General features: G+C 41.6%; 43 protein-coding genes, 1 tRNA gene and 1 other RNA gene (1 of these 45 only partly in view). 27 read left to right on the forward strand and 18 right to left on the reverse strand.

Annotated features, from left to right (window positions below; translation table 11 throughout):
- Positions 1 to 700: the 3' portion of a serine hydrolase gene (locus tag IGJ05_RS13880; protein WP_438725307.1), read on the forward strand. 65 nt of this gene lie to the left of the window's left edge; 700 of the gene's 765 nt are visible here — the last part of the coding sequence; its start codon lies off the left edge, out of view; the stop codon is at positions 698 to 700.
- A gap of 53 nt (positions 701 to 753) precedes the next feature.
- Here IGJ05_RS13880 and IGJ05_RS13885 read toward each other — a convergent pair whose 3' ends face one another.
- Positions 754 to 1455, reverse strand: a complete 702-nt coding sequence (locus tag IGJ05_RS13885) for a GntR family transcriptional regulator (RefSeq protein ID WP_438725308.1) — start codon at positions 1453 to 1455, stop codon at positions 754 to 756.
- A gap of 171 nt (positions 1456 to 1626) precedes the next feature.
- On the opposite strand from IGJ05_RS13885, the gene IGJ05_RS13890 reads away from it, so the two are divergent.
- Positions 1627 to 2931, forward strand: a complete 1305-nt coding sequence (locus tag IGJ05_RS13890; protein WP_438725309.1) for a PTS sugar transporter subunit IIC — start codon at positions 1627 to 1629, stop codon at positions 2929 to 2931.
- Between the two features lie 15 nt (positions 2932 to 2946).
- Positions 2947 to 4362 carry a glycoside hydrolase family 1 protein gene (locus tag IGJ05_RS13895; protein WP_438725310.1) on the forward strand — a complete coding sequence of 472 codons (1416 nt, stop codon included), beginning with the start codon at positions 2947 to 2949 and terminating at the stop codon, positions 4360 to 4362.
- Between the two features lie 53 nt (positions 4363 to 4415).
- Here the strand turns inward: IGJ05_RS13895 and IGJ05_RS13900 are convergent, their stop codons facing one another.
- Together IGJ05_RS13900 and IGJ05_RS13905 are read right to left on the reverse strand one after the other, a co-directional pair.
- Positions 4416 to 5516 carry a mandelate racemase/muconate lactonizing enzyme family protein gene (locus IGJ05_RS13900; RefSeq protein WP_438725312.1) on the reverse strand — a complete coding sequence of 367 codons (1101 nt, stop codon included), beginning with the start codon at positions 5514 to 5516 and terminating at the stop codon, positions 4416 to 4418.
- Positions 5517 to 6025: 509 nt separating this feature from the next.
- Positions 6026 to 6394 (reverse strand): ACT domain-containing protein, encoded by a 369-nt coding sequence (locus tag IGJ05_RS13905; protein ID WP_010749708.1) that lies wholly within the window; start codon positions 6392 to 6394, stop codon positions 6026 to 6028.
- A gap of 491 nt (positions 6395 to 6885) precedes the next feature.
- Here IGJ05_RS13905 and IGJ05_RS13910 point away from each other — a divergent pair, with 491 nt between their 5' ends.
- A complete protein-coding gene (locus IGJ05_RS13910) occupies positions 6886 to 7131 on the forward strand; it encodes a hypothetical protein (protein WP_010749707.1) in 246 nt (81 codons plus the stop codon).
- 586 nt (positions 7132 to 7717) lie between these two features.
- Here IGJ05_RS13910 and ssrA read toward each other — a convergent pair.
- Positions 7718 to 8081: a transfer-messenger RNA gene (gene ssrA / locus IGJ05_RS13915) on the reverse strand.
- A 62-nt stretch (positions 8082 to 8143) separates the two neighbouring features.
- A complete protein-coding gene (locus tag IGJ05_RS13920; RefSeq protein WP_081116485.1) occupies positions 8144 to 8914 on the reverse strand; it encodes a Cof-type HAD-IIB family hydrolase in 771 nt (256 codons plus the stop codon).
- Positions 8915 to 9059: 145 nt separating this feature from the next.
- Here IGJ05_RS13920 and IGJ05_RS13925 point away from each other — a divergent pair, with 145 nt between their 5' ends.
- From IGJ05_RS13925 to IGJ05_RS13935, 3 genes are read left to right on the forward strand one after another with little or no spacing between them, the layout of a single operon-like run.
- A complete protein-coding gene (locus IGJ05_RS13925; protein ID WP_015510109.1) occupies positions 9060 to 9410 on the forward strand; it encodes an SdpI family protein in 351 nt (116 codons plus the stop codon).
- On the forward strand, positions 9391 to 10104 hold the full coding sequence (locus IGJ05_RS13930; protein ID WP_010749704.1) for a response regulator transcription factor: 714 nt from the start codon (positions 9391 to 9393) through the stop codon (positions 10102 to 10104). The genes IGJ05_RS13925 and IGJ05_RS13930 overlap by 20 nt, the downstream gene beginning before the upstream one ends.
- Positions 10104 to 11564 carry a sensor histidine kinase gene (locus tag IGJ05_RS13935; protein ID WP_005229120.1) on the forward strand — a complete coding sequence of 487 codons (1461 nt, stop codon included), beginning with the start codon at positions 10104 to 10106 and terminating at the stop codon, positions 11562 to 11564. The genes IGJ05_RS13930 and IGJ05_RS13935 overlap by 1 nt, the downstream gene beginning before the upstream one ends.
- 117 nt (positions 11565 to 11681) lie before the next feature.
- On the opposite strand, the gene IGJ05_RS13940 is transcribed toward IGJ05_RS13935, so the two are convergent.
- The 3 genes from IGJ05_RS13940 to IGJ05_RS13950 form a co-directional block, all read right to left on the reverse strand.
- Complete coding sequence (locus IGJ05_RS13940; RefSeq protein ID WP_317720896.1) at positions 11682 to 12155, reverse strand: hypothetical protein; 474 nt, start codon at positions 12153 to 12155, stop codon at positions 11682 to 11684.
- Positions 12134 to 12871 (reverse strand): hypothetical protein, encoded by a 738-nt coding sequence (locus IGJ05_RS13945; protein WP_005229124.1) that lies wholly within the window; start codon positions 12869 to 12871, stop codon positions 12134 to 12136. Before IGJ05_RS13945 ends, IGJ05_RS13940 begins: the two co-directional genes overlap by 22 nt.
- A gap of 181 nt (positions 12872 to 13052) precedes the next feature.
- Entirely contained in the window at positions 13053 to 15137 is a 2085-nt protein-coding gene (locus tag IGJ05_RS13950; RefSeq protein ID WP_050979041.1) for an LTA synthase family protein, read from the reverse strand.
- Positions 15138 to 15374: 237 nt separating this feature from the next.
- Here IGJ05_RS13950 and IGJ05_RS13955 point away from each other — a divergent pair, with 237 nt between their 5' ends.
- The 3 genes from IGJ05_RS13955 to ybaK are packed head-to-tail and all read left to right on the forward strand — an operon-like array spanning position 15375 to position 17844.
- Positions 15375 to 16544 (forward strand): class I SAM-dependent rRNA methyltransferase, encoded by a 1170-nt coding sequence (locus IGJ05_RS13955; protein WP_438725314.1) that lies wholly within the window; start codon positions 15375 to 15377, stop codon positions 16542 to 16544.
- 5 nt (positions 16545 to 16549) lie between these two features.
- Complete coding sequence (gene aroD, locus IGJ05_RS13960) at positions 16550 to 17302, forward strand: type I 3-dehydroquinate dehydratase (RefSeq protein ID WP_438725315.1); 753 nt, start codon at positions 16550 to 16552, stop codon at positions 17300 to 17302.
- Between the two features lie 50 nt (positions 17303 to 17352).
- Positions 17353 to 17844: a Cys-tRNA(Pro) deacylase gene (gene ybaK / locus IGJ05_RS13965; RefSeq protein ID WP_438725316.1), complete on the forward strand. Its 492-nt coding sequence runs from the start codon at positions 17353 to 17355 to the stop codon at positions 17842 to 17844.
- Positions 17845 to 17899: 55 nt separating this feature from the next.
- On the opposite strand, the gene IGJ05_RS13970 is transcribed toward ybaK, so the two are convergent.
- Both IGJ05_RS13970 and IGJ05_RS13975 read right to left on the reverse strand, forming a co-directional pair.
- Positions 17900 to 18937, reverse strand: coding sequence for a tagatose 1,6-diphosphate aldolase (locus IGJ05_RS13970; RefSeq protein ID WP_005237193.1), 1038 nt, complete (start codon positions 18935 to 18937; stop codon positions 17900 to 17902).
- A gap of 137 nt (positions 18938 to 19074) precedes the next feature.
- On the reverse strand, positions 19075 to 20337 hold the full coding sequence (locus IGJ05_RS13975) for an NAD(P)/FAD-dependent oxidoreductase (protein ID WP_375353027.1): 1263 nt from the start codon (positions 20335 to 20337) through the stop codon (positions 19075 to 19077).
- Positions 20338 to 20497: 160 nt separating this feature from the next.
- On the opposite strand from IGJ05_RS13975, the gene gdhA reads away from it, so the two are divergent.
- The 3 genes from gdhA to IGJ05_RS13990 all read left to right on the forward strand — a co-directional run bounded on the left by gdhA (position 20498) and on the right by IGJ05_RS13990 (position 23867).
- Positions 20498 to 21847 (forward strand): NADP-specific glutamate dehydrogenase, encoded by a 1350-nt coding sequence (gdhA, locus tag IGJ05_RS13980; protein ID WP_010749697.1) that lies wholly within the window; start codon positions 20498 to 20500, stop codon positions 21845 to 21847.
- Positions 21848 to 21949: 102 nt separating this feature from the next.
- Positions 21950 to 23296, forward strand: coding sequence for a glucose-6-phosphate isomerase (locus IGJ05_RS13985; RefSeq protein ID WP_005229134.1), 1347 nt, complete (start codon positions 21950 to 21952; stop codon positions 23294 to 23296).
- A 361-nt stretch (positions 23297 to 23657) separates the two neighbouring features.
- Positions 23658 to 23867: a hypothetical protein gene (locus IGJ05_RS13990; protein ID WP_005229136.1), complete on the forward strand. Its 210-nt coding sequence runs from the start codon at positions 23658 to 23660 to the stop codon at positions 23865 to 23867.
- A 61-nt stretch (positions 23868 to 23928) separates the two neighbouring features.
- On the opposite strand, the gene IGJ05_RS13995 is transcribed toward IGJ05_RS13990, so the two are convergent.
- From IGJ05_RS13995 to IGJ05_RS14010, 4 genes are all read right to left on the reverse strand, one after another.
- Positions 23929 to 25731 carry a glycerophosphoryl diester phosphodiesterase membrane domain-containing protein gene (locus tag IGJ05_RS13995; protein WP_438725317.1) on the reverse strand — a complete coding sequence of 601 codons (1803 nt, stop codon included), beginning with the start codon at positions 25729 to 25731 and terminating at the stop codon, positions 23929 to 23931.
- Between the two features lie 172 nt (positions 25732 to 25903).
- On the reverse strand, positions 25904 to 26503 hold the full coding sequence (locus tag IGJ05_RS14000) for a TVP38/TMEM64 family protein (protein ID WP_005229140.1): 600 nt from the start codon (positions 26501 to 26503) through the stop codon (positions 25904 to 25906).
- 188 nt (positions 26504 to 26691) lie between these two features.
- The gene (locus IGJ05_RS14005) at positions 26692 to 27162 is read right to left on the reverse strand and encodes a threonine/serine exporter family protein (RefSeq protein WP_016608602.1); all 471 of its coding nucleotides are present in this window, start codon (positions 27160 to 27162) and stop codon (positions 26692 to 26694) included.
- The gene (locus IGJ05_RS14010; RefSeq protein WP_010749694.1) at positions 27159 to 27917 is read right to left on the reverse strand and encodes a threonine/serine exporter family protein; all 759 of its coding nucleotides are present in this window, start codon (positions 27915 to 27917) and stop codon (positions 27159 to 27161) included. Before IGJ05_RS14010 ends, IGJ05_RS14005 begins: the two co-directional genes overlap by 4 nt.
- A gap of 278 nt (positions 27918 to 28195) precedes the next feature.
- Here IGJ05_RS14010 and IGJ05_RS14015 point away from each other — a divergent pair, with 278 nt between their 5' ends.
- A complete protein-coding gene (locus tag IGJ05_RS14015) occupies positions 28196 to 28762 on the forward strand; it encodes a TetR/AcrR family transcriptional regulator (protein WP_010749693.1) in 567 nt (188 codons plus the stop codon).
- Positions 28763 to 28846: 84 nt separating this feature from the next.
- Positions 28847 to 28934: transfer RNA gene (locus IGJ05_RS14020), tRNA-Ser, on the forward strand.
- 214 nt (positions 28935 to 29148) lie between these two features.
- Here the strand turns inward: IGJ05_RS14020 and IGJ05_RS14025 are convergent.
- The gene (locus IGJ05_RS14025; protein WP_317720958.1) at positions 29149 to 29808 is read right to left on the reverse strand and encodes an Ltp family lipoprotein; all 660 of its coding nucleotides are present in this window, start codon (positions 29806 to 29808) and stop codon (positions 29149 to 29151) included.
- Positions 29809 to 30036: 228 nt separating this feature from the next.
- Between IGJ05_RS14025 and IGJ05_RS14030 the strand changes: the two genes are divergently transcribed.
- Positions 30037 to 30225: a hypothetical protein gene (locus IGJ05_RS14030; RefSeq protein ID WP_015510099.1), complete on the forward strand. Its 189-nt coding sequence runs from the start codon at positions 30037 to 30039 to the stop codon at positions 30223 to 30225.
- A 59-nt stretch (positions 30226 to 30284) separates the two neighbouring features.
- Here the strand turns inward: IGJ05_RS14030 and IGJ05_RS14035 are convergent, their stop codons facing one another.
- Positions 30285 to 30434: a hypothetical protein gene (locus tag IGJ05_RS14035; protein ID WP_005229155.1), complete on the reverse strand. Its 150-nt coding sequence runs from the start codon at positions 30432 to 30434 to the stop codon at positions 30285 to 30287.
- A 466-nt stretch (positions 30435 to 30900) separates the two neighbouring features.
- Between IGJ05_RS14035 and asnB the strand changes: the two genes are divergently transcribed.
- The gene (asnB, locus tag IGJ05_RS14040; RefSeq protein WP_010749664.1) at positions 30901 to 32796 is read left to right on the forward strand and encodes an asparagine synthase (glutamine-hydrolyzing); all 1896 of its coding nucleotides are present in this window, start codon (positions 30901 to 30903) and stop codon (positions 32794 to 32796) included.
- Between the two features lie 52 nt (positions 32797 to 32848).
- Here the strand turns inward: asnB and IGJ05_RS14045 are convergent, their stop codons facing one another.
- Complete coding sequence (locus IGJ05_RS14045) at positions 32849 to 33652, reverse strand: Cof-type HAD-IIB family hydrolase (protein ID WP_005229159.1); 804 nt, start codon at positions 33650 to 33652, stop codon at positions 32849 to 32851.
- 250 nt (positions 33653 to 33902) lie between these two features.
- On the opposite strand from IGJ05_RS14045, the gene IGJ05_RS14050 reads away from it, so the two are divergent.
- Complete coding sequence (locus tag IGJ05_RS14050) at positions 33903 to 35342, forward strand: NCS2 family permease (protein WP_005237180.1); 1440 nt, start codon at positions 33903 to 33905, stop codon at positions 35340 to 35342.
- Positions 35343 to 35443: 101 nt separating this feature from the next.
- A complete protein-coding gene (locus IGJ05_RS14055) occupies positions 35444 to 36649 on the forward strand; it encodes a multidrug efflux MFS transporter (RefSeq protein ID WP_005231893.1) in 1206 nt (401 codons plus the stop codon).
- Positions 36650 to 36696: 47 nt separating this feature from the next.
- Here the strand turns inward: IGJ05_RS14055 and IGJ05_RS14060 are convergent, their stop codons facing one another.
- Positions 36697 to 36879, reverse strand: a complete 183-nt coding sequence (locus IGJ05_RS14060) for a YjzD family protein (protein WP_008377814.1) — start codon at positions 36877 to 36879, stop codon at positions 36697 to 36699.
- Positions 36880 to 37026: 147 nt separating this feature from the next.
- On the opposite strand from IGJ05_RS14060, the gene dnaE reads away from it, so the two are divergent.
- The 8 genes from dnaE to IGJ05_RS14100 all read left to right on the forward strand — a co-directional run bounded on the left by dnaE (position 37027) and on the right by IGJ05_RS14100 (position 48277).
- Positions 37027 to 40338, forward strand: a complete 3312-nt coding sequence (dnaE, locus tag IGJ05_RS14065) for a DNA polymerase III subunit alpha (RefSeq protein WP_438725318.1) — start codon at positions 37027 to 37029, stop codon at positions 40336 to 40338.
- 161 nt (positions 40339 to 40499) lie between these two features.
- A complete protein-coding gene (gene pfkA / locus IGJ05_RS14070) occupies positions 40500 to 41462 on the forward strand; it encodes a 6-phosphofructokinase (protein ID WP_005229169.1) in 963 nt (320 codons plus the stop codon).
- Positions 41463 to 41545: 83 nt separating this feature from the next.
- On the forward strand, positions 41546 to 43330 hold the full coding sequence (gene pyk, locus IGJ05_RS14075) for a pyruvate kinase (protein WP_005229179.1): 1785 nt from the start codon (positions 41546 to 41548) through the stop codon (positions 43328 to 43330).
- A 196-nt stretch (positions 43331 to 43526) separates the two neighbouring features.
- A complete protein-coding gene (locus IGJ05_RS14080; RefSeq protein WP_010749661.1) occupies positions 43527 to 44087 on the forward strand; it encodes a YceD family protein in 561 nt (186 codons plus the stop codon).
- A 56-nt stretch (positions 44088 to 44143) separates the two neighbouring features.
- Positions 44144 to 44323 (forward strand): 50S ribosomal protein L32, encoded by a 180-nt coding sequence (gene rpmF / locus IGJ05_RS14085; protein WP_005229191.1) that lies wholly within the window; start codon positions 44144 to 44146, stop codon positions 44321 to 44323.
- Between the two features lie 186 nt (positions 44324 to 44509).
- Complete coding sequence (gndA, locus tag IGJ05_RS14090) at positions 44510 to 45931, forward strand: NADP-dependent phosphogluconate dehydrogenase (RefSeq protein ID WP_005229192.1); 1422 nt, start codon at positions 44510 to 44512, stop codon at positions 45929 to 45931.
- A 139-nt stretch (positions 45932 to 46070) separates the two neighbouring features.
- Complete coding sequence (locus IGJ05_RS14095) at positions 46071 to 46757, forward strand: response regulator transcription factor (RefSeq protein ID WP_005229193.1); 687 nt, start codon at positions 46071 to 46073, stop codon at positions 46755 to 46757.
- 14 nt (positions 46758 to 46771) lie between these two features.
- Entirely contained in the window at positions 46772 to 48277 is a 1506-nt protein-coding gene (locus IGJ05_RS14100) for a HAMP domain-containing sensor histidine kinase (protein WP_034696083.1), read from the forward strand.
- The last annotated feature ends 439 nt before the right edge of the window (positions 48278 to 48716 follow it).

A 48716-nucleotide genomic window follows, 5' to 3' on the forward strand; every position in this document is an offset into this window, starting at 1 on the left:
AATGGGTTTATGGATCGGTACGCCAACGGAATGTCTCATTGACTATCAGAGTCAAAAGTCGTTTTCGGCAGCGAGTATCAGTAAGCTTGTTTTGTATGCCTATTATCTTGAACAGATTATCGAAGAAAAAATCGATCCGCAACAGCTGATCGGTGTGAACGCCGTTGATCTGACAGGGGGTGCTGGGGTGATCCGTCTTTTTCCTCAGAAGAAAGGTTGGACCATCAGTGAACTTCTCACGGCGATGATCGCCGTATCTGATAATACTGCGACCAATGTACTATTGGACTTAGTAGGGTTGCCCACGCTTCAGGCCTGGATTCAGGAGCCAGAGATTCAATTTGAACGGTATATGATGCGACCGATCAAAGGCAAAGAGAACCGCTTGACCCCCTCGGCGGCTGCTAAACTACTACTAAGGTGTGTTAAACGAGAAGAAGCTGCACTAGGGTTTTCACCCTTAAATCAGCAGCAATTTCAAGAAGGATTAGCGGGAAATTTTGCGGAAACTGCGCAGCCCGCTTGCCGCATTTTTAATAAGACAGGCCGTCTTGACCGCATCGAACACGATGTAGCGTATTTACAAGCCAATGAAACGACGATCATCATTGCGGCATTTTCCTATGATAAAACCGGTAGTGGTCAAGGGATCAGTTGGCTAAGAGAAATTGGTCAAACAGTCTATCAGCAATATTTTTAAGTAAAATGCGCTGCGTATCGCTCCTCACTTAGAGGCACTTGATCCGCAGCGTATTAATTATTTACAACAATAAAATCCCCCATATCAAAGCGGTGCCGTGATTGGGAAAATTCAAAAGGCGTCCCATCGCCGAGGTAAACCGTTTGCTCAACTTCTAAAATGGGATCGGTGGCAGCACAAGCTAAGTATTGCTGGTCATAGGTGTCTGCACGATCCGCTTTGATACGACGGACAGATGTTCCAATCGAAGAGTGGAGTTGGTTCGTGATGTAGCTATAGACTGAAGAGGATAAGACTTCTTCGGTAATGACAGGAATGACATGAAGCGGCATGATGGTATACTCTAAAACAACGGGTACATCGTCAAATAGACGCAGACGAACGATATCATAAATTTGCTGGTCACTGCGAATTTTTAGTTTTTCTTGTTCTTTCTCATCGGGAAAAAGAATGGCAAAAGAAATGATCTTGCTGGTGATTTTTCCTGTCTCTCCAAGGCGCTTCGTCAGCCCGCGATTGATCTTGGCGTTGTAATCGAAGGTTGAATAGGAATCACTGATAAACGTACCCGTGCCTTTTTTACCGTAGATAATGCCTTCCATTTGTAAAATATTCAATGCTTTTTGAATCGTCACGCGGCTCGTTTGATAATCCGCAGCCAGTTCGGATTGCTTCGGCAATTTTTTCTCTTCTTCGTAAAACCCGTGATTGATTTTGCTCCGTAAATCGGCAGCGATGTCATGGTAGTTCGCCATTTGCTTCACCTCAAAATAATAATAAGTGATAAAACGAAGTATGTAAACTTGGAGCTTTACATACCCTGTTTTGAAGGCTTTTCCTGCGTTTACATTCTTCAGGAAATGAATTACATTTGTAATGTAATCGTTTTCTAATAATTGAAGAATAGGGGTATAGGAGGGAGTTTTATGCAAGGATTTATGGATCGACTCGCTGACGTTTTAGGAAAGTTTGCCAATAGGATCAACAATTTACGCTACATCATGGTCATTAAAAATGCCTTTGCTGCTTTGATTCCAGTAATCATTACAGGAGCGTTTGGTACATTGTTTTCAGCAATGGTTTTTGATGCTGAAAATGGATTGGCACAAATCGAGGCACTGCGCTTTTTAGAAAGTTTAAAACCGATCTCATCTGCGGTCAGTTATGTGACGTTGAGTTTCTTAACGATCTATGCAGTGTTTCTGATTGGGATTGAGATAGCAAAATTAAATAAGATTTCTGGGGTCTTTCCAGGAATCATCGCAGTAATGTCTTATCTTTCTGTTAATCCAATGATCTTTGAATTTTTGCATGAAGATGCGACGGTGGTTGCCGAAAACGTGCTGGCTAAGCAATATACTGACACGAAAGGCCTATTTTTAGGCATGTTCGTTGCGATCGTTTCCATCGAGCTTTATGCGTGGTTAGGAAGACAAAAACGGCTGCAGATCACGATGCCTGATAGTGTTCCTGGGAATGTTTCGGCAAGTTTTTCGGCATTGTTTCCAACGATTTTCACCGTGACCATCATCGCCACCGCTGGTTTTGCTATCAAAGCACTCACAGGGATGTATGCTTACGATATCATCTACAATGTCGTCCAACGACCACTGGAAGGGATCGTCCAAGGATTGCCAGGTATCTTGTTGTTGATGTTTATCGCACAAGTTTTTTGGGTCATCGGGATTCATGGGAACCAGATGGTCAAACCCATTCGCGAACCATTGTTGCTGGCAGCGATCGCTGTCAATACGGAAGCTTTTGAAGCTGGAAAAGAAGTACCCAATATTATTACGATGCCGTTTTGGGATATGTATATGAGTATGGGCGGCTCTGGGGTTACGATTGGGTTGCTGATTGCGATTTTGATCGTCGGCAAGCGGGAGGACATGCGCCAAATCACTAAATTGTCATTAGCACCTGGGATTTTCAATATCAATGAGCCAGTGATCTTCGGAATGCCAATTATGCTGAATCCCATTTTGGCGATTCCCTTTATCCTGACACCGTTAGTAACAGGAACGATTGGGTACGTGGCGACAAGTCTAGGCTTTGCCGCTAAAGCCGTGGTAATGGTCCCATGGCCGATGCCACCGATCGTCAATGCTTATCTAGCTACTGCTGGGGATATCGGGGCTGTGATCACGCAAGTTATCTGTATTGTCGTGGCAATTTTGATCTATCTACCTTTTGTTTTGGTAATGAATCGTACGACCAATGAAGTTGCATAAAGGAGTTTTAAAAAAATGGTAAAAATACCTGAAACATTTATTTTAGGGGCTGCTTCGTCTGCTTGGCAGACAGAAGGCTGGCAAGGAAAGAAAGAAGGGCAAGATTCGTATCTCGACCGCTGGTACAAAGAAGAACGCTTTGTCTGGCATAATGGCTACGGGCCGGCTGTTGCGACGAATTTTATGGAAAAGTTTTCAGAGGATGTTGAACTGATGCAGGAGGTTCATTTGACCCATTACCGAACATCGATCAATTGGGCGCGCTTCTTTACCGACCATGAACAGCTGATCGTTGATGAAGATTATGCTGCTCATATCGATCAGCTTATCGACCAATTGCTTGCGGGTGGGGTCGAACCGATGCTTTGTTTGGAACATTATGAACTGCCAGCTAGTTTGATGGATGCCTATGATGGCTGGAGCTCGCGGAAAGTGGTCGATCTATATACTCGTTATGCCGAAATCGCCTTCGAGCGTTACGGTGATCGAGTCAAACAGTGGTTTACCTTCAATGAGCCGATCGTTATTCAGACTCGTTGCTATCTCGATGCGATCCGCTGGCCCCATGAGCAAAACACAAAAAAGTGGATGCTTTGGAATTATCACAAAGTATTGGCTTCCGCCCAAGCGGTGGCTGTCTATCATGAAAAGGGCTACGAGGGGCGCATCGGTTGTGTGCTAAATCCAGAAATGGTTTACGCACGCTCTTCCTCACCAGAGGATCAAAACGCGCAAAAAATGTACGATCTTTTTTTCAACCGAATCTTTTTTGATCCAATGGTTAAGGGGCATTATCCAGATGAACTTATCACGCTTTGCCAAACCTATGACATCTACTTTGATCCGACAGAAGAAGATTTGGAAACGATCCGCACCCATACGGTGGATTTCTTAGGTGTCAATCAGTACTACCCTAAACGCGTGCGGGCACCACGATATCAATGGCATTCGGATACACCATTTCATCCAGAAATGTTTTATGAGACCTTTGATTTGCCAGGAAAACAAATGAATAACTCCCGTGGCTGGGAAATCTATCCGAAGGTCATGTACGATATGGCTAATTATCTTAAAGAAAATTATGGCAATATTCCATGGCTGATCACTGAAAATGGTATGGGGCGGGAAAATGAAGAACAGTATATGGATGCCACAGGTCAAGTCCAAGATGATTATCGGATTCAGTTTATTACCGAACATCTTTACTGGCTGCTAAAAGCCGTCGAGGAAGGCGCCGACTGCGAAGGCTATATGCTTTGGGCATTTACCGATTGTGTTTCACCTATGAATGCGTTCAAAAATCGCTATGGTCTCGTACGAATCGAGCTAAATGAAGAACGGACTCGGTCATTAAAAAAATCAGCCGCTTGGTATCGTTCCCTGATTGATGAACGGTGGCTTCCATTTGAAGAAAAACCATTGATTCTGTAATAAAAACCCACGTTGATTTCCTCATCCTAAAGGAAATCAGCGTGGGTTTTCAGTTAAAAGGGTTGTTTATGAGGAGCAAGTTTCTCCCAGTCAAAGGTGACGCCAATCCCTGGTTCTTCTGGGGCAATCGCACAGCCATCGGATGGATCGATCACTAACGGTCTCGTGGTGTATTGATCGATTGGGAAACTGTGCATTTCGAGATACCCAGCATTAGGCATCGCTGCTAGTAGACTAACGTGCAATTCTTGCATGCCATGTGTAGAAACAGATAAGTTACTTGTTTGTGTTAAGGCAGCAATTTTCAACCAGCCGGTGATCCCACCGCAATTGGAAGCGTCGGGTTGCGGAAAATCGACATTGCCATATTTGATCATATGAGCAAATTTGATAGGGGTGCGCAAGTTTTCTCCGCCTGCCACCGCAATTTGCCCTTCTTTAGCGATACGAGCGTAGCCTTCGTAATCTTCGGGGATCGTTGGTTCTTCAAGGAACAAAATGTCATAAGGCGCCATCAGTTTGGCGGCTTTGATCGCTTTTTCAACAGACCAGCTCATGTTGGCATCCACCATAAAGACAACATCGGGACCAATCAATTCTCTGACCGCTTTTATTCGAGCAATATCTTCGGCAAGTGTTTTTTGTCCCAATTTGATTTTGACCGCTTTTAATCCCATGTCTAAATATTTTTGATTATTGGCTAAGAGTTTTTCAAGAGGAAAGTTTAGATCAATCGCACCACCATAGCATTTTACTTTGTTGCTTGCGCCGCCTAAAAGTTTGTAGAGGGGTTCTTGTGCTTTTTTCGCACGTAAGTCCCACAAGGCGATATCACAAGCCGCAATGGCGAAACTTGCTAAACCGCCTCTGGCAACATAGTGGATTCCCCAGTTCATCTGATCCCACAAGGCTTCCACACATGCTGGATCTTTCCCTAAAAGGATCGCTTTTAGTTCTTTATCGATCAGTTTGGCGATCGATTCGCCACCGAAGCCACCAGTATACGTATAGCCGACCCCTTCACGTCCATCATCAGTAACGATCTTGACGATAGGCACTTCAAAGTGGGTATGTAAGCCATGCTTCGCATCTTCCATGATTTCTGGAAGAGGTATCCGATAATACGCTGTTTGTACATCTGTAATTTTTGCCATTAAAAATCCTCCTCAAATTAATGTTCACGTGTGCATTTTAATGTTAACGTTTGCATAACCATGGTAGCATGGGAAGGCGAGATTGACAAGGCTGAATTTCCTCAAATTCAAAACTTTAAAAGAAGGAGGATCACTATCGAAGTGATCGCATCTCATCAACTGATGCTTCATGGAACCATTTAGAATATAAAGAGATATAGGGAATATTAGCTAGAAATGAAGTGAACCCCCTATAAATTGTCACAAAATAGCATTTTGTTTATTTTTAAAGCATAGTTATTGAATAAAAATCATTTTTGTATTATGATTATCTTAACAACGAGCAATGAAGAGTACTGGGGCAAATGAAAGCTTGGGGAAGTCTTTTATTTGGGATACCCAGTACTCTTATCTTTGTTAAACGACAAGTGAAATACAAAAGAACGACTGAACTTCTTTGGTTCAGTCGTTCTTTTGTATTTCAAAAAGCGAGCGAAAGTAACTTGTCGTAAGGAAGAAAAAGTTTTTTCTCAATTGACAAAGGAATAATCATTGGCGGTTAAAACAGTACGAGCTTGTTCTACCTGATGCTCCTTGATTAAAATATAATCAGTATTGAAGGTAGAAACAGCAAAAATACTGATTGACTCCTCGGCTAGAAGGGAAGAGATTTTTGCAATAATGCCAATTAAGCTAAAATCCAGCACACCAATTATTTTCATCGCTTTCCATCCATCTTCTCTGTTTAGTGTTTCAGCTGGAACCTTTGCCGTTGGTAACACCAAAGAAAGTTCTTCTGACGTATGGGCAAAAAATAGAGGAACGATCTTCAGTATCGAAGGATCAATACGCTCTACTTGGATGACAGAAAAAGAGGGTGCCAATAAGGTCAGTTTCATTTAATCACGTCCTTCGTTTGATGCAATCATCATATCAAAGGATAAGAAAGAAGGGAAGGCGATTATCATTTGATCACGTATGATTCTAAGCGTTGTGTCGTTTCTGCGAGACGTAACAGACGGGTAGATTCTATACAGAAGAAAATAAGCGGTTAAAACTGATGGGTATACCTCTGTTTCTGGAGAAGAAGAAATATCAATTGGATCCGCAATCTATGCTGAATCAGATTTGAAATCAATCGAGTTAATAGAAGATAAATAGCACTCAATCATAAATCAATGGTTGAGTACTATTATTGTACATAAAATTATGGTGGACAGAGGAATGGAATATAAATCACTAATTGTTTGATTGGAAGAAAAATTGATACTGAGGATCATAAAGAGAAGAAGGAACATGCTAAATTTTACGAAGACCTTACAAGATTCAAGGAGAAGGTAAAGAACGCTCTGTAATATTTTGATAAACTTTAGTCAAGGAGGTGTGATAAATGGATAAATTTTTCAACTTTATTGAAAAAGGACTTTCCGAAGAAATTAATTTTTTTATGTTTTCCATAGATTTGGAACATTATTTAGTCGATCACTACGAGGAAATGTATACCGAAAACAAAGAAGCTACATTGTACCTGAATGATTTACTTCCTGATGAGGCTGAGAAAATGGAACCTGGAATGAATCCAGATAGTTTTTGTGAACGAGTAAAGGAAATTGTAGAGAAATCGAAAACACTTTAATTAGCACTTTTTTTGCTGAGGCAGAGTCAGATCAAGCCAGCAACGAACTATCATAGATTGTTGATGATCAAGCAGATTATGAAACTTACATCAAGCTTTGATGATAAGAAACATCTTCAAAAAATTTCATGCAATGAGCCAGGGAAAATAACTATTGTAGAAGCAAAGAAAGCCGTTGAGAACGCAAAACAGGAGTGAAAAAAAGTGTATCTAAAGATACTAAGGAGTAAAAAGCCTTAAATCAAAAATAGAGTAAAAAAATCAGCCCAAGAAAAACTCGCAAAAAAGAGATTCGTATACAATTTGGTGAAAAGGTACGCCATTGAAGAGCATTGATTGCTTAAAAAAAGCATCTGACTTCACTTGAACAATTAATGTAGGTTCAATCGGTATAAGAAATACAATCTAAGAAAAGCGAGGAATAGCACATCGGTTTAAAGCTGATAATTAACCACCATTTGACTACCAAACAAGAAAACTACGAAAAACATTGTGGAACTGAAAATACAAAAAAAGTGTTCAAAACCTCTTTAAATCAAGGCTTTGAACACTTAGGAAAAACTACGAAAATCTAATCGATTTTTCTTTATGGAGATGGCGGGAGTCGAACCCGCGTCCAAACATATTGCTACCTAAAAATCTACGCTCATAGTCAACTCATTTGAAGGTTCGCTTTACAGATTGCCGAGTGACAGGCAGTCTGTATCGCTAGTCTGATGCTCTCTTTTTTATCTTACAGACGGAAAGATAAAACGTATCCCACTTAGAATAGGACCCTTACTCGAGCACATGGGCGATGCCGAGAGGATCTACGCTAACTGTTTTTAGGCAGCTAAAGCGTAAGAGTTTTCGTTTTTAGCAGTTATATTTAACTGTAACGTTTTAACGTAGACGTAACCTACGAAGCGCAATTCAGGCTCAACTATGCCTGTCGAATCCGTAACATCCCCTTGATAAAAGGGGTATCGCTACCATTCATTAGTATACCATAGTTTTGCCTGTATGCAAAGAATCAGATTAAGTCAAAGTGTTTCAGGGCGTGCACGATCCCGCCTTCGGTATTTTTCAGGGTCACGAAGTCTGCCAACTCTTTCAACTCTTGAATTCCATTTCCCATTGCAATTTTGTGGTCGCAGGCTTCTAAAAGAGCGAAGTCGTTGCTGCCGTCACCAAAGCCGAAGGTAGGTACATCTTCTAGACCCAACAATTCTACCAAGGTTTTTACGCCCGTCCCTTTAGAGGTGCCAGATTTTACGACATCGATGGAAAAGGGGGTATTGCGATAAAAAGTTAATTCTGGAAAACGCTCATGATAATAAGCATCGTTGCCGACACCTAAAACTAACAACATATTGGTCCGATCTGTTTCATAATGCAGAGGATCGATTTCTGGTAAAGGGCTGCGGACATAGTTGTACGCACCAATCATTTCCGCGGTATGTCCAGTCGCCCAATAGCCTTTCTCATTGTAATAACACAGTTCATCGCCATTGTCTTTGACTGCTTGGAACATCCGTGCGCAAAGTTCAGGTTCAAGGGTATCGGAAAAAACTTCTTTGCCGTCAATACGGATAAAGGCGCCGTTCATGACGATGTTCGAGGTGATCCCAGCTGCTTCACGAATGGCGGTAACTTCAGGTTCGGTTCTTCCTGTTGCAATGATCGGCAGTACTTGGTTTTTTCGCAACATCGCCATCGCTTCAGCGATTTCGGATGTGATTTGCGAGTGTTCATCTAAAAGCGTACCGTCAAGATCAAAAAAAGTTAATGCTTTATAGGTCATGTATCTTACTCCTAAGGTTTATAGTCATAGTCCACTCACAATCTTATCAAAGATTGAAAAAAAGGCAAACCTTTATGAATAATCGGTGAAGTTGTTGGTAGAAGAAAGAAATTCGAGTATACTATAGGAAGAATGGAGTGAAACGATGATTTTTTTAGTAATTGGCATCATTTTTTTCTTGATTGGTCTCACTTTTTTTCTTTTTCCATCAAAAAAAATGAACCTTATTTATGGCTACCGTTCCTATTTAGCAAAACAAAATGAACGCAACTGGCGGCATGCTCAGAAACTATGCGCCCGTTATTTTCTGCTTTTTGGCGGAATCATGGCGGTCATTGGGTTTGTCTTGAAATGGCAAGAATGGACCAATTTTTTCCTAGTTGAAATGATCGCGATCCCTTGGTTCATCGTGCCGATCTTTGGCCTGATCGAAGAGAATCTGCAACGATTTGATAAAGAACATAGAGGTGAAGAAAATGAATATATTAATGATTGAAGACAACGAATCTGTTTCTGAAATGATGCAAATGTTTTTCTTGAATGAAGGATGGGAAGCGGCTTTTAAGTACGACGGCAAAGAAGGGCTGGAAGCCTTTGCTGCTGAACCAGACAAATGGGACATGATCACCCTTGACTTGAACCTTCCTTCCATGGATGGCATGATGGTGGCGCGCGAAATTCGCAAAATCTCCAGTACAGTACCTATTATTATGTTGACGGCCCGTGATTCAGAAAGCGATCAAGTCATCGGGTTGGAGATGGGGGCAGATGACTATGTGACGAAACCTTTTAGTCCACTGACCTTGATCGCGCGGATCAAAGCCTTACACCGCCGCAGTGAGTTGGTTGAAAAAACAACGCCTGAAGCTTCCGATGCAACTTTTGATGTTGTGACCGATCATTTCAAAATGAACACAAAAACACGGGAAGCCTATTTAAATGGCAAACCCATCGATGGGTTGACGCCGAAGGAATTTGATTTACTTTATACGTTAGCGAAAAAACCGCGGCAAGTCTTTTCACGAGAGCAATTGTTAGAACTAGTTTGGGATTACCAATATTTTGGTGACGAACGGACGGTTGATGCGCATATCAAAAAACTAAGACAAAAAATAGAAAAAGTGGGACCTCAGATCATTCAAACCGTCTGGGGTGTGGGGTATAAATTTGACGATGCAGGTGCTGCTTAATGCGCTACTTGTATCAACAGCTGATTGCGTTTTTTGTTGTGATCTTCGTGATTTTGATGACGATTGGTATTGCGTTTACACAAATGACGCGCCAAACATTACAAGAACGAAATTATGAGCAGTTAATGGGGTATGCTTCGTCGGTCGCGACGATTTCGCAAATCAGCGATTCAGAATATTTGCAGCAAAATATGACGCGAGATGGCTATCTGCAATATTCTCTGCATTTGGCTGAAAATATTTTGAGCAACCAAGACATTTCTTTTGCTTTCTTTAAAAGCCCCGATGACATCATTTATCCATTAGATACGACTCGTGCGGTAGATTTTCCAATTTCTGAAAAAGACTGGCAATCCTTAGAAAACGGGGCGCGTCTGCAACTGACGTCGCCTACGAATCTATATGGGGAAAAAGAACTGACTTCCTATGTTTTGATTCCTTTTTCTGTCAACCGAACGGATTTTTACGGGGTGATGGTGGTTTCGCAATCGGCAAGCAGCATCTTGAATCTTGTCAGTGCTTTTAACCAAAACTTGTTTAAAGTATGTTTGATCTCGATCGTCGTTTCCTTATTGATCAGTTACCTATTTGCTACGTTCCAAGTAAGGCGGATCAATCGCATGAAACGAGCAACCAAGGAGATCACCAATGGCAATTTTGATATCTTCTTGCCAGTGCATAATCGGGATGAATTTGATGAGTTAGCCGAAGATTTTAATTTAATGACGAAATCCTTAAAAGAGTCGCAAGAGGAAATTGAACGACAAGAAGAACGTCGTCGACAATTTATGGCAGACGCTTCGCATGAGATGCGTACGCCTTTGACGACCATCAATGGCTTATTGGAAGGGTTAGAGTACAACGCGATTCCTGAAAATCAAAAGGACAATGCGATCCGTTTGATGAAAAATGAAACCAATCGCTTGATTCGATTAGTCAACGAAAACCTTGACTACGAAAAAATCCGAACCAATCAAATCTCGATGGTCATCAAAAAATTCGATGCAACGCAAACCATTAAAAATCTGCTGACGCAACTTGAGAGCAAGGCAGAAATCGCCAAAGATGTGTTGATTTTAGAAACAACAGAGCCAATTGACGTCTATGCCGACTACGATCGTTTCGTCCAAATCATGGTCAATATTTTACAAAATGCGATCCAGTTTACGGAAGATGGAGAAATTCGGGTTCGAATCGAAAAAGGCTACTTGGAAACGATCATCGAAATCAGTGATACGGGAATCGGCATGTCTGAAGAACAAGTCAAGAATATTTGGGATCGTTATTACAAAGTCGATCCTTCCCGTAAAAACCGTCAATTTGGTGAATCAGGTTTGGGCCTATCGATCGTTGAACAGCTCGTACGCCTGCACAAAGGAAAGATCAGTGTAGAAAGTGAACTTGGCAAAGGCACGACGTTTAAAATTTCTTTTCCTGATATCGACTTAAATGAAGAATAGCAATCGACCGGCAGCAATTCGCTTAGCCGGTCGATTTTTTTTGCGGTTCAGTGGCAGCAGCCCAAACAAAAAGACCTGCTTTTGCAAGCAAGCCTTCTTGTTTGGGGGCTATGTAAACTATAGATAAGTAGTATAAGGGGTATGGGCAAAGCATTCGTCTTCATGAATCAAATAGATGGCAACAGCAAATTGTTCGGCGATTTCTTGACACAAGGGCAGCAGGGTTTGAACCTCTTTCGTTGTTAATGTGCTCAAGACATTTTCGATTAAAAGGGTTTCTCTTTCTGAAAGCAAAGCTAAGAGCAGTTGAATTTTGAGCTCCTCAAAGGGTGTTAACTCTGTTCGATCTTTTTTCAAAACCGATAAGGGAAGCTGTACATAAGGCAGCACATCCTCTAAATCGCCCCCCTTTTTATTTGCAAGAGATACATTGTCCATGACCGATAAAAAGGGGACGGAGGGCCACTGTGCGCGAATCAAGATTGCTTTTTTTTGTGAAAGCAGCAAACTTAATTCAGATGTTTTTGTTTCATTGTCTTTCGCAACATAAAAGAAACCAATTGATTTCGTTAGCTGAGTTGGTTTTTCCATTGTTTTTTCCTCCAATACAGACTATGTCCGCTAGCAATCAGACCAGTAAAGCTGGTAACAGCGGCAAGCAATACGATAAGTGTGTGGCGCGTACTTTCAAATAAAATAGCAAGCCAAGTGGTGCTGTTCAAGTCAACATTTTGGACAAGAATTTGACTGTTTTGCGGGATCGTAATGGCGAATTCTTGACCGGGAAGACTTTGAACAGCCTCCCAAAAGTGATCCGAAGCACGCTCACGATCAAGAGCGATGATATGCCCGCTAAGCAATTCTCGCTGGAAATAAGGCTGGAAGAGCAGCAATAACACAAAGGCGATCACGGCAGCTGCTAAAAGCGGCAAGAGCATTTCAAGCAACTGCATCGCCACCCATTGTCTTGTGGTGGCACCACTTGCTAACCAGGCAGTGTATTCTGAGCGTTTCGATAATTGGTAATAAACTTGAAAGCCGATAAAGACCAGTGTAAAGGCGCTAAAAATCAAATAGAACAGTTGATGATAGATCGTCGTGACTGGTTGGATCTCTTCCGCTACTTTCGTTTGCAAATCTTCTGTTGTTAAGAGATCTCTAGTTTGAGCGATCACTTGATCCATTGAGTAGATCAAGGCGAAGGTCACGATCAAGCCAATCACGGCAAAGAAGGATACAAGCGTATAAAGCACCATGGCTTTTTTATGATAAAATATGCTGGCAATCGCAAAATGTATAGTTTTCATCTAGTTCACCTCATCCTATTTCATAGTATAAAAGGGGAGTTTGAATAAAGTATGAAGTTCTTGTAGTAAAATATCGAAGCTAAAAAAGCAATAGAAAAAATCGGGTTTTTACGAACAAAACAGCCGAAAAAAATCCAGCAAAGCATCCGCCTTGCTGGATCGATCTTGTAGTACTTATAGGTTATTCTCCGCTATCTTGTTCCGTCATCTGCTGGTATTCTTGGAAGGTTTTTGTTTGGTACAGATCGACGGTCGATTGATTGCCGTTTTGAGAAAAGGCGCTGGTTGAATCACTGCCTAGATTCTTTTCGATATCCATCATTTGCTGAAGGGCGTCTTTGTAATTATAGGTCGAAGGATCGACTTCTTCTAAACCGCTCTTCGCATAGAAACGTAAGAGATCACCATTGTTGATCTGATCAGAAACCGACAGCTGTTTGTCAACTTTGGCTTTCCACTCATCGACTTTCGCTTGCAGTTCATCGGATGGATCGTTGATCGGCATGCCGGTACGATTGTCATACAATGTACTGCTATAGTAAGTGTAGTCTGGTGTCACAAAGTCGCCATCGCGGAAGGCAACCAGTTGTTCATTTTGATCAGAGAATAAATCTTGTCCCAATTGAATATAGTTCGATGTATCTACACCGAGTAAGTGCAAGAGGGTTGGCAACGCATCAACTTGGCCACCATACGTATGATTGATGCCGCCGTTTGATTGTCCTGGAATATGGATCATATAAGGAACACGTTGCAATGAAGCATTGTCAAAGTTTGTCCAAGTCGAACTTGTTTTTCCAAGCAATTCTGCTAAGTTGCGGTTCCGAGAATTGGAAATTCCGTAATGGTCACCATATAAAACGATGACTGAGTTTTCGTACAAGCCGCTTTCTTTCAAGTAATTAAAGAACTCTTCTACGGCTTTATCTAAATAATTCGCGGTTGCGAAATACCCATTGATCGTTTGATCAGAAGTGTTCGCTAGCGGGAAGCCGCCTTCTTCATTGGTAAATTCAGAATATGGGTAGTGGTTAGAAACTGCAATGAATTTTGAATAGAACGGTTGTTGCAGGCGTTCTAAGTATTGTACCGATTGTTCAAAGAACGGTTTGTCATGTAGACCGTATTGGAATGAATTTTCATCATTGACATCATAATAGGATGCGTCGAAGAAATAATCATAGCCAAACCGTTTGTAGGTTTCATTTCGGTTCCAGAAGGTACCCGTATTTCCGTGGAAAACCGCACTGGTATAGCCTTGGGTTTGACCTAAAATATCTGGCGCTGCCTCAAAGGTATTTTTTCCACCCAGTTGAGTGAATAATGCCCCCTGATTCAATCCGAACAAGGAATTTTCGAATAACGTTTCCGCATCACTGGTCTTCCCAGCTTTTACTTGATGGAAGAAGTTATCGAAACTAAAGGTGCTATCGCTATGATACAAACTATTGATAAATGGCATGACTTCATGTTCAACACCATTTTCATCTTTTAATTTATAATCGATCAAGAATTGCTGAACACTTTCTAAATGAATATAAATGACGTTCTTGCCTTTTGCGATACCGAACAGATCATCATTCGGTTCAGCGTAATGTTCTCTGACATAGCTTTCTACTTCGTTCATGTCGTTGGGACTTGCTTCGGCACGTACTTGCGAAGCTTGATAGGTTTGCACGCCATCATAAACCGTAAAGGCGTTGATCCCAAGGTATTTCACTAAATAGTCACGAGAAAACGTTCGAGTAAGCAGTTCAGGACGATCCGCTTCTGCTAAGAAAAGATTGGCAGAAAAGACCATGACAGCTAAGGTTGAGATCGCAAAAGCCATCCGTGCCCGCACAGGACGAGTGTCCATTTTGATTTTTTTCATTGAAAAGGCTGCAATCAGCACGATAAAGTCAATGAAGTACAACACATCGTAGGGACGGAACAAGCGAATTGCGCTTTCTCCTAGACCACTTGCCACTTTTCCTACACCAAGCATCGTGTTGATGGTGATAAAGTCAGTGAATTCTCGATAGTACGAAACATTGGAGAACAACAGCAGAGTCATCAAGAAATAAATCACAAGCATCGTGATATAAGCTGCTTTGGTTCTTCTTACGTACAATGCGATCGACAGCAGCAACAAAGTCGTTGCGATCGGATTGATGAATAAGATGAAGTACTGAATGCTGCTTTCAATACCTAGGTGGAAGTCCACCATATAGGCAAAGATATTTTTTAGCCAAAATAATAGGGCTAATAGGAAAAAAAAGCCCATTCTTGTATTCACAAAGGTGGATACTTTATTTTTTTTCAAAGGAATCGTCCTCTCTTTTTCCAGTATAACCGGTAAATTACGATTTTACATCACAGTACATTTTACTAGGCTGTGAAAGACGTGTCAAATGAATTCCTTGTCATGACGCGGAATTAAGTATTTCTTTACTTTCAAGGATACAGACAATACAGTCGCTTTTTGCTATACTAAAAAGGAGAATGAATGGAGCAGATGAACATGAAAATAAAACTAACGAAGCAAGGATCAGCGAAGCTTCGCAAAAAGAATCCGTTGATCCAACGAGAAGATCTTCAACAAGCAATCGAGACGAAGGAGTGGGTCACCTTTATTGATCAGGCCAACCATTTCTTAGGTGTCGGCTATCTTGGGGAACAAAATAAAGGGATCGGATGGGTCGTATCCTTTGAAGAAACAGTGATCGACCAAGCATTCTTTGCGCAACGCTTTGCGAAAGCAAAAGGCAAACGCATTGCTTATTATCAAGATGACCTGACAGATGCCTTTCGTCTGTTTAATGGCGAGGGGGATCAATTGGGGGGACTTACCGTAGATTTGTATGGCGAGTATGTCGTTTTTTCTTGGTACAATGCCACCCTTTATCAACATAAAAAAGCGATCGTGGCGGCTTTTCGTCAAATCTTTCCCGAGATCAAAGGGGCATATGAAAAAATCCGCTTTACGTCTGAACTGCCTGAATCAGCATGGGTCTATGGAAAAACGGCACCTGAACCCTTACTGGTGAAGGAAAATGGCGTCACGTATGCGACGTATTTGAACGAAGGATTAATGACGGGCATCTTTTTGGATCAAAAAGAAGTTCGTGGGCAACTTATTGATGGCTTGGCAGCTGGCAAGACGGTTTTAAATATGTTCAGTTATACGGGGGCGTTTTCTGTCGCTGCTGCTGTCGGTGGCGCTGCTCAAACAACGAGCGTCGATTTGGCAAAACGCAGTCTAGAAAAGACCCGCGAACAATTTGCAGTCAACGGCATTGATCCAGATACCCAGCGTATCCATGTCATGGATGTTTTCAATTACTTCAATTATGCCAGCAAAAAAGACTTGCGCTTTGATATGATCGTTTTAGATCCGCCGAGTTTTGCCCGCAACAAGAAAAAGGTCTTCTCGGTTGCGAAAAATTATGGCGACTTAGTCACTGATAGTTTGGCGATTTTAGCGCCTGATGGCTTGTTGATCGCCTCAACGAATGCGGCCAATCTTTCACCGAGGAAGTTTCAAGAAATGATCGAAGCATCCTTAGAGAAAGCACACGTTGCTTATGAATGTATTCAAAGTTATCGTCTACCAGCTGATTTTGCGGTAGATAAGCATTTTTCCGAAGGGAACTATCTGAAAGTATTCTTTTATCAAATGAAAAAGGAGTGAAGTAGATGAGCCGATCAAAACCAGTAACGTTAGACGGGAAAACACCGTTGATTTGTGTGCCATTGATTGGGAAAACCAATGAAGAGATCTTGAAACAAGCCATTGCTGCTGAGGAATCAGAGGCACAGATCGTCGAATGGCGTGTTGATCATTACAAACATGTCGAAGACCAGCAAGCGGTCTTAGATGCGTTATCACATATTCGCACGACATTAAAGCACAAAGATCTGCTCTTCACTTTTCGAACCTTGGAAGAAGGGGGCGAGCGGGCGTTCACATTGACCCAGTACAAAGAATTGTGTTTAGCTGCTGCTGATTCAGGCTTGATCGATTGGATCGATGTCGAATTAGAGAAAGCTGAATTTTTAGGTCGAGCCTTTATTCAAGAAATCAAAAAGGCACAGGTAAAGCTGATATTGAGCAATCATGATTTTGAGAAAACGCCAGAAGATGCTGTGTTGATTTTAAAGATCGGCGTAATGAATCAATTTGGTGCCGATGTTGGCAAGTTAGCGATGATGCCCAAGCAAGTCCAAGATGTTTTACGTTTGATGGGGATCATTACTAAAGCGCGTGGCTTCAACCAACTGCCGTTGGCGATCATGTCGATGGGGGAGCTGGGGAAAATCAGCCGGGTTAGTGGGGCATTGACTGGTTCGGTCTTTACTTTTGCTTCGTTGCAAGGTACTTCAGCACCTGGACAAATACCGATCGAACGAATGACCAACTACTTACAAGAATTTTCACTCAATGAGTAAGACCAGCCAAGGCCTTCTCTTAAAAGAAACCAAAACAAAAGAGGGATAAAATGGCGAAGAAGAAACAAAAAACCAATGCGATCCGTCAAGTAGAACAACAGAAAATCGCTTATAACGAATACACCTATGAGTGGTCGGAAGACCATCTCGATGCGCAATCCGTCGCTGCGCAACTAGCACGCCCGCAAGCCATCTACAAAACGCTGGTGGCAGTGGGCAACAAAACAGGTCCGCTGGTGGCTGTGATTCCTGGAAACAGAGAAGTGGATCTGAAAAAGTTAGCCAAAGTCAGTGGAAACAAAAAAGTAGAGATGCTGCATCTGAGAGATTTAGAAGAAACGACTGGCTATATTCGCGGCGGCTGTTCGCCGATCGGGATGAAAAAGCTCTTTCCTACTTATATTGATCGTGGGGCGAAGACACTGGAAGAAATCGTGGTTTCTGCAGGAAAGCGCGGGTTGCAGATGGGGCTTGCCCCACAAGCGTTGCAACAATTGACTAGGGCGGTCTTTGCCGATTTGTTTGCACCTGAACACGAATAAAAAATCCCCGTGAACCATCTTGAAATGCCGTTCACGGGGATTATTTTGTACTATTTTATTCCATTACTTCAATATCGAAAACCTCAATATTTTCTAAACCACCATAAAAGTCAAACCATGGAGTGGCATATTGTTTTAGAATGGCGTTTAATTCTTCAACATTTTCTTTCCCTTGGGTGTCCAGCCATTCCAGTAATGCTTTGGCGCCTTGCTTCCCATAGATTTCCACACTATCGCGCCAAGTTGCTCGTCCACCTAAGATTCCTGAGAATTTAGCACCATGTTGACCAGCAAAGGTCAATTCATCGCGAAAGACATTCGCTGGGACACCCGCACTCAAATAGATAAATGGTCGCGTCGCAGCGTCACTAGCTTCTTTGAAGTAATTGGCGGCTTCTTCTTGCGTATAGACGGCCTCTAAGCCTTCTTTTTGGAAACCTTCAACTAAGTCGAACTGAACCGGTACTTCGACTTTCAAAATATCGATATGGTAGTGATCTTTCGTCAGTTCCTGAATGGTTCGGATGACCTTGCTCGGTTTGATCTTGGCAAAAGCAGGTGATTTGTCATCTGTGATCTCATCGTCGTAAACGATTGGCTCTACAAATAACGGAATATCGGCCGCTTGTGCCTCCGTACCTAAACGTTCTAAAAACGCATGTTTGGTATCTAAAATCTCTTGCGGTTCATCTGGATTATAATAAACCAAGACTTTCGCAGCATCTGCCCCTTTTTTCACTAAGCGCTGCAGCGATTCATTGGGTAGAATTTCTGGCAAACGACCCGGCGTATTGACATCATACCCTGTTTTTTCATAGGAAAGGATCAAGCCAGCGTTGGGATTCTTTGCTTCGATCCCTAAGAAGCCATATTCCTCGTCTAACAAAATACTGCTGACATATTTGGTCAATTCTTGGGAAACCAACTGCTTGAATTCATAAATGTGTTCCATCGTAAAGTCATCTGGTCCAGTTGCCGCCTTCATCATTTTTTTCATGGAACCACGTTGGTCGATCGCTAGTGCGGCAATCACACCATCCTCATTTGAAAGTTTTTGCATTCGTTCAAATTTACCTCTTGAAATTCGTTTCATTAAAAAAACCTCCCTCGATCTTGCTATCTTTAGTCTACGCCTACTTTGAGAAAAACCCAACTAATAAGCAAAAAGAGAGGAGACCCAGGTGTTGGTAGCAACGGCAAGGATATTGCTGCCAACACCTGGGTCATCGATCAATAACTGAAATAACTAGCTGTTTCTGCTGCGTTTTTCCCTGAAACATGTCCAGTACAAAACGCTGCTGTAATGTTGAAACCACCTGTATACCCATTGATATCCAATAATTCACCAGCAAAATACAAGCCGTTGATTTTCTTGCTCTCCATGGTTTTTGGATTGATTTCTTTCAGATGGACCCCGCCACCAGTCACGAAAGACTTTTCTAACGGGAACGTGCGAACGATAGTGACTGAAAAGCCTTTGATCAAGGAAGCGAGCGCAGCCAACTGTTCTGGTGAGGCTTTTTCAGCAACCAGCTCATGCAGGTCTAGCTGCTGCAAAAAGAAGGTCATCAAGCGCTCAGGCAAAAAGCCAGCTAAAGCATTCGGCAATTGTTTCTTCGAAGCTGCAGACTGAATCAATTCTTGGGTCAAGGCTTCATGGGATTTTGCTGGCAGACAATCCAGAACAACCGTCACGGGTTGCTGCTTTTTCATTTCTTGATTTACAAAAGAGGAACAGCGTAAAGCAGCTGGACCAGATAACCCAAAGTGGGTAAACAAAAGATCCATGGTATGGGCGACGATGGGCTTTCCTTTTTGATCCAAGACACTCAACGTGATGTCTTGCAAGGAAATGCCTTGCAACGTCCGCTCTTGAATAAAGGAGTCTTCTGAAACAAGCGGCGATTCGGTTGGATAAAGTGGCGTAATGGTATGGCCGACTTTTTTTGCCATCTTATAGCCGTCCCCCGTTGCGCCCGTGGAAGGATAGGTGCGGCCACCTGTCGTCAAAATCACACTAGGGGCAGAGAACTCATCGGTTTCGGTTCGCACGCCGCGAATTTGACTGCCGTCATGGATCAGCTTTGTGACGACTGTGTTCGTCAATAGGGTGACGTGATGATCGTTGATTGCTTGAAGCAACGCTTCGACGATGGTTTTTGATTTGTTCGTCACAGGGAACATCCGTCCGTGGTCTTCTTCTTTTAAGACGACACCTAAGTCTGCGAAAAACGCCATTACATCATAATTATTGAATTGAGAAAACGTGCTATACAAAAACTTGCCGTTTCCTGGAATATGAGCAACTAAATCATCTACCGGCCGATTATTGGTTACATTGCAGCGTCCGCCGCCAGTCATCAATAATTTCTTGCCGATTTTTTTGTTTTTTTCGATTAATAACACCCGCGCACCTTGTTTGGCAGCAGTGATCGCAGCCATCATGCCGCTCGTACCTGCACCAACAACAATGACATCATAGGTTTTTTCCATTCTTTTCACCTCTTTGGGATTGTAACACATCGGCTATGAGTGCTGAAAGGATTGGTCGATTTTTTTCGAATAATAAAAAATTCTGACAATTCTAAAAAAAAGCGTGCAATTTCAGAAAATTTCTTTAAAATAGAAAATATCTTAAAGGAGGTAATGCACTATGACCAAAGCTTCAGCTTACGTGAAAGAAATTCAAGCGAAGATTCATGAGAAAGACCAACACCAACCGGAATTTCTTCAAGCAATTGATGAATTTTTGCCTACGATCGTTCCCTTTTTAGAGGAGCATCCAGAATATATTGAATCAAATATCCTTGCACTCTTAACTGAACCAGAACGTTTTATCCAATTCAGAGTCCCGTGGCAAGATGATCAAGGCAACTGGCAAGTAAACCGTGGCTATCGGATTCAATTCAACTCGGCAATGGGGCCTTACAAAGGCGGCTTGCGTTTTCACCCAAGTGTAAACTTGAGTATCTTGAAGTTTTTGGCGTTTGAGCAAATCTTCAAAAACAGCTTGACAGGTCTGCCGATCGGCGGCGGCAAAGGCGGAAGTGATTTTGATCCAAAAGGCAAATCCGATGCCGAAGTGATGCGTTTTTGCCAAAGCTTTATGACGGAGCTGTCAAAACATATCGGACCTGACTTAGATGTTCCTGCTGGCGACATTGGTGTCGGAGGCCGAGAAATCGGCTATTTGTTTGGTGCCTACAAACGATTGAAACAATACGATGCTGGTATTTTAACTGGTAAGCCATTAGACTTCTGGGGCAGTAAAAACCGCACAGAAGCAACGGGTTATGGCGCCGTGTATTTCGTTAAGCATTTATTGACAGACCTAGGTGAAACCTTTGCAGGCAAAAAAGCGATCGTTTCTGGAAGCGGCAATGTTGCGATCTATGCAATTGAGAAATTGCAAGAATTAGGTGCGATCCCTGTCACGTGTTCTGATTCCTCTGGTTTTATCTATGACAAAGACGGCATTGATCTGGCCTTGTTAAAAGAGATCAAAGAAGTGAAGCGTGAACGGTTGACGGCTTACGCCAAGGAACGTCCATCAGCCGAATATCATGAAGGGGCATCTGTCTGGGATTTTGATACACCAGCGGAATTAGCCTTTCCTTGCGCGACCCAAAACGAGATTGATCTCTCACAAGCCAAACGTGCAAAAGCCAATGGTGTCCGGGTCGTTTCTGAAGGCGCGAATATGCCTAGCTCATTAGAAGCAGCAGAATATTTTATTGAAGAAGGAATTTTCTACTGCCCAGGAAAAGCAGCCAATGCTGGCGGCGTGGCCGTTTCTGCGTTAGAAATGAGTCAAAACTCCCAACGACTGCAATGGGAAAAAGCTGAAGTCGATGCCAAATTGGACGATATCATGAAGTCGATCTATGAAGCATGCCGTGATACTGCTGAAACCTTCGATCAAAAAAATAATTTTATGTTAGGTGCGAACGTCGCAGGCTTTGAAAAAGTTGCTAAAGCAATGTTTGCCCAAGGACTTGTCTAAAATCACCCAACAGGCTACCTATCAGGAATTACTTGAAAAAAGTTGAAAAAAAACGTAAAGTAGGTAGTGTATGAAAAACTATTTTTTCAAGGAGGACAAATCATGTCACACATCAAGTTTGACTATTCGAAAGTAGCACCATTCGTGAACGAATACGAATTGAGCTACATGCAAAGTCAAGTTACAGCAGCAGACAAACAATTACGCGAAGGAACAGGTGCTGGTAGCGACTTTTTAGGTTGGATCGACCTTCCTAAAAACTATGACAAAGATGAATTTGCGCGTATCAAAAAAGCGGCTGAAAAAATTCAATCTGATTCTGAAGTATTAGTCGTGATCGGGATCGGCGGATCTTATTTAGGAGCGAAAGCAGCGATTGATTTCTTAAATCACTCTTTCTTTAACTTGCTACCAAATGAAGAACGCAAAGCACCACAAATCTTTTTTGCAGGTAATTCGATTTCTTCAACATACTTAGCAGATTTGATCGAAATCATCGGTGACCGTGACTTCTCTGTGAATGTGATCTCAAAATCAGGAACAACTACTGAGCCAGCGATCGCTTTTCGTGTTTTCAAAGAACGTTTGATTGAAAAATACGGCAAAGAAGAAGCCAACAAACGGATCTACGCAACAACGGATAAAGCGAAAGGTGCAGTAAAAGTTGAAGCAGATGCTGAAAACTGGGAAACCTTTGTGATTCCAGATGACGTCGGCGGCCGTTTCTCTGTATTGACTGCTGTTGGTTTATTACCAATCGCTGCCAGCGGAGCGGATATCGATGCCTTGATGCAAGGGGCAGCAGATGCTAGCGATGCTTACGCAAGTGACGATCTTGAAAAAAATGAAGCGTATCAATATGCAGCAATGCGTAACATCCTTTATCGTAAAGGCAAAGTAACCGAATTGCTGATCAACTACGAACCAGGCATGCAATACTTCTCAGAATGGTGGAAACAATTATTCGGCGAGTCTGAAGGAAAAGACCAAAAAGGGATCTATCCTTCAAGTGCAAACTTCTCGACAGACTTGCATTCTCTTGGTCAATACATCCAAGAAGGCCGTCGCAATATCTTTGAAACAGTTGTTAAAGTTGAAAAACCACGCAAATCAATTGCGATCCCTACACAAGAAGCAGATCTTGATGGTCTTGGCTACTTAGAAGGAAAAGAAGTTGATTTTGTTAATACGAAAGCCTTTGAAGGAACATTACTTGCACATACAGATGGGGATGTCCCAAATCTGTTAGTAAAAATCCCTACAATGGATGCGTACACGTTAGGTTACACCATGTACTTCTTTGAGATCGCTGTGGGTATCTCTGGCTACTTAAATGGCGTGAACCCATTTGACCAACCAGGGGTTGAAGCGTACAAGAAAAACATGTTCGCCTTACTTGGCAAACCAGGTTTTGAAGATCTTGCAAAAGAATTGAACGAACGTCTATAATTTGATAAAGAAACGCCTTGAGCCAGTCTGATTGGCTCAAGGCGTTGTTTTATTTTCGTATTTGTTGTGCTACTAGATCGTTGGGCCAATAAATCAGCGGTCTTCTTTTAATCCCCAAAGCAACGCAGCAGACAATAGTCCAAAGATACAGGTTTGAATAATTGGCATTTGGCTCATCTCCTTTTGATTTCCTTTAGTATAAAATGCTTTTTAAGAAGTGGCACGAACAAACCAGTGCGTTTCAACGAACGAAACTGTCATTTCTTGGTGACAAATGCGTGATAAATTGAAATAAAACGTTTTCAATTTGATGCTTTTTTGTTATTATATCTTTAAGAAAGAAAACGGTTGAGGTGAGGATATGGAGAATATTACGATCGGTGAAAAATATGTCTGCCAACCTGTCGGGGCGAGCAAGCCTGTGATTGGTGTGGTGGAAAAACTATACGTAAATACGGCGTTGATCGTCGTTTCAAGTTATGAAGAAGAAGATCAAGCACAAGTAGAAGCTTGTAATCGTCGGATGATCGTCAGTTTCAATAAAATTTGTACGCAAACAAACGTTGCCTAACCAACTAGCAAAAAATGCTGCTCAACGGAACACCGTGAGCAGCATTTTTCTTCGTGTGAGATCAGCCAACGCCGATCACAAAATTCAATAGTTTGTCTGAATAAGTCATATCTTCTTCCGTCACACTCAACTCTTCATTTAAGATCCCCATCTGGTCAGTAATGATCCCGTCCACCCCGTAAAAACGCATCCGGCTGATAGTATCCGCATCATTGGGGGTCCAAACGAACACTTCCTTGCCATCGGTTCGGGCAGAAGCGATGAAGTTGCGGTTGATCGTACTGTATTCCATTGTCAGAAAATCAGCACTGGTCAGTGGTGGCCCCACGACATTGAAGGGCATGATGTATCCTGAAATCAATTGAGGCGCCTGCGCCTTTAACTCCTCAACAACTGTATAGGAGAGACTTTGCATAATATGACCATTTGCAAGGAGGTCCTCTTGATATCTTGCTAAAAAGGCATTTACAAGTTCCTCGGTATCTTTTCGCTGCGTTTTGATCTCCACCAGCAGTTTTTGGTCCAATTGGTTGGCAAGTGCCAAGTACTCATCAAAGGTTGGAATACGCGCTGTCTGGTTGTTTTCCGAAACTGTCAGTGATTCGGCGTAACTCAAAGGCAATTGCTCTGGTTTGCCCTGACCACCTGTCAATGGACGGTAAGAAAAATCATGATAGACAATAAAATGACCATCACTGGTTTGCTGGACGTCCATTTCAACATAATCTGGGTGGTACTTCTCGCTAGTAAAGCGTAGTGCTTCAAGAGAATTTTGGACCCCTTGTCCGTCGCTGACCCCTCGATGGGAGATCGTTACCGGATGGATCGAAGCAGCTGAAGTCAGATAGTTCATATTATATAGACTAACACCGACACCGAAAAGCACCGTTACCAAGGTAAACAACGAACTTTTTAGACCTAAGAAGTGACGCTGGTTCAATGGTTCTTGGTGGAACCATGAAGGAATCTCTGGTAAAAAGCCTTCATCATCCATGAAATCAACGATGATGTAAAAAATGGCTACCGTCGATAAAATGACATTCAGTAACAAGATAAATTGCAAGAAAGTCATAATAAAAACAGCACTATACAACGCATAGTCCGGTGTAACAACTTCAATCACCGCCTGAATGGTAATCAGCAAAGTGAAGCCCAGTGTCGAAATCAACAAGATGCTGCCACCGATAAAGACAAATTGACCAACGATGGCAAAAAAACGGCGTTTTGTTACTTGGAGGCTTTCTTTGATCGCTTTTCGAAAGGGCAGATCACGTAATATCATTTCTGGCAAGGCAAAGATCACGCGAATCCCCAAGTAAATCAACAAAACATAAACCAACAGCACTGCCCCGATGATCAAGACACGGTTGGCAAAAATGAAATCCATGATAAATGCGGGAATTTTGATTTTTGCGAGTAAATCAGAATTAAAACTCAACCCACCGATCGGTAAAATCAGTAAGAAGTAAAACAGGAAAAATAAAAAGGTCATCGGCCGTAATTTACGCAACTGCAAAACAGTCATCCGTAACAATTGCCGCAAGCTGATCGGCTGTTTCTTTTTAATAAAATAGACACTTAGCAGCAAAAAAGTAAACTCAAAAAAGACGGCTAATAAAATCAAAAGTAAAATCAGTGTTAATGAGAGCAGCACGACTGGGTGGTCGGTAAAGATACTGCCAATATTATCAAAAGAAAGGTAAGGCAAGCCCCCACGTTTTAAGACGAACTTGGTGGAAGCCGATAAGATTGGGATCACTAAGAACAACAAAGCACCGTGCATCAGTAACACATCACGGAAGTAGGCATTGCTGTCTTTCAAAAAATCCCAAGTGTTGACTAAGCTGTTTTTTAAATAATTCATGGTCGTCATCCTAACAAAAGTAAGTATTTTGGTTCCTATTTATTCTAAAAAGGCGGAAAAAAAGAGTCGAACAGTTTCAGAAGCACATTCGCCACAGGTATAGATCCCTGTATGAAAAGCAGCTCCTTCATGTTCGGCTCAATGAATTGATCGTTTTTCTTACCTATTTTTCTTATCCGCCTAACAAACCAGTTAAGAATGTTCCACCATAAATCAAAGCCATGCTGTACAAGAAAATTGAAGCAGGTTTTGCCAACAAAATAATCAGCGTAAATTTCTTCACTGTCATGTTGGTCAAGCCAGCCATTAGACAAAGGGCATCATCTGGGGCGACTGGTAGAAAGATTGCAAGGGCGAAAAGTTTTTCAAATCGGCTTTGGTTATCTAACCAGCCAATATATTTATCGTAAGTTTTGTCACTGATCATACTTAAAATGAATGGTTTACCGTATCGTCGGCCTAGCAGGAAAATAATGACAGAACCAATACTGATTCCTACATAGTTATAAACGAATCCTAGATAAGGACCGAAAATCAAGACACCTGCAGCGCTGGAGACACCACCGGGAATGATCGGGATCACTACTTGCAAGATCTGCAAAAGGATAAAGACGATTGGTCCTAAGATAACGGAATTTCCAACTAGACCTCGCAGTGCATTAATGTCTTTGAAAACACCTAGATTGATAAAATAGATCGTTAATGCGATAGATAAACCTAAGCCAATAATAGAAATCGTATTAATGATACGACGAGAAGTTGCTATGCTCACAGGACTTCATCTCCTTTATGTTTCATAATCCCACTATACGGGGTGAGACCAGAAAAATCCAGTAAAACAAATGACAAACGTCAAACAGTTTTGTAAGGTATGCCTTTATTATAAAAGAAGTCCGAAAAGAAAACATTGTACTAAAGTCTGAAATAAGAAAAATTTATAGTTTCTGCGCACCAATAGTTTCAGGAGATTTTTTTATCTGAGGGATGTTTTTTCGTTCGCTTCATTTGCCAACGATTAACGATCTTTTCAACCACACTCGTCATCATGAAGCCTCCAGCGATCGCCCCAGCGGTGATGACAACGATCATCAGATTTTCAAAGCCGACAAAGTTGTCGCCCAAAGCGAATTCTCGAACGGCTTTGTAGGCAGGACCACCCGGTACGAGAGGAACGAGGCTAGGAATGTTAAAAATGATCATGGGCATTTTTTTTCTGCGGGAAAAAAAGATGCTGACGCAACCGACGGCAAATGCGGCTAAGAAGTTGGCGCTTCCTAGACCGTAGCCAATCGTTTTCAATGACCAATAGATCATCCAGCCAACCGTTCCAGCGATGCCTGTTGCAACTAAGGCTCTTTTAGGAATATTGGTCAAGATACCAAAGGTCACGGTGCTTAAAAAGCTAAAGGAAAGGTGAATAAAAATCGTCATGAGATCCCTCCAAATAAGGTGAAGACCGTGGCGATGCCAACACCGATCGCGGCAGCTGTGAAAATAGCTTCAGTTCCCCGAGCAGTCCCACTGATGAGATGGCCTGCCAAAATATCCCGAAAGGAATTGGTGATCGCTACACCAGGAACTAAGGGCATGACGGCACCGATAATCAAATTATCGACGTTTTGTGCGACATGAAGAGAGACCGCTAGAAGAGACAAAGTACCGATCAGTAAAGAGGCGCAAAACATATCCAAAAAGCGGATATCGATGACTTTTTTGACCCAATAGGCGCATAAAAATCCCAGACAGCCAATGACAAACGTTGCTAGAAAATCAAACCAAGCACCGCCGAAAATAATCATTAAAGTACTGCTGACCACGCCCGCACTAAAAACCTGCAGCCAATAAGGAAAACTTGGTGTCGTTGGATTGACCTTTTTTAATGCCTCGTGCAGTTCCACTAACGAGATTTTTTTTTCAGCATAGGCACGAGACAATCCGTTGACGGCAACAATTTTTTCGAGATTGATGACTCGATCATGAACATTTTCTACTTGTGCATAGTGGCTACTGCGTAAGCCCATAAAAAGTCCAGTTGCTGTTACATAACTAATGCTGCCTTGCTCTCCGGCATTTGCTGCAATTCGATTCATTGTATCTTCCACTCGATAGACTTCCGAGCCGTTTTCCATCATGATTTTTCCTGCCAACAAACAGGTCTCCAATAATAGCTCTTTTGATTCAGCCATTTCCAAACTCCTTTTTCAATCGAATTTGCGCACTACATTCTTAGTGTACAATTTCAGCGAGTTTTCAACAAGGAAGAAAAGTAGATTTGAAAAATAACTAGCAGCCAATGCGTAGGATTTTTTGTGATAAATGAAAGGAGAAGCACTTCTTTTAATTAGTAAACATTCGTTTTTAATGAACAAAGTGAATAGAAATAAGATAACGGATGGAGTGTTTTATTTTAAAAAAATGAATATCTCGGTTACAATTAAATAAATATAAAAAGGGGGATTTATTGATGCGAAGGAAGGTCTATACAAGAGAACACATTTTGAAGGCCGCTTATGAACTGATCAATAGAGAAGGTTTTGGCAATTTTACGGCCCGGAATATCGCTAAGCACATGGGAATTTCTACTCAACCGATTTATCTTGAGTTCGAAAATATGCAGGACTTAAAAAATACCTTGGTGGAGGCTGTTTTCAAAGATTTATCGGAAAATGTTTTTCCAGTTGTTCGAACAGGAGACAAACTTGTTGATTTAGGCCTGAATTATATACGCTTCGCTCAAGAGCAGCACAATCTCTACATCGCCCTTTTTATCGACGACTATGGCGGTGGGAAATTGATGCATGATTTTTCATCGACCTATTTCAAATCCTTGATCAAATCAGAAGAAAAATATGCGGATCTTTCAGAAGATGCGGTAAATGCATTACATAATGGCGCATGGATCGTTGTGACTGGTTTGGCTTCCTTAATGTCGGCGGGTATCATCACACCCACCGATGACCAGATCATCAAAATCATCAACGAGACCATTGAAGGCGTAATCGAAAAGAAAGATAGCTACATCTTCGATTAAAGAACAAAAAATCTGCATCCCATTACTTATTGGGTGCAGATTTTTCTTGACATTTTTAATAAAACTAGCGAAAATAACTGTTATGGAGAGTTGGCAGAGTGGTAATGCAGCGGACTCGAAATCCGCCGACCCGGTTCATCCCGGCGCGCAGGTTCAAATCCTGTACTCTCCTTATATCAACGCTTTGGAGCGTTTAGCCTATCTTTTGAGATAGGCTTTTTTGTTTGTTGTGGGCAGAAAAATGGGCAGAGAAGCTAACTGACTGCCGAGTTTGCTCGATGACCATCTGAAAAACCCTCAGCTTACACTCAATCGGGAAATCAACAGAAATGTACGCCAATTCGCTGGACTCTTTTTTCTTGTGGTGCGGCAACAAACGAAAAGAATCAATCGGGCAAACGTGCTAAGGCGTATTCAATTTGTTCAGAAGTAAAGCCTTCATAGGAAAGTTGGTTCGCTACACGCTCATCTGATAAGGATAAATTTTGCGAGTAGCGAATTGCTTTTTTCAAAGCTTGCTCGTTCCAATCGGCATCCACGGTGGCTACGGCAAAGTCTGCTGCGCTCTCAGAAAAATCTTCATAGAGTAGTTGGCGTTTCAAGCTCGACTGAGAAAACGCATTGCTGGATAAGTATCTTTCTGCACGATTCAGTGCATTTCTTTCTTCACGAGAAAGTTGAGGTGTATGTTGCTCGTTGTTTGCGGGTTCTTCTTGTTGCGCGTTGCTTGCTTCGTTGTTGCCAGCTGTTTGTTCTCCTTGTGGTTGTTCCATGGAAGCAGTGGCATCGCCAAAGGATTCATTTTTCCTTGCTTCGTTACGTAAAGAAAGGCTTAATTGGGCAGTGATGCTATCGAAAGACGTCACATCTTGGTAGAAGGACAAGCCACCATACGAAAACAAGACAATAAAGGCGGAAGCGACAATGAGAAAAACATTTCGATCTCGTTTGTTTTTTTGAGTTATCAACCCAATATAAAATAAGATAATGCCAAAAATGAAACCGATCAAACCGATAAAAAACAAACCAGCGAAAAATGTAGCCATAAGCATCCCTCCTAAGAAAACAGTTTCCTAAAGTTAATAGTACTATGTCTGGAATCAGAAAACAGATTTGTCTTTTCATGAATAGAGGAAAAGAATGATTTGACAAATGTAACGTGTATGCTATTAATGGATCATTCATATGTATCAAAGAAGTGACGCTCAAGAATTACTGGTAAAATCGCTAGTAAACGAAATGAAAGTATGGTTGTATCAGTAGGAGGGAAGAAGATGGATTTTGAAGAAAAAGATTACTTTATGCGTTACACAAAAATTGCGGCACAGGGATTGAGCAAATTTATTAAGCAAGGATCTGTTGATGAAATCTTACAGCTGGATGAACAGCAAAGTGGACAGAAGCAAGAAGCGGATACTGCAAAAGACAAAAGCGAGCCAAAAAACAAGAAAGCACCTAGCTAATTTTTTCCTTAGCGAGGTGCTTTCAGTACGAATCGGTATCCTTCATTTGGATAAACTCCTTATGCAGTTTTTTTCAATTCTTGTACAGCTTGCTCGATCGTAATTCCAGTCGCAAAATGATTCGCATCTTTTTTATCGAAAACGATAAATAAATTCAATTTGGTATCCAGAGTTACACGATATTGTAGATCTGTGTTATAGAATGTCATAGTCATTCTCCTTTCTTAAAACTTGTCATTGAAAGGCAACAGTTAGTTGATAACGAAATTCCATAGTTAGAATAACACTTTTTTTCACATTCGTCCAATAAAACTATCAAACGAACGAATCTGACTGATCCTTTTCAAGAAATCAATGCCTGAGAATGGCAGCAAAAGAAGTTTCCTGGAGTCAGTAAATTCGGGAAAAGTATCTTTGTATATTTTCAGAAAAATAGAATTCATAAAAAATTTCTTAAGAATTTTGAGGATAGCTATTTTCTTAGATAACAAATTTGTAAGATTGAGAGTATGAGTTGGTTGGAAACCTTGATATCATAAGGTTTATCTCCAAATTATGTTTTGTGCAAAAATATATTGATTGTATTTTTTTGAAAAAGAGATCGTATCTCTTGAATTCTATGGTATGATTTACTTTAGAAAAATGAAAATGGATTATGAAAACGGATGTGAAAATATGTGCGGAATTGTCGGCTTTGTCAATTCAAAAGACCAAAAAGAAATCATTATTGAACGCATGATGGACCGGATCGTTCATCGCGGACCAAACAGTTCAGGAAAATTTACCGACGACCAAGTAGCGTTAGGGTTTCGTCGTTTATCGATCATCGACTTAGAAGGTGGCTCACAACCGATTTTTAACGAGGATCGAACAAAAGTCATTATTTTTAATGGGGAAATCTATAATTTTCAAGTGTTGCGGGAAGAATTGATCCAAGCGGGTCATGTTTTTTCTACCCATGCGGATACCGAAGTAGTCTTACATGGCTATGAGGAGTGGGGCATTGATGTTTTGCAGCGCCTGCGGGGAATGTTTGCTTTTGCCATCTGGGATACTCAAAAACAAGAGCTTTTCGGCGCACGGGATCACTTTGGGATCAAACCATATTACTATGCGCAAATGAATGGCAGTTTTATGTTTGGTTCTGAAATCAAGAGCTTTTTGCCTCATCCAGATTTCAAGAAAGAGTTGAACCAAGAGGCGTTGAAACCTTATTTGACGTTTCAATACTCGCCTTTGAACGGAGAAACCTTCTTTAAAGGCGTTCATCGTTTGCAAGAAGGGCATTATTATTTGTTTAATGAACAGGGATTGACGATCAAGCAGTATTGGGATGCAGATTTTTCAGTGAAAGAAAATCATTCAAGAGAAGAATGGGTCGACAAAATCGATCAAGCAGTCCAGGAATCAATTGCCGCTCATCAAATCAGTGATGTTGAAGTCGGCTCATTTTTATCCAGTGGTGTCGATTCAAGTTACGTAGCTTCTGTCTTGCGACCAGATCGCTCGTTTTCAATCGGGTTCGATGACAAAACCTACAACGAAGCGATCGAGGCCCGCAAATTGACGGAAAAACTTGGTTTGAACAACACAGCAGCGGTCATCGATGGTGAAATGTCCTTTGAGGCATTCCCGTTGATTCAGTATCACTTGGACGAACCAGATTCTAACCCAAGCTGTGTCCCTTTGTACTTTTTAGCCAATCTGGCAGCACAGCAAGTGCGAGTCGTTCAATCTGGGGAAGGGGCAGATGAATTATTTGCCGGTTATGCTGCTTATGGCTTCCACACAAACTCTAAAGCGGTGCGCGTTTTTGCCCAAGGGTTGAAAAAATTGCCACAAAACATCCGCTTTCGTTTGGGACGTCAAATCGGCAAAATGAAAAACTTCCATGGTCGAATCCATCTTTATGAAGCAACGGCACCTGCCCAAGACTTCTTTATCGGGCAAGCACTGGTCTTTGAAGAAGAGGAAGCACTGCAGCTTTTAAAACCAACCTATCAAAAAGGACCCTCTGTTGCTGAAATCGTTGCGCCTCATTATGAGAAAGTCAATGGTCTCAAAGACGAGGTCAATAAGATGCAATATTTGGATCTTCATCAGTGGATGCCAAAGGATATCTTGTTAAAAGCAGACAAAATGTCCATGGCGAGTTCCTTGGAATTACGCGTTCCTTTATTGGATATTGAGATGCAAAAGCTGTCGCAAACAATCCCGACGAAATATTTGATCAATCAAAACAACACCAAAGATGTGTTTCGACAAGCGTCAAACCGTCATTTGCCAAAAGAGTGGGCAAACCGTGAAAAACTCGGTTTTCCTGTACCTATCAAGGCATGGCTGAAAGAAGGAACAGGATATGAAGCAGTCAAGAGCCTTTTTGAGTCAGACTTTGCGGCAACCTTCTTCGATCAAACAGCAATTTTACAAATGCTTGAAGACCATCGCCAAGGAAAACCGAATCTTCAGCGAAAAATCTGGACGATCTTTACGTTCTTGACCTGGTATAAAGTATTCTTTATTGATGAATCGATTCCAGAAGCCAAAGAAATCGTTTATGAAACACTTTGATTTGAATATGGCAGAAAAAAAAGCTGATGCGGACATCCCGCATCGGCTTTTTTTATAGACCTAAATATTTTTCCAAGTAATCGACCATGCCATCTTCCGCATTGGTTTTGTCGGTAACATCATTGGCGATCGATTTTAATTGTTGCGTGCCATTCGCCATGGCAACGCCCCAACCCGCATAATCCAGCATCTCCAAATCGTTGTGTTCATCACCAAAAGCGATGATATCTTGTCGATCCAAAGACAAAGAATCCGCGATCACCGAAAGACCAAGTGCTTTATGGACCCCTTTTGGTACGATCTCTAAGATAGCTTGAGGTCCGCCCCATGTTCGAACATCGACCGCATCGTCGAATTGATCCTTGATACGTAAAGAAACAGATTCTGCTAATTCATTTTCGGTTTTCACCAGTAATGAAGTGGGGTCCGTTTTTAAATTTGCTAATAGATTTTTTTCGGAAGCATTGCCCGAAAAGAAAAAGTGCTGATCAAATCCGCTTAGGTCATCGATGAAAAAGGTTTCGCGATTTTCTGCTGCCACAAACGTCAGCCCCAGCTGCTCTTTTTGCGCCATGAGTTCAAACGCAATTTCTCGAGAGATCGAGTGCTCCATTTCATTTGCCCAGACTTGTCGAGGTTTATGGACTAACCCACCGTTAAAATTGACCATTGGTGTTGTGAGCGCCAATTCTTTATAGAATTGATCGCTCATACGAAAAGGTCTTCCTGTAGCGATGGTAACAAAGTGTCCCGCTTTGGTGGCGCGAACCAGTACCTCACGTGTGCGAGGGGAAAGTTGGGATTCAGTATTTAAGGTTGTGCCATCTAAATCAATGGCGATGATTTTTGGTTTCAAAAGACTCGCTCCATTCTCTTATGGTAGTGGCTTAAGTGTAACATATTTCTGTCATTTCACAATACAAGTAAGTTTTCATAATATTTACAAAGCAAAACACGAACATTAAACGTTTTTGGTTCGTTTTATTCGGAAAAAGGTTTGAAAAGCGAAAATTATTCCCTTATAATTTGTATTTGTTCGATGAAAAGCGCAATTATTCATTTTTTCTTTTCATAGAAACGATTAAAGTTCAGGAGTGAAACATAACATGGAAAAGTTTTTCAAATTAAAGGAGAATAAAACGACGGTTTCCACAGAAGTGATGGCTGGGGTCACCACCTTCTTCGCGATGAGTTATATTTTGTTTGTGAATCCGACGATTTTATCTGCTGCAGGCATGCCGTTTCAAGCTGTTTTCTTAGCAACGATCATCGCTTCAGTGATTGGTACCCTGATCATGGGCTTATTTGCAAATGTGCCTTACGCGCAAGCACCTGGAATGGGCCTTAATGCATTCTTCACCTTTACCGTCGTTTTTGGTTTGGGGTATACGTGGCAGCAAGCATTAGCGATGGTTTTCATCTGTGGCTTGATCAACATTTTTATCACGGTCACTCGTATCAGAAAAATGATCATCCATGCGATTCCAGAAAGCATGCAGCATGCAATTGGCGGCGGGATCGGGATCTTTGTGGCTTATGTAGGGATCAAAAATGCCAACTTGCTAAACTTCAGTGCAGACACTGCCGCAGTGACTGGTTCAGTTGTCGACGGTGAGACGATCGTGAGTGCCAATTTTAATGGGGGGATCGTCCCAGCTTTGGCGAATTTCAATAATGCACCTGTTTTGTTAGCAGTGATTGGTTTAGTAGTGACTACTTTATTAGTGGTGAAAAATGTTCGTGGGGCAATTATTTTTGGTATTTTAGGAACGACGATCATCGGTATTTTGATGGGTGTGGTGGATTTAAGTGCCATTGATTGGCACGGGAATTCATTAGGAAGTTCCATCAGCGAACTAGGCATCACATTTGGCGCTGCGTTTGGCTCTGAAGGAATGGGCTCACTATTCAGTGATTCTGCCAAAATCCCTCAAGTAATTATGACGATTTTAGCGTTTAGCTTATCAGATGTCTTTGATACGATCGGTACCTTTATCGGGACTGGACGTCGTACAGGGATCTTTTCGAAAAAAGATGAAGAAGCGGTTGAAAACAGTAACGGGTTGAACACGAAGATGGATAAAGCCCTTTTTGCAGATGCCGTAGCCACTTCTGTAGGTGCCATCGTAGGGACCTCAAATACAACGACTTATGTGGAATCAGCAGCTGGTATCGGTGCTGGTGGACGCACGGGCTTGACTTCTGTTGTAGTGGCAGCACTCTTTGCGATCAGCAGTATCTTTTCTCCACTGATCTCAATCGTTCCCGCACAAGCGACAGCACCAGCGTTGATCTTAGTTGGGGTAATGATGATGGCTTCGTTTGCAGACATCAAGTGGACCGATCTAGAAGAAGCAGTTCCCGCTTTCTTCGCGTCTATTTTTATGGGCTTGTCTTACAGTATTTCCAATGGGATCGCTGTTGGTTTCATTTTCTACGCATTAGTGAAAGTAGTGAAAGGAAAAGCCAACGAAGTATCTCCGATCATCTGGGTCGTCAATGCGTTGTTTATCCTAAACTTTGTCATTTTGGCTTTGATCAGTTAAGTTTAATGAAGAAAATCTTTCTGTATGTTACCTGCAGAAAGATTTTTTTATTTGATTATTACTCACGATACGGTATAGTATTTGTGAAAGAAGGTTTGTAAATGAAGATTGATTGGAAACGAAATCTACTGATTTCATGGGTAGGTTGTTTTTTTACGGGTGCCAGTTTTAGTCTTGTCATGCCATTCATTCCCTTATATATAGAAGAGTTAGGCGCTCCAGAGAGTCAAATTGAGTTGTTTTCTGGATTAGCAATCTCAGTAACGGCGTTTGCGGCGGCTATCATTGCTCCAGTATGGGGAAATCTAGCAGATCAAAAAGGTCGTCGCTTAATGATGATTCGCGCGGCTGCGGGGATGACAGTGACGATGGGGTCTTTGGCTTTTGTACCGAATGTCTATTGGTTGTTGATCATGCGTTTCTTTACCGGAATTTTATCGGGGTATATTCCCAATGCGACTGCATTGATTGCTTCGCAGGCGCCTCGAGAAAAAAGCGGTTGGGCGCTTGGGACATTGGCTACAGGAGCCATCGCAGGGAATTTGATCGGTCCATCGATGGGTGGGGCGTTGGCGCAATGGTTCGGCATGAAAAATGTTTTTATCATTACTGGTGTTGTGCTGCTAATTACGCTCTTGCTTACGATTTTTCTCGTTCAAGAAGATTTTGAGCCGGTTGAAAAGGGCGATTTGCTGTCCATCAAAGAAATTTTTGGTCAAATCAAAAATATGCAGTTGCTTGTCGGTTTGTTTATTACGTCACTGATTTTACAGCTAGGTGTAACGAGTATCAGCCCGATCCTTACATTGTATATTCGTGATCTAAGCGGGAACAGTGGCAATATTTTGTTTGTCAGCGGATTGATCGTCTCTGTTGCTGGTGTTTCGGCAATCATCTCTTCGCCATTTTTAGGCAAAATCGGTGATCGTTACGGCAATCACAAGGTATTGTTAGGCGGTTTATTGCTGTCATTTTTCTGTTTCATTCCGATGGGCTTTGTCTCCACACCGTTTCAGTTGGGCGTGCTGCGCTTCTTGCTTGGTTTTTCGACAGGTGCGTTGATGCCGTCGATCAACACACTGATCAGCAAGATCACCCCGATGGAAGGGGTCAGCCGTATCTACAGCTACAACCAAATGTTCTCTAACTTTGGACAAGTGTTAGGTCCGATGGTCGGCTCAACGGTGGCAGCTGGCTTTGGTTATCCCGCCGTCTTTTGGGTAACTAGCGGGTTTGTACTGATCAATATTTTTATCTCAGGATTTAATTTCCGTAAAAGCTTGCGTAAAACGGACATCAGTGAATAGTTGAAAAGAAAAAAAAACCAGTTACAATAAAGGTAACTGGTTTTTTTTTAATGGCTTGTCTTTTCAGGCGCTGGTGCGATAATACCAACAAGAATGATCACCACACCTGTGACCAAAGAGATGATTGAAGTTAATTGAAAATCATAAGTTGCTCCAGCAAGTGAGCTGCCTAGATAGCCAACGACTTGACCTAATACAAAAGTCCAAAATAAAGTGACTAAGTAACGCATGACGACACCTCTTTTCTGCGTATCTTCCATTTCGACTTTAGTTTATCACAAAAATATTTATTGTAAAGATTTTCACTTTTTCATTTTGTTTTTCAAATCTAATTACTAGCAGAAAGAAAGAGAATTTTCATTTTTGGAGGGATTTCAATGTATTCACAGCTCACCACCTTAAGCGCCTATTCGTTGCTGCAAAGTACGATCAAAATTCCTCACTATATAGAGCAAGCCAAAAAGATGGGCTATCAGACGTTGGGTCTGACCGATCATAATGTTCTCTATGGCGCGGTCGAGTTTTATCAGCAATGCCTAGCACAGGGCATCAAGCCGATTTTTGGCGCTTTGTTCGACTGTACCTTCGGAGAGGGATCAATGTCCTTTCCGTTGTACGTATTTGCAAAAAACCTCAAGGGCTATCAAACCTTGATGCGTTTATCAAGTGAAAAAATGATCACCGAGCAGTTGAATTTGGCTGCTTGTGATTCTTTGCAGGACCTCTTTGGTTTGCTGCCTGAAGGCGAGGGATTTCTCCCTTCTCAGCACAATGATCTAGAAGCCAATCAAGAAGCACTGCGAGCAATCAGCCATAAATTTGATTCTGAGAGCTTGTTTTTAGGTATTACTAGCAAAGGGTTAGATCCAGAAACGATCGCTTGGTTTAACGAGCAAAACATTGCACCATGTGCGTATCAACCAATCGCGGCTTTAGCACAAGAAGAAGCCTTTGCAGTCAAAGTGATGACGCATATCAAAGAGGGCTCGCAAATTGAAGACTTTCGTCAGGCTAAAGAGCAAGGGGCTGCGCAGCTTTTTCTACAACCAGCAGACCAACTGACCGCGGCATTTGAAGAATGGTCGCAGGCATTGATGAATAATCAGCGGATTGCAGCTGAATGCGCCGTCGAGCTGCCGCTGCATCAGCGGCTGTTACCTCATTACCCGCTACCAGCCGAAGAAAGTGCTGCGGACTATTTGCGGAAAATTTGTTTTGAGCGTCTGCCTCAGCGTGTTGCCCACGTTACATCGGCGTACGAACAGCGTTTGGATTATGAGTTGTCCGTCATCCATAAGATGGGCTTTGATGACTATTTCTTGATTATTTGGGACGTCATGGACTTTGCCCACCAACAAGAGATCGTTACCGGCGCTGGACGGGGATCGGCTGCTGGCGCACTGGTGGCATATGTTTTATCGATCACCGACGTAGATCCAATCAAATACGATCTTTTGTTTGAACGATTCTTGAATCCAGAACGTTACACGATGCCTGATATTGATTTAGACATTCCTGACAATCGCAGAGACGAGATTTTACAGTATGTGCGCCAAAAATACGGGCAAGAATATATGGCACAGATTGCGACGTTTGGCACCATGGCGGCCAAAATGGTTCTGCGAGATGTTTCTCGTGTCTTTGGTCTTTCGCAAAGTGAAGCCAATCGCTGGTCAAAAGCCATCCCCAATGCCTTGAAAATGACCTTAGATCTTGCTTATGAACAATCCAATCAGCTGCGAGAATTGGTGTCGTTTAATGAGCGTAACCAAGTAATGTTTCAAGTCGCCAAAATTTTAGAAGGCTTGCCACGTCACGTATCGACTCATGCCGCTGGTGTGGTGATCAGTGACAAGAATTTGCTTGATCTGGTTCCCTTACAAGAAGGCAGCGATGGGATCTGGCTGACCCAATTTACCATGAATGACGTAGAAGCCATCGGCCTATTGAAGATGGACTTTTTAGGCTTGAGAAACTTATCGATCATTGATAATACCTTGAAAGGCATTAAACGAATCAGCCAACAAATCGTTACCCAAAAGGAGATTCCTCTTGATGATCCAGCAACATTGCGCTTGTTTCAAAAAGGCGAGACCGCAGGGATCTTCCAATTTGAATCAGCGGGGATACGCAATGTGCTGCGTAAGTTAGGACCAGAAAGCATCGAGGATATTGCCGCAGTCAATGCCTTGTATCGTCCAGGACCGATGCAAAATATCGATACCTTTATTAAGCGGAAAAAAGGACAAGAGCGTGTCTCTTATCCAGATGACAGCTTGATTCCGATTTTGCAAAACACTTACGGAATCATTGTCTACCAAGAGCAGATCATGCAGGTAGCTTCCAAAATGGCTGGTTTCAGCTTAGGACAAGCAGATATTTTGCGTCGAGCAATCAGTAAAAAGAAAAAAGACGTCTTGGATGAGGAACGTCGTCATTTTGTGCAAGGCGCCTTAGCCAATCAGTACGATGAAAAGACCGCCAATTTGGTCTATGACTATATCGAGCGGTTCGCCAATTATGGGTTTAATCGATCCCATGCGTTTGCCTATTCCTTTATCGGCTTTCAAATGGCCTATCTGAAGGTACACTATCCCGCACCATTTTTTGCTTCGATCCTACACTCGGTACGCAACACCGCCAGCAAAATGAAAGAATATTTAAATGAAGCCGCACGTTATGGCGTAGAAGTACTGCCGCCTTCGATCAATGCCAGTGGGTTTAGTTTTCAACTGCAAAATGAAAAACAAATTCGTTTTGGTTTCAGCAGTATCAAAGGAATCCGACGCGACATGATCCAAGACATTTTGGCAGAAAGAAAAGAGCATGGTAATTTCACGTCTATGGATCAATTTTTGCTTCGCTTAAATCAGCGGAACAGCAAATGGTTAAAATTGGATTATTTATTGCCGTTTTTGAGCATCGGCGTATTCGATGGGATCGCCCCCAATCGAAAACAAGCACTGATCCAGCTAGAAGGAAAGATCCAAAACATTACTTATAGTGGCGGCAGTTTGGATCTCTTAGAAACTATGGCATTAAAAGAAGAAGTCGTTGCCGATTACAAACTAGAAGAAAAACTGGCTTTGGAAGAAGAATACTTAGGTGTTTATTTGTCTGGCCATCCCGTGGAACAGTTTCAAAAATTGCACCAATTAAAACAAATCACTGATATTGCCGATCTGGTTCCGAATGAACGGGTGCGTATCCTTTTATATGTGCGCAAGATTCGAGAGATTCGAACGAAAAAGGGCGAACAAATGGCGTTTGTCGAAGGAACAGATGCCAGCAAAGAAGTGTCAGTAACGATTTTTCCCATCGTTTATCGACAAGTACGTTCCTTGATTGAAGAAAATGCTGTTCTTTATATCGAAGGAAAGGTCGAGGTAAGTCGTTACAATGGTGAAATCCAACTCATTGCTGATAAAATAGACTTAGCAGAAAACGTTCAAAATAAAATTGCGTCACAAACTTGTTACTTAAAGATTTCTGCTGAAGCTGAAACGTCGCACCTGCAAGCATTGTCGAAGGAAATGAAGCAGCATCACGGAAATATTCCAGTGGTGATGTTCTATGAAAGCAGTGGCAAAAAAGTGTTATTAGCAGAAGAAAACTGGGTGACGGATGAGCCGAACTTTGTCAAACAACTGATCGCATTATTAGGAAATGGAAATGTAATTTTCAAGTAATTTTCCGAAAGCGGTAATTCAACTTACACTTTTTTCAACTTTTTCCCACTATTTCAAGACATTTTCATGGAATAATGGTAGAATATGTCTCGTGGTTATTACTTGAAAACTAGCAAACAGGGGCTTCCCTAAACAAAATCTTTTGATGAGGTGAAAGAATAATGAAACGCATTGGAATTCTAACCAGTGGCGGCGATGCACCAGGAATGAACGCAGCGATTCGCGCAGTTGTCAGAAAGGGTATTTTTGACGGACTTGAAGTATACGGAATCAACTATGGCTATGCCGGACTAGTCGCAGGTGACATTCGTCGCTTAGATGTTGCTGATGTTGGTGACAAAATTCAACGTGGTGGAACATTCTTATATTCAGCACGTTATCCAGAATTTGCGACACAAGAAGGACAATTAAAAGGAATCGAACAATTAAAGAAATTTGGCATCGAAGGGCTAGTCGTGATTGGTGGAGATGGATCTTACCATGGTGCGATGGCACTTACTCGTCACGGTTTCCCAGCGATCGGGATTCCAGGAACGATCGATAATGACATTCCAGGAACAGATTTCACGATTGGTTTTGATACAGCGATCAATACTGTCTTGGAATCGATTGACCGGATCCGTGATACAGCGACATCACATGTCCGCACATTCGTGATCGAAGTAATGGGTCGTGGTGCTGGCGATATCGCTTTATGGTCAGGTGTGGCCGGTGGTGCGGATGAAATCATCATCCCAGAACATGATTTTGACATGCAAGTTGTTGCTGATCGTATCCGTGAAGGACGCGACCGCGGGAAAAAACATTGCTTGATCGTTTTAGCCGAAGGTGTGATGGGCGGAAATGATTTTGCTGACAAACTTTCTGAATACGGCGATTTCCATACCCGTGTATCAATTCTAGGACATGTTGTCCGTGGTGGTTCACCAAGCGCTCGTGACCGTGTGTTAGCAAGTAAATTTGGTTCATATGCCGTTGAATTATTGCAACAAGGCAAAGGCGGTCTATGTATCGGTATCGAAAACAATGAAATGATTGCTTCTGATATCATCGATACCCTTGAAAACAATCGTCACAAACCAGATCTTAGCTTGTATAACTTGAACAAAGAAATCTCATTCTAAAGAGATTTTTAAAGCAACGCAACAGTAATTTTGTAAAAAAAGCTTATTAGCTATTTTAAATAAATGAATAGGAGCGTTTAGTAATGAAAAAAACAAAGATCGTAAGTACATTAGGACCAGCAAGTAACAGTGTGGAAATTATTTCTCAACTGATTGAAGCCGGTGCGAATGTCTTCCGCTTTAACTTCTCTCATGGAGATCATGAAGAACAATTAGCGCGTATGACAATGGTTCGTGAAGCCGTAAAGAAAACTGGTAAAGATGTCGGTATCCTTTTAGATACAAAAGGTGCTGAAATCCGTACAACTGTACAAAATACGACAGAAGCAGACTTTGGTCGTGCTGGATACATCCAATTCAACGTTGGCGATGAAACACGTATTTCAATGGATCCAGAACACAAAGGAACAAAAGAAAAAATTGCTGTAACTTATCCTGGTTTATTTGAAGATGTTCATGTGGGCGGACACATCTTGTTTGATGATGGCTTGATCGACATGGAAATCAAAGAAAAAGACGAAGCAACCCGTGAATTAGTGGTTGTCGTTAAAAATGCTGGAATGTTAGGATCACGTAAAGGGGTCAATGCTCCTGGCGTATCAATCAGCTTACCTGGTATTACTGAAAAAGATGCAGAAGATATCCGTTTTGGTCTTGATAACGATATCGACTTCATTGCCGCTTCATTTGTACGTAAAGCGCAAGACGTTTTAGAAATTCGTGAAATTTTAGAAGAAAAAGACATGACTCATGTGCAAATCTTCTCTAAAATCGAATCACAAGAAGGTATCGATAATATCGATGAAATCATCAAAGTTTCTGATGGTATCATGGTTGCCCGTGGTGACATGGGTGTTGAGATCCCTGCTGAAGAAGTACCAATGGTTCAAAAGAGCATCATCAAAAAATGTAACGCTGCTGGTAAATCAGTTATCACAGCAACACAAATGTTAGAATCAATGCAACAAAACCCACGTCCAACTCGTGCAGAAGCTTCTGACGTTGCCAATGCTGTCTTTGACGGTACTGATGCAACAATGCTTTCTGGTGAGTCAGCAAACGGTGACTACCCTGTTGAAGCAGTAGCAACAATGGCACGTATCGACGTGGAAGCAGAAAAAGCTTTATCAGAAAACAGCACTTTCCAAATCAACCAATTTGATAAAACAGATGTAACGGAAACAATCGGTTTATCTGTCGCTCGTGCAGCGAAAAACTTAGGGGTTAAAACAATCGTTGCTGCCACTGAATCTGGCTACACTGCAAAAATGATCTCTAAATATCGTCCAGATGCTGACATTTTAGCTGTCACATTTGACGAACGCACAAAACGCGGCTTGATGCTTAACTGGGGTGTGTACCCAACCGTTGCTGAAAAACCATCAACAACTGATGAAATGTTTGAATTAGCAGCAAAACAAGCAGTTGATTTAGGCTTTGCTAAAGAAGGCGATCTAATCTTGATCACAGCCGGTGTTCCTGTTGGTGAACGCGGAACAACCAACGTAATGAAGATCCAATTGATCGGATCAAAATTGCTTGAAGCGCAAGGAATTGGTGAAAAATCAGTTGTTGCCAATGCCGTGATCGCTCACAGTGCCGAAGAAGCAATTGCGAAAGCAAAAGATGGCATGATTTTAGTTGTACCAACAACAGATAAAGAATATATGCCAGCAATCGAAAAAGCAGCAGCTTTAGTTGTTGAAGATGGCGGCTTGACTTCTCATGCAGCAGTTGTCGGAATTGCGAAAGATCTACCAGTGATCGTTGGTGCCAAAGACGCAACAACAACCATCAAAGATGGCGAATTGGTTACTCTTGATTCTCGTCGCGGTATCGTTTATCGTGGAGAAACAACAGCGATCTAATGATTTTTAACGATTGATCAAGCAACAGGCAAGTGCACGTTGTGCGCTTCCTGTTGTTTTTTTTGAGAGTGTCGAAATCCCTTGAGAAAAGGCATTAAAATGACACGATCAAAAATGAAAAAGGTGTCAAGAAAATTTCATTGACAAAGCCTCAGAAGCCCTGTATAATTGCTTTTGTTGCTTAGGGGTGATAAAAATGAAATGGTCTTTATTGGAATTAAAAAAATACCAAGAGACACCGCTGATGTTTGAAGAAACACTTGACCTAAAAAGTCAACTGATAAAACGCGATGGACAGATCATTGATTTGTCTCCTGTAAAAGTAAAAGGGCTGATGAGTGTTGATAAGCAAGGATACTTGCTGCACTATCAAGTGGAAACGACGATGACATTGCCATCTACTCGTTCTTTGACACCTGTAGCGATTCCTTTTGATTTTTCAGTGGATGAACAATTCATGACACCAGAGCAATTTCAGCGTCGCGATGAAACGATCGTCGAAGAAGAAGTTTTGATCATTGAAGGTCAAACCATCAGCTTAGATGAATCGGTCGCTGATAACCTATTACTTGCGATTCCTTTGCAAGTCCTGACAGAAGAAGAAAAACAAGGTTCAGCAATGCCATCTGGCAACGATTGGGCTGTTTTGTCAGAAGAAGACTTTGCAAATCAAAAAGAAGCGCAAGCTCAACAAGTTGATCCTCGTCTTGCAAAATTATCCGAATTATTCAATGAATCAGATGACGATAACGCGTAGGATTGGAATAAATTGCAGCCTCAAGGTTGCGTTCATTAACAAGGAGGTGTAGCAAAATGGCAGTACCAGCTAGAAAAACTTCGAAAGCGAAGAAAGCAAAACGTCGTACACATTACAAATTGACAATCAACGGTTTGAACGAATGTGCAAACTGTGGTGAAATGAAAAAAAGCCACCATGTCTGCTCTAACTGTGGTCATTACGATGGCAAAGACGTAGCAACAAAAGAAGCATAATTCCTTTTTTTCAGAAAGAGGATTCTAAAACCTTAGGCTAACCATGGAGCCTGAGGTTTTTTTGTTTTTTTTTGGAAAAGATGGAACTTTTCAGAAATATTTTTTGTCCATCGAAAGAGAATAGTTCAAAAGCAGGTACATTTGCGCTATAATGAAAAAGATAATTGAATCTTAGGAGGATGAAAGATGACAAAACAACAAATCGGCGTTGTCGGTATGGCTGTTATGGGCAAAAACTTAGCGTTGAACATCGAAAGCCGCGGTTATTCAGTTGCCTTATTTAACCGTACTGGTTCAAAGACAGAAGAAGTAGTAAAAGAACATCCAGATAAAAATTTTAAAGCAACTTATACGATAGAAGAATTTGTCCAATCAATTGAAAAACCACGTCGTATTTTATTAATGGTAAAAGCAGGATTTGCGACGGATGCTACGATCCAAGAACTATTGCCTCATCTAGACAAAGGCGATATTTTGATCGATGGCGGAAATACCTTCTTTAAAGATACCGTTCGTCGTAACGAAGAGTTGGCAAACTCAGGAATCAACTTTATCGGTACGGGTGTTTCTGGTGGGGAAGAAGGCGCCTTGAAAGGTCCTTCGATCATGCCTGGTGGACAAAAAGAAGCATATGAATTGGTTGCACCGATCTTAGAACAAATTTCAGCAAAAGCTGAAGATGGTACACCTTGTGTAACTTATATTGGACCAAATGGTGCAGGCCATTACGTAAAAATGGTTCATAATGGGATCGAGTATGGCGACATGCAGCTGATTGCGGAGTCTTATGACTTGATGCAAAACATTTTAGGTCTATCTGTTGATGAAATGGCTGATATCTTTGCCGAATGGAACAAAGGTGAATTGGATAGCTACCTAATTGAGATCACAGCGGATATCTTGACACGTAAAGATGATCAAGGAACAGGCAAACCGATCGTTGATGTCATCTTAGATGCTGCAGGCAATAAAGGAACTGGGAAATGGACGAGCCAAAGTGCCTTAGACCTAGGTGTTCCATTGCCATTGATCACTGAATCTGTTTTTGCTCGCTATATCTCAGCTTACAAAGAAGAACGGGTCAATGCCAGCAAAGTATTACCGAAACCAGAAGCGGTTGCTTTTGAAGGAAACAAAGAAGAATTTATCAATAAGATCCGTGAAGCCTTATACTTCAGTAAAATCATGAGCTATGCACAAGGTTTCGCGCAATTACGTACAGCATCAAAAGAGTACGATTGGGATCTTCCTTTTGGTGAGATTGCCAAAATTTGGCGTGCAGGCTGTATCATCCGTGCGCAATTTTTACAAAAAATCACGGATGCTTATGACAAGAATGCTGACATCGAAAACTTATTATTAGATGATTACTTCAAAGACATCACGAAACGCTATCAATCTTCTGTACGTGAAGTAGTTGCGCTAGCTGTCCAAGCGGGTGTCCCTGTGCCGACGTTCTCCTCTGCGATCGCGTACTTTGATTCGTATCGTTCTGATCGTTTGCCAGCGAACTTGATCCAAGCACAACGGGATTACTTCGGCGCGCATACGTATGAACGGACAGATAAAGAGGGAATTTTCCATTATTCATGGTATGACGAAGCGTAAGCTTTAAGAGAATCCAAAAGAGAAAGGCCGAAAGTGAGAACTTTCGGTCAATCTCTTTTTTATTTTTTAGATACATGATAAAATAAGACAGATAATGTCTATTTTAAAGGCAGAATAATCAATAAAGGGGCTATCAATAATGAGTAATATTCTAATCATTGAAGATGAAAAGAACTTAGCTCGATTTGTGGAATTAGAATTGAAGCATGAAGGGTATAATACCGAAGTTCATTACAACGGACGGACGGGACTGGATGCTGCGCTGAATAATGAATGGGATGCAATCTTATTGGATCTAATGCTTCCAGAGCTAAATGGGTTAGAAGTTTGCCGACGTGTGCGTCAATCGAAGAACACCCCGATCATCATGATGACCGCGAGAGATTCTGTGATTGATCGAGTATCAGGTTTGGATCATGGTGCTGATGATTATATTGTGAAGCCTTTTGCAATTGAAGAATTGCTGGCACGCTTACGTGCGTTGCTTCGCCGTATCGATATCGAAGGGGACAAAAACGTCGCAAAACAAACCACGATCACTTACCGCGATCTAACGATTGAAAAAGAAAACCGTGTCGTTCGACGTGGAACAGATGTCATTGAACTAACAAAACGCGAATATGAGCTATTGTTGACTTTAATGGAAAACGTCAATGTCGTTTTAGCCAGAGATGTTTTATTAAACAAAGTCTGGGGCTATGAGACAGAAGTTGAAACCAACGTTGTCGATGTTTACATCCGCTACTTACGAAATAAAATTGATGTGCCAGGGGAGGAAAGCTATATCCAAACCGTTCGTGGTACAGGTTATGTGATGCGGTCGTGAACCTTAAAAAAAGAATGAAAAAATTAAAAGAACTGAAGGGGCCTTCTTTAACTGTAAAGTGGGCCTTCGCAAGTTCTTTCTTTATATTCGTCGTATTTACGATCTTTGCTGTGATCACCTATAAAACATCGGTGAATTTGATCGTAGCTAAAGAAGAAAACAATGTGGAGCGGACGATGTCAGAGGTTGCTTCTCGTTTAGCCAATTCGGATCAAGAACTAACATTGGTTCGGACGTATCGTAATTTAACCAAAAATGATGCGGGGACGACGAGCATTTATGATCGCACTTCAACGATCGATGGCAACTTAATGAAAATCGATTCCTTTATTTCGGAATTAGGCCAAGCGCCGTTGAGCTTGTTTGTTTATAATTTGAATGAGGATCTTGTGTTTAAAACCCATGAGAATGATTTAGCACTGATCGACACGCAGCGCAAAGCGCCAACCATCGTAACGCTGGATGGTATCACAGGCTTTCTCTCGATCCAACCCATCTATTCAAAAGGCACCAGAGAGCGGATTGGCTATGCACAAACATTTTATGAATTGACTTCTTTTTACGAAATACGCAGCAAACTGCTGCTGACTTTGATTATCTTAGAAGTCGTTTCTCTGATTCTTAGTAGTGTGCTTGGGTTCTTTTTATCAGCGTATTTCCTTCAGCCGTTAAAGGTCTTGCGAGATACGATGGAAACCGTTCGGAAAAACCCACAGTCAACGGTGCATATGCCAGAATTAAATACGAACGATGAACTGTCTGATTTAGCAGATATCTTTAACGAAATGCTGGATCGCATGCGCCTATACATTGAACAGCAAGAGCGATTCGTCGAAGACGTTTCTCATGAGTTGCGAACGCCTGTGGCGATCATTGAAGGACATATGAATCTGTTGCAGCGTTGGGGAAAAGACGATCCAGAGATTTTGGATGAGTCTCTGGCAGCCAGTATGCAAGAGATCAGTCGGATGAAGACGCTAGTACAGGAGATGTTGGATCTCTCAAGAGCGGAACAAGTGGATGTTCATTATGCAAATGAAACAACCAATGCAAAAGAAGTTGTCTATCAAGTCTTCAATAACTTTAAAATACTGTATCCGGATTTTGTTTTTACATTGGATGATGACTTATACCATGAGTTGAAGCTGAAAATCTATCGCAATCATTTTGAACAGATCATTATTATTGTCTTGGATAACGCAGTGAAATATTCCACTGATCGAAAAGAAGTTCATCTATCCATTTCGTTGGATCGGCAATCCTTTGAAATTGCCATTCAAGACTTTGGTGAGGGAATCTCCAAAGAAGACCTCGACAAGATCTTTAATCGTTTCTATCGGGTAGATAAAGCCCGTGCTAGAACCAAAGGCGGAAACGGGCTAGGGCTCTCTATTGCGAAACAGTTATTGGAAAGCTATAAAGGAAAAATTTCAGCAGAGAGTGTCATCGGTCAAGGAACGATCTTTCGAATCTATATACCGATCGTTCAATCAGAAGATCGGACGAAAAGAGAACGTTAGGCGAAAAGCTTAAGTTCTCTTTTTTTATCCATTAATGATAGATTTAGCCGCAAAATACTTCTTATAAACGAACGTTCGAATCGTTTGACAATGAATAATTCGCTTATAAAAATAGTTGCCAAAAAGCCTATTTTTTTAGTTGATTTTTCCTTTAAGAATTGCTATATTATTACTTGTCCTTGTTAAGGCATTTGTAACAAACACTGATTGATCTTTTTTGAAATTAGTTGTTGACGAAACATTTTACAAGTGTTATTATAACAAGGTCGAAAAAATATCATCTCTGAAAAACCTAATAAATCAAAAAAACTTTTCAAAAAAGTGTTTGACATATAACGGTTGAGATGGTAAGATGAAAAAGTCGCTGAGGTTAAGAAAGAAGTTAAATAACAACTTCTTGAAAAAAACTTTTTAAAAAAGAGTTGACAAACAAACGTCG

This window comes from Enterococcus sp. AZ167, assembly GCF_051714025.1.
In the GTDB taxonomy this organism is placed as follows: Bacteria; Bacillota; Bacilli; order Lactobacillales; family Enterococcaceae; genus Enterococcus_D; species Enterococcus_D casseliflavus.

Coding starts and splice junctions, on each gene's coding strand:
- IGJ05_RS13885 (WP_438725308.1), bottom strand. CDS start 1,455: ATGGCGAACTACCATGACATCGCTGCCGATTTACGGAGCAAAATCAAT.
- IGJ05_RS13890 (WP_438725309.1), top strand. CDS start 1,627: ATGCAAGGATTTATGGATCGACTCGCTGACGTTTTAGGAAAGTTTGCC.
- IGJ05_RS13895 (WP_438725310.1), top strand. CDS start 2,947: ATGGTAAAAATACCTGAAACATTTATTTTAGGGGCTGCTTCGTCTGCT.
- IGJ05_RS13900 (WP_438725312.1), bottom strand. CDS start 5,516: ATGGCAAAAATTACAGATGTACAAACAGCGTATTATCGGATACCTCTT.
- IGJ05_RS13905 (WP_010749708.1), bottom strand. CDS start 6,394: ATGAAACTGACCTTATTGGCACCCTCTTTTTCTGTCATCCAAGTAGAG.
- IGJ05_RS13910 (WP_010749707.1), top strand. CDS start 6,886: ATGGATAAATTTTTCAACTTTATTGAAAAAGGACTTTCCGAAGAAATT.
- IGJ05_RS13920 (WP_081116485.1), bottom strand. CDS start 8,914: ATGACCTATAAAGCATTAACTTTTTTTGATCTTGACGGTACGCTTTTA.
- IGJ05_RS13925 (WP_015510109.1), top strand. CDS start 9,060: ATGATTTTTTTAGTAATTGGCATCATTTTTTTCTTGATTGGTCTCACT.
- IGJ05_RS13930 (WP_010749704.1), top strand. CDS start 9,391: ATGAATATATTAATGATTGAAGACAACGAATCTGTTTCTGAAATGATG.
- IGJ05_RS13935 (WP_005229120.1), top strand. CDS start 10,104: ATGCGCTACTTGTATCAACAGCTGATTGCGTTTTTTGTTGTGATCTTC.
- IGJ05_RS13940 (WP_317720896.1), bottom strand. CDS start 12,155: ATGGAAAAACCAACTCAGCTAACGAAATCAATTGGTTTCTTTTATGTT.
- IGJ05_RS13945 (WP_005229124.1), bottom strand. CDS start 12,871: ATGAAAACTATACATTTTGCGATTGCCAGCATATTTTATCATAAAAAA.
- IGJ05_RS13950 (WP_050979041.1), bottom strand. CDS start 15,137: ATGGGCTTTTTTTTCCTATTAGCCCTATTATTTTGGCTAAAAAATATC.
- IGJ05_RS13955 (WP_438725314.1), top strand. CDS start 15,375: ATGAAAATAAAACTAACGAAGCAAGGATCAGCGAAGCTTCGCAAAAAG.
- aroD (WP_438725315.1), top strand. CDS start 16,550: ATGAGCCGATCAAAACCAGTAACGTTAGACGGGAAAACACCGTTGATT.
- ybaK (WP_438725316.1), top strand. CDS start 17,353: ATGGCGAAGAAGAAACAAAAAACCAATGCGATCCGTCAAGTAGAACAA.
- IGJ05_RS13970 (WP_005237193.1), bottom strand. CDS start 18,937: ATGAAACGAATTTCAAGAGGTAAATTTGAACGAATGCAAAAACTTTCA.
- IGJ05_RS13975 (WP_375353027.1), bottom strand. CDS start 20,337: ATGGAAAAAACCTATGATGTCATTGTTGTTGGTGCAGGTACGAGCGGC.
- gdhA (WP_010749697.1), top strand. CDS start 20,498: ATGACCAAAGCTTCAGCTTACGTGAAAGAAATTCAAGCGAAGATTCAT.
- IGJ05_RS13985 (WP_005229134.1), top strand. CDS start 21,950: ATGTCACACATCAAGTTTGACTATTCGAAAGTAGCACCATTCGTGAAC.
- IGJ05_RS13990 (WP_005229136.1), top strand. CDS start 23,658: ATGGAGAATATTACGATCGGTGAAAAATATGTCTGCCAACCTGTCGGG.
- IGJ05_RS13995 (WP_438725317.1), bottom strand. CDS start 25,731: ATGAATTATTTAAAAAACAGCTTAGTCAACACTTGGGATTTTTTGAAA.
- IGJ05_RS14005 (WP_016608602.1), bottom strand. CDS start 27,162: ATGACGATTTTTATTCACCTTTCCTTTAGCTTTTTAAGCACCGTGACC.
- IGJ05_RS14010 (WP_010749694.1), bottom strand. CDS start 27,917: ATGGCTGAATCAAAAGAGCTATTATTGGAGACCTGTTTGTTGGCAGGA.
- IGJ05_RS14015 (WP_010749693.1), top strand. CDS start 28,196: ATGCGAAGGAAGGTCTATACAAGAGAACACATTTTGAAGGCCGCTTAT.
- IGJ05_RS14025 (WP_317720958.1), bottom strand. CDS start 29,808: ATGGCTACATTTTTCGCTGGTTTGTTTTTTATCGGTTTGATCGGTTTC.
- IGJ05_RS14030 (WP_015510099.1), top strand. CDS start 30,037: ATGGATTTTGAAGAAAAAGATTACTTTATGCGTTACACAAAAATTGCG.
- IGJ05_RS14035 (WP_005229155.1), bottom strand. CDS start 30,434: ATGACATTCTATAACACAGATCTACAATATCGTGTAACTCTGGATACC.
- asnB (WP_010749664.1), top strand. CDS start 30,901: ATGTGCGGAATTGTCGGCTTTGTCAATTCAAAAGACCAAAAAGAAATC.
- IGJ05_RS14050 (WP_005237180.1), top strand. CDS start 33,903: ATGGAAAAGTTTTTCAAATTAAAGGAGAATAAAACGACGGTTTCCACA.
- IGJ05_RS14055 (WP_005231893.1), top strand. CDS start 35,444: ATGAAGATTGATTGGAAACGAAATCTACTGATTTCATGGGTAGGTTGT.
- IGJ05_RS14060 (WP_008377814.1), bottom strand. CDS start 36,879: ATGCGTTACTTAGTCACTTTATTTTGGACTTTTGTATTAGGTCAAGTC.
- dnaE (WP_438725318.1), top strand. CDS start 37,027: ATGTATTCACAGCTCACCACCTTAAGCGCCTATTCGTTGCTGCAAAGT.
- pfkA (WP_005229169.1), top strand. CDS start 40,500: ATGAAACGCATTGGAATTCTAACCAGTGGCGGCGATGCACCAGGAATG.
- pyk (WP_005229179.1), top strand. CDS start 41,546: ATGAAAAAAACAAAGATCGTAAGTACATTAGGACCAGCAAGTAACAGT.
- IGJ05_RS14080 (WP_010749661.1), top strand. CDS start 43,527: ATGAAATGGTCTTTATTGGAATTAAAAAAATACCAAGAGACACCGCTG.
- rpmF (WP_005229191.1), top strand. CDS start 44,144: ATGGCAGTACCAGCTAGAAAAACTTCGAAAGCGAAGAAAGCAAAACGT.
- gndA (WP_005229192.1), top strand. CDS start 44,510: ATGACAAAACAACAAATCGGCGTTGTCGGTATGGCTGTTATGGGCAAA.
- IGJ05_RS14095 (WP_005229193.1), top strand. CDS start 46,071: ATGAGTAATATTCTAATCATTGAAGATGAAAAGAACTTAGCTCGATTT.
- IGJ05_RS14100 (WP_034696083.1), top strand. CDS start 46,772: ATGAAAAAATTAAAAGAACTGAAGGGGCCTTCTTTAACTGTAAAGTGG.